The 55615-nt window shown below is 46.4% G+C and carries 64 protein-coding genes, 1 tRNA gene and 1 pseudogene (2 of these 66 cut by a window edge); 17 read left to right on the forward strand and 49 right to left on the reverse strand.

The annotated features are described in order from the left end of the window. The 3 genes from ACUHGC_RS05145 to ACUHGC_RS05155 form a co-directional block, all read left to right on the forward strand. Positions 1 to 766, forward strand: the 3' portion of a protein-coding gene (locus ACUHGC_RS05145) for a SurA N-terminal domain-containing protein (protein ID WP_446834558.1). Its footprint begins 1115 nt before the window's first position; 766 of the gene's 1881 nt are visible here — the last part of the coding sequence; its start codon lies beyond the left edge, outside the window; it ends in the stop codon at positions 764 to 766. Positions 767 to 1250: 484 nt separating this feature from the next. Beyond that, positions 1251 to 2306: a hypothetical protein gene (locus ACUHGC_RS05150; protein WP_446834559.1), complete on the forward strand. Its 1056-nt coding sequence runs from the start codon at positions 1251 to 1253 to the stop codon at positions 2304 to 2306. Positions 2307 to 2530: 224 nt separating this feature from the next. Further along, positions 2531 to 2818, forward strand: a complete 288-nt coding sequence (locus ACUHGC_RS05155) for a hypothetical protein (protein WP_446834560.1) — start codon at positions 2531 to 2533, stop codon at positions 2816 to 2818. 29 nt (positions 2819 to 2847) lie between these two features. On the opposite strand, the pseudogene ACUHGC_RS05160 reads toward ACUHGC_RS05155, so the two are convergent. The 22 genes and pseudogenes from ACUHGC_RS05160 to ACUHGC_RS05265 all read right to left on the reverse strand — a co-directional run. Next, a pseudogene (locus tag ACUHGC_RS05160) lies at positions 2848 to 3246 on the reverse strand (hypothetical protein); the annotation flags it as partial. A gap of 79 nt (positions 3247 to 3325) precedes the next feature. After that, positions 3326 to 3814 carry an enoyl-CoA hydratase gene (locus tag ACUHGC_RS05165; protein ID WP_446834561.1) on the reverse strand — a complete coding sequence of 163 codons (489 nt, stop codon included), beginning with the start codon at positions 3812 to 3814 and terminating at the stop codon, positions 3326 to 3328. Between the two features lie 12 nt (positions 3815 to 3826). Then, positions 3827 to 6358: an endosialidase catalytic beta-propeller domain-containing protein gene (locus ACUHGC_RS05170; RefSeq protein WP_446834562.1), complete on the reverse strand. Its 2532-nt coding sequence runs from the start codon at positions 6356 to 6358 to the stop codon at positions 3827 to 3829. Between the two features lies 1 nt (position 6359). After that, the gene (locus tag ACUHGC_RS05175; protein ID WP_446834563.1) at positions 6360 to 6962 is read right to left on the reverse strand and encodes a putative phage tail protein; all 603 of its coding nucleotides are present in this window, start codon (positions 6960 to 6962) and stop codon (positions 6360 to 6362) included. After that, positions 6953 to 8020, reverse strand: coding sequence for a baseplate J/gp47 family protein (locus tag ACUHGC_RS05180; RefSeq protein ID WP_446834564.1), 1068 nt, complete (start codon positions 8018 to 8020; stop codon positions 6953 to 6955). The genes ACUHGC_RS05175 and ACUHGC_RS05180 overlap by 10 nt, the downstream gene beginning before the upstream one ends. Then, a complete protein-coding gene (locus ACUHGC_RS05185) occupies positions 8021 to 8434 on the reverse strand; it encodes a phage GP46 family protein (RefSeq protein WP_446834565.1) in 414 nt (137 codons plus the stop codon). Positions 8435 to 8441: 7 nt separating this feature from the next. Beyond that, positions 8442 to 8966 carry a phage baseplate assembly protein V gene (locus ACUHGC_RS05190; RefSeq protein ID WP_446834566.1) on the reverse strand — a complete coding sequence of 175 codons (525 nt, stop codon included), beginning with the start codon at positions 8964 to 8966 and terminating at the stop codon, positions 8442 to 8444. Beyond that, on the reverse strand, positions 8966 to 9415 hold the full coding sequence (locus ACUHGC_RS05195) for a phage baseplate assembly protein (RefSeq protein WP_446834567.1): 450 nt from the start codon (positions 9413 to 9415) through the stop codon (positions 8966 to 8968). The genes ACUHGC_RS05190 and ACUHGC_RS05195 overlap by 1 nt, the downstream gene beginning before the upstream one ends. Next, positions 9412 to 10167, reverse strand: coding sequence for a phage baseplate assembly protein (locus ACUHGC_RS05200; RefSeq protein ID WP_446834568.1), 756 nt, complete (start codon positions 10165 to 10167; stop codon positions 9412 to 9414). The genes ACUHGC_RS05195 and ACUHGC_RS05200 overlap by 4 nt, the downstream gene beginning before the upstream one ends. Continuing rightward, a complete protein-coding gene (locus ACUHGC_RS05205) occupies positions 10164 to 11528 on the reverse strand; it encodes a DNA circularization protein (protein ID WP_446834569.1) in 1365 nt (454 codons plus the stop codon). The genes ACUHGC_RS05200 and ACUHGC_RS05205 overlap by 4 nt, the downstream gene beginning before the upstream one ends. Continuing rightward, on the reverse strand, positions 11528 to 13402 hold the full coding sequence (locus ACUHGC_RS05210; RefSeq protein WP_446834570.1) for a tape measure protein: 1875 nt from the start codon (positions 13400 to 13402) through the stop codon (positions 11528 to 11530). Before ACUHGC_RS05210 ends, ACUHGC_RS05205 begins: the two co-directional genes overlap by 1 nt. Before the next feature lie 114 nt (positions 13403 to 13516). Then, positions 13517 to 13876 (reverse strand): hypothetical protein, encoded by a 360-nt coding sequence (locus ACUHGC_RS05215; protein ID WP_446834571.1) that lies wholly within the window; start codon positions 13874 to 13876, stop codon positions 13517 to 13519. Between the two features lie 10 nt (positions 13877 to 13886). Then, on the reverse strand, positions 13887 to 14237 hold the full coding sequence (locus tag ACUHGC_RS05220) for a phage tail tube protein (protein ID WP_446834572.1): 351 nt from the start codon (positions 14235 to 14237) through the stop codon (positions 13887 to 13889). Between the two features lie 15 nt (positions 14238 to 14252). Continuing rightward, entirely contained in the window at positions 14253 to 14939 is a 687-nt protein-coding gene (locus tag ACUHGC_RS05225) for a phage tail sheath C-terminal domain-containing protein (RefSeq protein WP_446834573.1), read from the reverse strand. Positions 14940 to 14972: 33 nt separating this feature from the next. Further along, positions 14973 to 15716 (reverse strand): hypothetical protein, encoded by a 744-nt coding sequence (locus ACUHGC_RS05230; protein WP_446834574.1) that lies wholly within the window; start codon positions 15714 to 15716, stop codon positions 14973 to 14975. Next, positions 15716 to 15913 carry a DUF2635 domain-containing protein gene (locus ACUHGC_RS05235; protein ID WP_446834575.1) on the reverse strand — a complete coding sequence of 66 codons (198 nt, stop codon included), beginning with the start codon at positions 15911 to 15913 and terminating at the stop codon, positions 15716 to 15718. The genes ACUHGC_RS05230 and ACUHGC_RS05235 overlap by 1 nt, the downstream gene beginning before the upstream one ends. Next, a complete protein-coding gene (locus ACUHGC_RS05240; RefSeq protein WP_446834576.1) occupies positions 15900 to 16466 on the reverse strand; it encodes a DUF1834 family protein in 567 nt (188 codons plus the stop codon). The genes ACUHGC_RS05235 and ACUHGC_RS05240 overlap by 14 nt, the downstream gene beginning before the upstream one ends. After that, a complete protein-coding gene (locus tag ACUHGC_RS05245) occupies positions 16463 to 16885 on the reverse strand; it encodes a gp436 family protein (RefSeq protein WP_446834577.1) in 423 nt (140 codons plus the stop codon). Before ACUHGC_RS05245 ends, ACUHGC_RS05240 begins: the two co-directional genes overlap by 4 nt. Continuing rightward, entirely contained in the window at positions 16885 to 17286 is a 402-nt protein-coding gene (locus tag ACUHGC_RS05250; RefSeq protein ID WP_446834578.1) for an HI1506-related protein, read from the reverse strand. Before ACUHGC_RS05250 ends, ACUHGC_RS05245 begins: the two co-directional genes overlap by 1 nt. A 72-nt stretch (positions 17287 to 17358) precedes the next feature. Next, positions 17359 to 18282, reverse strand: coding sequence for a Mu-like prophage major head subunit gpT family protein (locus ACUHGC_RS05255; RefSeq protein WP_446834579.1), 924 nt, complete (start codon positions 18280 to 18282; stop codon positions 17359 to 17361). Further along, entirely contained in the window at positions 18282 to 19361 is a 1080-nt protein-coding gene (locus tag ACUHGC_RS05260; protein WP_446834580.1) for a phage protease, read from the reverse strand. Before ACUHGC_RS05260 ends, ACUHGC_RS05255 begins: the two co-directional genes overlap by 1 nt. Positions 19362 to 19554: 193 nt before the next feature. Beyond that, positions 19555 to 19992, reverse strand: coding sequence for a phage virion morphogenesis protein (locus tag ACUHGC_RS05265; RefSeq protein WP_446834581.1), 438 nt, complete (start codon positions 19990 to 19992; stop codon positions 19555 to 19557). Positions 19993 to 20052: 60 nt separating this feature from the next. On the opposite strand from ACUHGC_RS05265, the gene ACUHGC_RS05270 reads away from it, so the two are divergent. Next, a tRNA-OTHER gene (locus tag ACUHGC_RS05270) sits at positions 20053 to 20126 on the forward strand. Here ACUHGC_RS05270 and ACUHGC_RS05275 read toward each other — a convergent pair. From ACUHGC_RS05275 to ACUHGC_RS05405, 27 genes are all read right to left on the reverse strand, one after another. Then, on the reverse strand, positions 20127 to 21482 hold the full coding sequence (locus ACUHGC_RS05275) for a phage head morphogenesis protein (protein WP_446834582.1): 1356 nt from the start codon (positions 21480 to 21482) through the stop codon (positions 20127 to 20129). It lies immediately after the preceding tRNA gene. Further along, complete coding sequence (locus ACUHGC_RS05280) at positions 21469 to 23034, reverse strand: DUF935 domain-containing protein (protein ID WP_446834583.1); 1566 nt, start codon at positions 23032 to 23034, stop codon at positions 21469 to 21471. Before ACUHGC_RS05280 ends, ACUHGC_RS05275 begins: the two co-directional genes overlap by 14 nt. A 9-nt stretch (positions 23035 to 23043) precedes the next feature. After that, entirely contained in the window at positions 23044 to 24570 is a 1527-nt protein-coding gene (locus ACUHGC_RS05285; protein ID WP_446834584.1) for a terminase large subunit domain-containing protein, read from the reverse strand. Beyond that, the gene (locus ACUHGC_RS05290) at positions 24570 to 25136 is read right to left on the reverse strand and encodes a DUF3486 family protein (RefSeq protein WP_446834585.1); all 567 of its coding nucleotides are present in this window, start codon (positions 25134 to 25136) and stop codon (positions 24570 to 24572) included. The genes ACUHGC_RS05285 and ACUHGC_RS05290 overlap by 1 nt, the downstream gene beginning before the upstream one ends. A 26-nt stretch (positions 25137 to 25162) precedes the next feature. Then, positions 25163 to 25453, reverse strand: a complete 291-nt coding sequence (locus tag ACUHGC_RS05295; RefSeq protein WP_446834586.1) for a VpaChn25_0724 family phage protein — start codon at positions 25451 to 25453, stop codon at positions 25163 to 25165. After that, on the reverse strand, positions 25453 to 25779 hold the full coding sequence (locus tag ACUHGC_RS05300; protein ID WP_446834587.1) for a DUF2730 family protein: 327 nt from the start codon (positions 25777 to 25779) through the stop codon (positions 25453 to 25455). Before ACUHGC_RS05300 ends, ACUHGC_RS05295 begins: the two co-directional genes overlap by 1 nt. Next, positions 25776 to 25982, reverse strand: coding sequence for a TraR/DksA C4-type zinc finger protein (locus ACUHGC_RS05305; protein ID WP_446834588.1), 207 nt, complete (start codon positions 25980 to 25982; stop codon positions 25776 to 25778). Before ACUHGC_RS05305 ends, ACUHGC_RS05300 begins: the two co-directional genes overlap by 4 nt. Continuing rightward, complete coding sequence (locus ACUHGC_RS05310; protein WP_446834589.1) at positions 25975 to 26271, reverse strand: hypothetical protein; 297 nt, start codon at positions 26269 to 26271, stop codon at positions 25975 to 25977. The genes ACUHGC_RS05305 and ACUHGC_RS05310 overlap by 8 nt, the downstream gene beginning before the upstream one ends. A gap of 114 nt (positions 26272 to 26385) precedes the next feature. Then, complete coding sequence (locus ACUHGC_RS05315; protein WP_446834590.1) at positions 26386 to 26649, reverse strand: DUF2681 domain-containing protein; 264 nt, start codon at positions 26647 to 26649, stop codon at positions 26386 to 26388. Beyond that, positions 26642 to 26869: a DUF2644 domain-containing protein gene (locus tag ACUHGC_RS05320; RefSeq protein ID WP_446834591.1), complete on the reverse strand. Its 228-nt coding sequence runs from the start codon at positions 26867 to 26869 to the stop codon at positions 26642 to 26644. Before ACUHGC_RS05320 ends, ACUHGC_RS05315 begins: the two co-directional genes overlap by 8 nt. Position 26870: 1 nt before the next feature. After that, on the reverse strand, positions 26871 to 27380 hold the full coding sequence (locus tag ACUHGC_RS05325) for a glycoside hydrolase family 108 protein (protein WP_446834592.1): 510 nt from the start codon (positions 27378 to 27380) through the stop codon (positions 26871 to 26873). A gap of 96 nt (positions 27381 to 27476) precedes the next feature. Then, entirely contained in the window at positions 27477 to 27974 is a 498-nt protein-coding gene (locus ACUHGC_RS05330; RefSeq protein WP_446834593.1) for a hypothetical protein, read from the reverse strand. A gap of 82 nt (positions 27975 to 28056) precedes the next feature. Next, positions 28057 to 28632, reverse strand: coding sequence for a hypothetical protein (locus ACUHGC_RS05335; protein WP_446834594.1), 576 nt, complete (start codon positions 28630 to 28632; stop codon positions 28057 to 28059). Positions 28633 to 28636: 4 nt separating this feature from the next. Beyond that, on the reverse strand, positions 28637 to 29065 hold the full coding sequence (locus tag ACUHGC_RS05340; RefSeq protein WP_446834595.1) for a Mor transcription activator family protein: 429 nt from the start codon (positions 29063 to 29065) through the stop codon (positions 28637 to 28639). Continuing rightward, positions 29055 to 29609, reverse strand: a complete 555-nt coding sequence (locus tag ACUHGC_RS05345) for a hypothetical protein (protein ID WP_446834596.1) — start codon at positions 29607 to 29609, stop codon at positions 29055 to 29057. Before ACUHGC_RS05345 ends, ACUHGC_RS05340 begins: the two co-directional genes overlap by 11 nt. Beyond that, on the reverse strand, positions 29609 to 30094 hold the full coding sequence (locus ACUHGC_RS05350) for a gp16 family protein (RefSeq protein WP_446834597.1): 486 nt from the start codon (positions 30092 to 30094) through the stop codon (positions 29609 to 29611). The genes ACUHGC_RS05345 and ACUHGC_RS05350 overlap by 1 nt, the downstream gene beginning before the upstream one ends. A 63-nt stretch (positions 30095 to 30157) precedes the next feature. Further along, a complete protein-coding gene (locus tag ACUHGC_RS05355; protein WP_446834598.1) occupies positions 30158 to 30919 on the reverse strand; it encodes a hypothetical protein in 762 nt (253 codons plus the stop codon). 11 nt (positions 30920 to 30930) lie between these two features. After that, the gene (locus ACUHGC_RS05360; RefSeq protein ID WP_446834599.1) at positions 30931 to 31074 is read right to left on the reverse strand and encodes a hypothetical protein; all 144 of its coding nucleotides are present in this window, start codon (positions 31072 to 31074) and stop codon (positions 30931 to 30933) included. 86 nt (positions 31075 to 31160) lie between these two features. Next, on the reverse strand, positions 31161 to 31340 hold the full coding sequence (locus tag ACUHGC_RS05365; RefSeq protein WP_446834600.1) for a hypothetical protein: 180 nt from the start codon (positions 31338 to 31340) through the stop codon (positions 31161 to 31163). After that, positions 31337 to 31537 (reverse strand): ANR family transcriptional regulator, encoded by a 201-nt coding sequence (locus tag ACUHGC_RS05370; protein ID WP_446834601.1) that lies wholly within the window; start codon positions 31535 to 31537, stop codon positions 31337 to 31339. Before ACUHGC_RS05370 ends, ACUHGC_RS05365 begins: the two co-directional genes overlap by 4 nt. Beyond that, positions 31537 to 32058: a host-nuclease inhibitor Gam family protein gene (locus ACUHGC_RS05375; protein ID WP_446834602.1), complete on the reverse strand. Its 522-nt coding sequence runs from the start codon at positions 32056 to 32058 to the stop codon at positions 31537 to 31539. Before ACUHGC_RS05375 ends, ACUHGC_RS05370 begins: the two co-directional genes overlap by 1 nt. After that, positions 32051 to 32317 carry a hypothetical protein gene (locus ACUHGC_RS05380; RefSeq protein WP_446834603.1) on the reverse strand — a complete coding sequence of 89 codons (267 nt, stop codon included), beginning with the start codon at positions 32315 to 32317 and terminating at the stop codon, positions 32051 to 32053. Before ACUHGC_RS05380 ends, ACUHGC_RS05375 begins: the two co-directional genes overlap by 8 nt. After that, positions 32314 to 32565, reverse strand: coding sequence for a hypothetical protein (locus ACUHGC_RS05385; RefSeq protein WP_446834604.1), 252 nt, complete (start codon positions 32563 to 32565; stop codon positions 32314 to 32316). The genes ACUHGC_RS05380 and ACUHGC_RS05385 overlap by 4 nt, the downstream gene beginning before the upstream one ends. 13 nt (positions 32566 to 32578) lie before the next feature. Further along, positions 32579 to 32842, reverse strand: coding sequence for a hypothetical protein (locus ACUHGC_RS05390; protein ID WP_446834605.1), 264 nt, complete (start codon positions 32840 to 32842; stop codon positions 32579 to 32581). Beyond that, positions 32842 to 33759 (reverse strand): AAA family ATPase, encoded by a 918-nt coding sequence (locus ACUHGC_RS05395; protein WP_446834606.1) that lies wholly within the window; start codon positions 33757 to 33759, stop codon positions 32842 to 32844. Before ACUHGC_RS05395 ends, ACUHGC_RS05390 begins: the two co-directional genes overlap by 1 nt. 12 nt (positions 33760 to 33771) lie before the next feature. Then, positions 33772 to 35745 carry a transposase domain-containing protein gene (locus ACUHGC_RS05400; protein WP_446834607.1) on the reverse strand — a complete coding sequence of 658 codons (1974 nt, stop codon included), beginning with the start codon at positions 35743 to 35745 and terminating at the stop codon, positions 33772 to 33774. Positions 35746 to 35756: 11 nt separating this feature from the next. After that, on the reverse strand, positions 35757 to 35972 hold the full coding sequence (locus tag ACUHGC_RS05405) for a helix-turn-helix domain-containing protein (RefSeq protein WP_446834608.1): 216 nt from the start codon (positions 35970 to 35972) through the stop codon (positions 35757 to 35759). 212 nt (positions 35973 to 36184) lie between these two features. On the opposite strand from ACUHGC_RS05405, the gene ACUHGC_RS05410 reads away from it, so the two are divergent. The 13 genes from ACUHGC_RS05410 to rseP all read left to right on the forward strand — a co-directional run. Further along, positions 36185 to 36622, forward strand: a complete 438-nt coding sequence (locus tag ACUHGC_RS05410; RefSeq protein WP_446834609.1) for a DNA-binding protein — start codon at positions 36185 to 36187, stop codon at positions 36620 to 36622. A 9-nt stretch (positions 36623 to 36631) separates the two neighbouring features. Further along, entirely contained in the window at positions 36632 to 37231 is a 600-nt protein-coding gene (locus tag ACUHGC_RS05415) for a hypothetical protein (protein WP_446834610.1), read from the forward strand. A gap of 209 nt (positions 37232 to 37440) precedes the next feature. Next, the gene (locus tag ACUHGC_RS05420; protein WP_446834611.1) at positions 37441 to 40368 is read left to right on the forward strand and encodes a hypothetical protein; all 2928 of its coding nucleotides are present in this window, start codon (positions 37441 to 37443) and stop codon (positions 40366 to 40368) included. Continuing rightward, a complete protein-coding gene (locus tag ACUHGC_RS05425; protein WP_446834612.1) occupies positions 40352 to 48163 on the forward strand; it encodes a YadA-like family protein in 7812 nt (2603 codons plus the stop codon). The genes ACUHGC_RS05420 and ACUHGC_RS05425 overlap by 17 nt, the downstream gene beginning before the upstream one ends. 49 nt (positions 48164 to 48212) lie before the next feature. After that, a complete protein-coding gene (locus tag ACUHGC_RS05430; RefSeq protein ID WP_446834613.1) occupies positions 48213 to 48959 on the forward strand; it encodes an OmpA family protein in 747 nt (248 codons plus the stop codon). 219 nt (positions 48960 to 49178) lie between these two features. Then, positions 49179 to 49928: a 30S ribosomal protein S2 gene (rpsB, locus tag ACUHGC_RS05435; protein ID WP_446834614.1), complete on the forward strand. Its 750-nt coding sequence runs from the start codon at positions 49179 to 49181 to the stop codon at positions 49926 to 49928. 134 nt (positions 49929 to 50062) lie between these two features. Next, positions 50063 to 50911 (forward strand): translation elongation factor Ts, encoded by an 849-nt coding sequence (tsf, locus tag ACUHGC_RS05440; RefSeq protein ID WP_446834615.1) that lies wholly within the window; start codon positions 50063 to 50065, stop codon positions 50909 to 50911. A gap of 121 nt (positions 50912 to 51032) precedes the next feature. After that, positions 51033 to 51758, forward strand: coding sequence for a UMP kinase (pyrH, locus tag ACUHGC_RS05445; RefSeq protein WP_446834616.1), 726 nt, complete (start codon positions 51033 to 51035; stop codon positions 51756 to 51758). Positions 51759 to 51824: 66 nt separating this feature from the next. Beyond that, complete coding sequence (gene frr / locus ACUHGC_RS05450) at positions 51825 to 52382, forward strand: ribosome recycling factor (RefSeq protein ID WP_446834617.1); 558 nt, start codon at positions 51825 to 51827, stop codon at positions 52380 to 52382. 142 nt (positions 52383 to 52524) lie between these two features. Then, positions 52525 to 53715 (forward strand): 1-deoxy-D-xylulose-5-phosphate reductoisomerase, encoded by a 1191-nt coding sequence (ispC, locus tag ACUHGC_RS05455; RefSeq protein WP_446834618.1) that lies wholly within the window; start codon positions 52525 to 52527, stop codon positions 53713 to 53715. A gap of 93 nt (positions 53716 to 53808) precedes the next feature. Beyond that, complete coding sequence (gene uppS / locus ACUHGC_RS05460; protein WP_446834619.1) at positions 53809 to 54534, forward strand: polyprenyl diphosphate synthase; 726 nt, start codon at positions 53809 to 53811, stop codon at positions 54532 to 54534. Between the two features lie 26 nt (positions 54535 to 54560). Continuing rightward, complete coding sequence (locus tag ACUHGC_RS05465) at positions 54561 to 55430, forward strand: phosphatidate cytidylyltransferase (RefSeq protein ID WP_446834620.1); 870 nt, start codon at positions 54561 to 54563, stop codon at positions 55428 to 55430. Between the two features lie 12 nt (positions 55431 to 55442). Further along, on the forward strand, positions 55443 to 55615 hold the 5' end (the start) of the coding sequence (gene rseP / locus ACUHGC_RS05470) for a sigma E protease regulator RseP (protein ID WP_446834621.1). 1186 nt of this gene lie beyond the right edge of the window; only the first 173 of its 1359 coding nucleotides appear in the window; its start codon is at positions 55443 to 55445; its stop codon lies off the right edge, out of view.

The following is a 55615-nucleotide window of genomic DNA, read 5'->3' on the forward strand; positions in this document are numbered from 1 at the left end:
CCAGATTGTAGACACCATTCGCAATGAACTGACTTCCGCTGGCTTCTTCCGCTTAGAAAAACAAGCCGCTGAAAAAGCTTATGAAAACCAATCTTCTCTGGCAGATGTGGAAGCCGTAGTCGGCAAAGCAGTGAAAACTAGCGATTACTTCTCACGCCAAGACGTGCCGACCGCACTTAACTTCTCGAATGTGGTTTATAACATTTTTGATACCGATTTGCTGCAGGGCGGCATGAACTCCGAAGCGCTCAACGTCGGCGATCAACACTCTCTCATCGTGCGAGTGGTCGATCACAAACCGGCGGGCAGTAAAAGCTTAGACGAAGCGAAAACCGACACCGTAGCACTGTTAAAACAGCAAAAAGCCGAACAAGTGTTGTTAAGCCAAGCGAAAGACCTTGCCGAACAGTTTAACCAAGCAAGCGACAAAACGGCGGTGACGCTGCCGACAGGCGTGAGCTTAGCGGACAACGCTCAAACGTTTGTATACGCCTCAATGCAAGATGCGCAACTGCGCGAAGGCATTTTCTCGATGGCAAATACAGATAGCTACAAAGCGGTGCAAAACGGCAACGGTGAAGTGTATTTAGCGCGGTTGGTTAAAATCAGCGACGGCGTCGCCGAAGGCAACGAACAGCGCGCGCTGGCATTGAATTATTTGCAGGCAAAACAACTGCAAACCTACAACAGCTTGATCCAATCATTGCGCAGCCAAGCAAAAATCGAAGTGAACCAAGATTTCATTTTGCAGCGTAATTTACACTAATCCGAATTTCAATTTGAATCCCCATCACTCGTGATGGGGATTTTTTTTGGTTTAACGTTGATGAAGCATCAACGGATCTTTTCTGACAGTGTATTTTCCTGATGATATCGCCGAATTTTTAGATATTCCCCTTTAATAAGTCAATAATCTTAGATGTTATCTAACGGGAAATAAAGTTTACATTCCGGCAATTGGAGCAATTGCTTACATTTTACAAATGAGATTTATTTATTGTTAAAAATAATAATCTAATTTAAAATCAATGATTTTTGTTTGTTTTGTCAAGATGCTATTCCAATTCCCTTATTGTATTTCGATCACCTTGTAATCAATTTTTAATCTTTTTTACTATTTTTATGCTTTTTATTTAAAAATTGACACTAGTGCTCTCTTGAAATGAAAGCTTAAATATTGTTAAATCGCACCCTATTTAATTTTGGTTTATTGTCTTTTCTTTTTTCGTTTAAAGGTTTCAGTCTTTGCAGTGTTAGCGGCATTATTGCCGGTGACAAGTTATGCGGCGGTATCTATTTCTGATAATGTATATAACCCTCCGGGCGGAGAGCGGGCATTTAATTATTATAACCCAGGCAACTTATCCTATAATAATCCGAATTCAGTGGGGACAGGAAACCTTTATTCGCCTAGTTATGCTTCTGCAGAATTGATTACTATTGGTAGCAATGCTGATGCAAGAACACTTGGATATACTGCCTATACTGCCTATACTGCCTATACTGCCTATACTGCCTATACTGCCTATACTGCCTATACTGCCGCTGGTGGTATTGCCATTGGTGATTATTCTCGCGCTGTAGGCGGTTTGGGAATTGCGTTGGGGCAATATTCACAATCAACTGATATTGGCGCCACAGCTATTGGCACTGGAGCTTTGGCTTCCGGCTTTAATGCCCTTTCGATGATGCGCCAATCAGCAGCGACAGATGACTATGCGATGGCAATTGGTAATGTATCCTATGCGAAAGGCAAGGGGAGTTTGGCGATGGGGCAATCTTCTACTGCGCTGGGAAATCAATCCATTGCAATCGGGAGCGCCGATGTTTCGCCTAAAGACGGCGAGGGTACTACAGCAAAAGTGACTCAGTATGACGGCACCACAAATACCCAAGCCTCAGCAGATTTTGCGGTTGCGATCGGAGCGCAGTCTAAAGCCTTAAAAGAAAGTGCGGTAGCGCTCGGTACAAAAGCAAAAGCAAACGGCTTAAATTCAACCGCAATTGGTACCGAAAGTAGCGCGAATGAAAAATCCGCTGCTTTAGGTTATCAGGCAAAAGCAGACGGCAAAGAAGCGACTGCAATTGGCGTAACCAGCAGCGCAGCGGGTGAAAAATCATTGGCACTAGGTATGAATGCAAACGCCAGCAAGAACGGCGCTTTTGCTATTGGGGCAGATTCCGCTGTTTCAGCCGAGAATGCCGGTGCGATCGGGCAAAACACGAAAGTTGCACAACAAAACACCATTGCGATCGGGAACAACATCTGTTGCCGTCCGCGAAATTTGAGAAACGTAACCGCTTAAAGTGAGAAAGTTTAACCGCCTTATTTTTTCTCATTTAAAGCGGTTTTTTATGCTATTTAAATCCTCTTTTAACTATGTTTTAAATTCCATTTTAGACCTCCATACCTCTCCAGCCGATCTACTCGCCAGTCAGTTGTTTTAACCCCACTTTAGACTTCACTTCACCCTCCAACAGAGTAATGCTGTGTCCAACAAAACAACGAAGAGCCGAGATGAGGTGAATGATGTTTCCAGTTAAATTACGAACCGAGCGGGAGATGATGTTAGAGGTTGCGCTAGTTGCAGATAGAGAGGGACGCAGCTTTAAACCAGGTCATTTTCTTTATCATGTTAACGGGCAATTATACCGTAGCGAATACCTTGATGTGCTATTTATCCACACCCATTGCCACCACCGTATTATTGCACTGCAAAATGCTAAAGATACCAATGCACCTTGGTATTACTGCCTTTTTTCTGAGTTATATGCCGCAGGCGTTAAGCCATTATCGCCCAATCAACAAGATTATTAACGATTAAAGCCCCGTGCGGGGCTTTTCTTTTAGAACCGATACACTAGGTTGTCTTCATATTTCCCACTATAACTGGTCGACGTTTGCACGATAATGCGTTGAGTCTGCTAAAATGCTTGCCAGTTATTGCTTTTGCTTTCCACTAACCACTCAATAAAGCGGATAAATTCACTTTTGGTCGACGAGAAAAACAGATAGGGCGGTCGAGTGAGATGGATAAGCCGCAGAAAATCAATCAAATCGAAGTAGTTCGTCTGCTTATAGGCCGCCTGATGGGTGCAGAGATACGGTGGGTCAAGCACAAACAACGCCTTTTTATCGGCTTGAAATTGCGGCAGTAGTTGATGGAAAGACTCGTGTCGCACTTCAATGCCATTGAGATAATCATCGGCGTTGGGATAATCACTCAAGCGCACACAATTATAAAACCCAGTGATTTCGCAGTGGGTGGCTCATCTTTCCGCCCGACCAAGGCTTTGCATGGAAAGATGAGCCTTAAAAGGGCTTTTAACGCGGTTTAAAAATTGCCGCTAAGTGGTTTGGGCTAAATCGCCAGCCCTCGTTGCCGCCATTGATGGCATTGGCACACCATTCCGAGCAAAAGAACTTGTTACTGTTTTCTTTCATGCCAAATACCACGCCAATTGCACCCCACCAGTCATAGCGTTTGCCCTTGGTGAGTTGAAAATAAAGTTCAACTTGTGACTCACTGACACCGGTAAGCGGCACTAAATCCCACTTCTCATTGGTGACATCATTCACTTTTTTTCGTACACCACCATCACGAATGCTGGAGGAATAACACACGAAATACTCTTCGTAGTCGTAGTGGTGACCTGTCAACCATTGGGTGTGTTTGACTGCGATCTCGCAGTGCGAATACTTGCCCTTGGTAAGTTTTCGCGTGAGCCAATCGGAGAAGCGCATCATTAAGGCTTTTGGGCTTTTGCCTGTTTTGTGCCCTTTGTAGAGGGCAAGAAAGATCGGATTATCCATTCCTCACCTCCACTACGAAAAGTTTAATTTCGATTCACGTACCACACCATCGCTACCTTTGAACTTCACCGCCAGTGTAGTATCGTTTTCTCGTTGAATGAAAATCTGATTATTATCCAATTCAGGCGGAACTCGGCTAGCTTGAATAACCAGTTTATCCACAATCGTCACGCCAGCTAATCGTGTATTTTCTGATTTTACCTCAACCATATTTGGCGTATCGCTTTTATCATTATGTAATACAATCAATGCACCATTATTGCTGTTGGCTTTATGGGTACTGGAGAGATAAATGCGTTTAATATCATTTAAATAATCCGTACCATACATTGCATAATCACCTCGACCAGAGGCTAGCATTTGCAATACGCGCAATGCCACACATTCTGTTAATTCCTCAAAACGCGTGCTGCATTGCACTATACGAATCCCATCAACGCCGCGAAAAACAGGCAATGTAAGGCAATCTGCACCTGCCAGTGGTCGTTTTTGATACCCACTTGTTGCGGTTTTTAAGCGTAACCGCAAACAATAGATATCAGGTTGGTAGCCGTCATCAATATGGGCATTGTTAGCATTTTGAGCATTTTCAACTTGAGAATGGCTATTGCGAGCATCTTCATCCCCAAAGAGATAAAATAAAGTGCCATCTTTATAAACAACGGAGCCAACGCCACATGCACTTGAGCCTGATTCGCCTGCGTAAATGCCTTGATAAACGCAACGTGTTTTTACGCGCTCAGCATAGCCAAAATCAGATAACTTAACCGTCATAAGCATCGTGCGAGGACGGTTGCCGACATAACGATTGCCTGATTTGTCGCCCACACCTGTTTCCCACTCATTTTCAGCTCGCTCTGTACCAAAAATATAAGCAACATCATCAATGATGGTAAAAGGTAATGGAGTATAATGCACCGCTGTTTGTGTGAGCTGAAAAGACTCCAAGGCACTGCCATCCAAATTACAGCGCAAAAATAATGCAGGTGTATCGACACCTTGCGAGCGTGTTGTAATGTACACCTTACGCTTATAGTAGTTCACACAAGGCTCACCGCGCATACGTGCAATCTCATCAGAAAGAAAATGCTGATTATAAGACGCCTTGCCTGTAGCCCAGTTTAACGTAAAGTGAAGAAAGCCTATTGCACGTGTGCCATCACCATAATGGAAACCCGTTAAAAACTCCGCACTGGTGACAGGAGAGAAGCTGTGAATATGGGTCACTGCATTGCCATTTCGTTCAAAGTTACCTAATGGTTGAATTGACCAGTTATTGCGTTCAAAGGAAATCCCACAAAGCCACTCATGACCTTCGTTATTGGCTGACTGTGAACTCTCATTGTGGACAACAAAGGTATTAGCATCGATCACTTCTTTAACCTCGGTATCACCCGAAACACCCGTAATCCCTGAGCCAGTAAAGGAAATATGGTCTCCTTTAAATAAGCCGTGCCCTTCAAGCGTCACCGTGACTCGTGTGCCATCTTGACGAATACCGCCGACTAACTTGCGTGAAATAGTCATTGGGCGGGAATACAAAAATGCTTTGTTGAGTTGTTTGGTCGCAACGGTTCTCTCTTCAATAATTGCCATTACACGATTACCCAATACGCCCATACTAAAACAGTGATATCCAAGGGTTGGATTATTAGGATGATAATCGACTAAAATACTTGGGGCATCCCAAGTTGACCCTCCGTCAAATGAACGAACCCACGCAACACGCATATCATCATAGCCGTGACGAAAGCCCAACATAAATGGCGCATAGATAACATTATCGTGTACGAAGGTCTTATCTTGTGTCCATGCGGTGTAGTAGCCTGTGCGTGTGATTTGTGCAACGTCACCGCGTAGAAAATCGGGGCTAACATATTCGATACCGTTGTAACAGTAGGCCACATTATGCATATTAGCGGCAGGCACCTGTCGGTGATTGATATTCACAACCAAGCCTAAACCGTCAATATTTTCAGATAGCTGCTCAAGCGTTTCCACCATGGCAGTATTATCAGCATCTGCTTTGAAGCCTGCGTCAAAAAGAGTTAATGTCGTGTAAATCCGTCGCCAACAAAGCGTCTCGGAGGACGAAGCAAAGTGTGTTACGCCGTTATCTTGTACGAAAGAAACCGCTTCAAAATCACCACCACCAGTAGAGCCACCAGCATAATAACTTTTCACGCGAATCTTTTGTCCTAATTTAAGTGGCGCAATCGTCCGCAATTGCTCAATTGATTCACATTCCCCAATAAAACGAAAACCATCGGGTTTGCTAAGTTCAGCCATATAGGATTTAGCTTGCCCTTTTGCCATTTCTCTAATAGCTCTAGAGATCTGGTTTAATTCACTTTTTTCAGGTGCAATACCTGCATCATCAAGGATACCTAAAAGCTCAGCTTGAACCATATTAAACCAATGTGCACCGGGGTACGACGGTTGTTCACCGCCACCACCCTCAGTAAACCAAAGACGTTGATCGCTCACTTTAGCAGGTAATTCAGGGCGTGTGGAAACACCTGATTCGTTGTCTAAATGATACATATTAAAGATCCTCTTCTGTTTTATAGACAAAAACAAACTGTAAATGGGAATAAGCGTAGCGTTTCAACAAACACTCCAACTCTTGGTTTCGTTCGATTAACACAATTCGGTGAAGCACATCGTCAAGACAGGTGGCGTAACGGATTGACGGTGTGTGGGTATAAATAAAAATTCGCCACGCATTGGTTTGCTCAAAGAGCGGATAGGTGCAATCACGCAGGCAGTGGTGCGGAAAATGGTTCACTACACGGATTTTAAAACCCGCTTTTGCCGCCACATCTTCCAGAAATAATTTGCTGTTTGAGCCGACTTCATCTTCTTTTTGTTTAACTTGTGCTTGCCGTTCAGTAAGGCTTTTTCCGGCAACTTTCCGACCGCATTCAGGCAGTCCGAAATATTCTTCCCACTCTTCTAAAAGCAACGTTGCTTGACCTGGTATACGCTCATAAACCAACTCGTGAGCGGTGGCATTCACATCGACCAACTGGTCGCAACGTACCGCCAAAATTTTGGCAAGATTGCCGTCCAACACACGTTTCCACGCCAAGCCCATCGGCAATAGTTTGATTGCCGAATCCAAATACTGTGCTTGTGTTATCGCCATACAATCGCCCCTAGCACAGGGATGGTATCGCTCGGGATTTTGATGTCGGTTGCTGGGGCTAACACGTTGTTATCGGTTTCACCGGCGGTGTTAGATACTGCTGCACGAATTTGTGACAGATAAAGCGTTGCACCTGTGCCAGCATTAGTTAAATAAGACGACAAACTTTGCTTAACCGCCTTGCGCAAAGTTTCAGAATCTGGATTAATACGCAGTTCAAAATCAATGGCTCGGTATTGTGGTGCGAACACAAATAGCTCAACATTCGCAGGCATTCCTTCCAGCTGTCCGGTGACTTCGTTTTTATGTCCACTGATATAAGCGTGCACCCGAGCACAATCTTCTTGAGCCGGTAAAATATCGGCTTGCCCCTCCATCACAAAAGCGACTCCTACCGTGCCGCCACCTTTATGTCGCGGATAACACCACGCACGGGTCACTCCTGGCACTTCGGTTGCCCATCGCACATAATCGTGATCAGCTCCGCCCGCAGGCGGATACTGCACCCGATAGATCAAACGACTCAATAGGCTGGATAGGCTTTCAATATCGGTACCACCACTCATTGATTTAATCATCGCAGTGGACTTCACGCCTAAAATAGCAGAGGTTAAATTGACCGCACTTTCAGCATCCACATTGCCTTGCGAGCCTTCGACTTCGCATTTCACCGCGATTTCTTGTTTGCCAGCAGTAACGGCGGTTGTGGTAGTGGCGATAAAATTCAAGCCCGTTAGAGCGTGCTGGAATACTGTCCCTTCGGGAATTTCGCTATTGTTTGCAACATCAACAATCACCACACCTTCGGCGGTAGTGGCTTGCTTGCGAACAATGCCTTTATAAAGGCAATATTCGATTAAATAGTCTTCATCCGCCGTGGTGGGGATAATTTGCCGTGCGAGCCAGTCGATATGCATATGTTCGCCAGCACTCAATGCCGCACAGATGCGGTTAATCACCGTCACAACATTGTTGCGGCGCAAGTTCGGTAAGCGGTGCTGAAATTGTTGCTCGCCTTGTTTAATGAGTTGCGACAGTGTTGGGGATTGATAAGCCACTTAAACACTCCAGTTTGTGCTAAACGTCCGTTGTTCTTTGCTCCCGTCGAGCAAAGTAACGATAATTGTCAGTAGCAGAACTGAAGTTTGGGGATTGGTCGCAAAGACTTGATAGCCTTTGATTTCACCGTCTGTGATAAGCCACGCTAATGCGTCATTGGCGTAACGCTGGGCATCATCAAGCACGGTTTGCAGTTGTTTTTCGCGCGAAAGCGTCCAAAGTTTAGAGCCAGTTTGTTGTCGTGTATCCTCGTTAAACGAGTCACCCCACCAACCATGCTCACCGCCGACACGCAAATCAGTAAACAACGAAATAATAATTGCGGTGGTTAAGCTGTCATCTAGTATTAACGCGTCATTGAAGATAACTAAATCGCCGTTACCGTCTGTCCACGTTAATGCTAAATCTGACATATTTCACCTACACTGGTTTACCCGGTCCTTTCTCGTGATTGTAGTTTTTACCGCTAATACCACTCGACACGTGATCTGCTGCTGTTGATATTCCCATAATATCCACGTCGCCCGTGAATTGAGTTTGTGGGGTTTCAAACAACACCACATCAGCATTCACGGTAAATTTTTTGCAAGAGAGAATTGCCTCACCGTTTTCGGTCAGCAGAAGTTGATGCCCTTCGGCGTGATAAACCACGGTATCGCCTGATTTAAGTGCGGTCGGGCGAACGCCTTTATCGTCCACCACAATGGCGACAAGATGCGAACGCTTGCCGCCCACCGATAGCACGATGGCTTCGCCCGCTTTGGGGAAAGAGCTAAATCCGTAGTTTTGAAAGCGCTCTACATCGTCTGCCACCTCGTCCGACTGTAACCGCAGTTGTAGATTTTGACGAGCCAAACTATCGGTAACAATCGACACCACCGCACGGCTCACCATTAATTTTAAACCGCGTTTAATCGGGCTTAAAAGTCGGTTTAAACCTTGCATTATTGTTTCTCCTGCGGTGTAAATGTGTACTCTTTTACGTTGTCTTTAGTAGATTTTTTCGCTTTTTTCTTATTTGGCGATGTGTTTTTCAATGCTTCAGGCGGTTCATCAAAGGCATCGCGGTGCATTAACGACATCTCAGTACGCGTACCACTTTCGTCCAAAGTGTAGCGACAATCCACGATCAAGCGCTCTTCTTTATTGACACCCAGAGCAGGGGCGTCAAGCACAATCAATTCATTCGGCAACCAAAGTGTGCCGTCCGGTTTAAACCACCCCTGCACAATCGCGGTTGATCGTTTTGCCTCGGCATTGTTGCGGCTCATCTCCCACATTGCCCGTTGATAGCCGGTGCTACCTATCATATTGTCATCGGCAATAATCACCACCGGACGATAACGGGTAATTTCATTATCTTTAACTTCTACTTTTAAACCGCTGGCACTCATTGATTTTGCCCTCCGCTCACAGGGGTTTCAGAGAAAATATGCTCAGATTGTTCTGCTGATTTCTTATCACCTTTCGCACCGCCTTGCTCGGCATCGCCGATGATACGGTAAAGCGAGTAGCGTTGCGTCCAAGCGTCCATCACCTCAAGCGACAGCAGATTTTGTCCTAGTACCAAATCACCCACTTTGGTTTTACTCGGGTCGGTAAACACTAAATTACCGTCTACATCTGATGTCACCAGCACACCTTTATGCCGTGCCGCCTTGCTCAACGTATGAAAAGCGGTTTCCCCCGGTTCAACCTGCCACACGGGGATCACTTCTGTTGCTCCCGCTTCCGTTGCTGTCCAAATAACCTTTATGCCAAAAGGCTTGCAAATGGCTTCGGCAATTTGTTGTAGTGTTTGTCCTTTAAATTGATAGCTATTGTGGATCACCGCACAATCCACCAAATCAGCGGTTTTATCCCGACCACTCACCGTAATTTCTTTATTTTCACCTTCAATGCGTTGGCGGATTTCATCAAGATAGCCAGTAATTACGGTTTGTCCCGCCATTTTTAAAACTAAATTTGATCCACCCTTTAACACGCTAACATCATCTTCGGGGCGTACCGCAATCCCCAAATCAAACTGACCGCTCATTGCTTCAAGCGAGCGGAAAACCGATAAGGATTTCCAGCCGCTGAAAATCTTGCCATTTAAAAACAACTCAATTTTGACCGCGCTTTTTTCCGTATTAATATCATTCATTGCAACACCTCAATTTCTGTTCCGCCCAAGCAAAAGAGCGGGTGCTTAATCCCGTTGCGTAACGTCAACCGCTGCCACGTTGTCGCATTGCCGGTATATTTGTGCTCGATCACCAATGCCGGAAAGGTATCCTTCAGCTGAACCACCCCCGCATTGCTCTGGCTTTCACCTCGCACCCGCAAATCCGTCAGCAACACCAAGCGAAAATGGTCAAGCGCGGTATAACTGTCCCATTGTTCCGCATCTGCCGTATCTAAAATCATCGTTTCCAGCTGTTCATCAATGTCAGCGATATAACGCTGAATATCCGCTTTCGATTCAATTATTCCGGCTTGCATATCTTCGCCAATGGTTTTTTGAGCAACGGATTGCGTTACCGCATCGGAAATCGCCTTGCCATATTCCACCGCAAGGGTCGATAGTACCAATCTTTTTAATACAAACTGCGCTTTGCCCATCAACGCGTCAAAAATTTCCTGTTCGTGCATGGCGGTGAAATGCTTATTCAAAACCGCCGTGGAGTCCATTCGGTTTTTCTTGGCGGCGGTCATCGAATCCAGCGTGCTTTGGCTGATCTCTGTTTGCAACAGGGTTAAATCATTCGCCGACTCTCTAATTGCCGAAGTCATCACCGTATGCTGCACAATCTGCCGATTGCTTGATACCGTACTTTGCACGCTTAAACGGGTTAGATCCTGCAGCTCCAACGCCAACATTTTCGGCTCAAGCAGCAGTACATTAATGCGGTTTTTAATCGACAACACCTTGTCTTTCACCGCGCTAATGCCGGTAACCAGCGTTCTCGCCCCCTGAAATACCGTTTCAATAAAACCCACCGTGGATTCTGCCAAGCGAAACACCGGATTATCGACCATCGCTTCAATAAAACCCGACACATCATCAATCGTCGCGGCAAACTCATCAGCAAGGGTATCAAGGGTTTTACTGTATTCGTCCAACACCCCAAAGGCGGTATCGGTGGCAATCTCTGGCGCATTTTCTTCCAATGCCGGCACAAAAGTAATATCAAATCGGGTTACCCGCTGATGAGCGGTTGAGTGCGTGGCTTTATAATCTTCCAGCAATACATCGACTTCGCCAAAATAAGGGTGTTTCAGCGTACCTTTACCCGATTTTTCTAACGCTTCAATCAGGCGTTCCGCTTGCTCTACGTGGTCATCACCCACCACCAAACAACGCACGTAATAAGCCCGCAGCCGTTTACCAAGGTCTTCAGTTAAACCATCTTCACGCAACGGATACTCGTGTTTGACTAATCGCCGACCACCGTTAATGCCCTGATCGTCTTCAATTAAAAACGACACACCACGGAAAGACCCTTTACCTGTAATTTTTGCCATCAGTTACCTCCGTTAAGTTGTCGGCTGGTGTTACCCGTTTGCACCGCAATATCTAATGCACTGCGAGCAACACCCACCGCAGTAGAGGAGGCACTCGCCACAACACCAAAGCCCTGTGGGGCAGAAATCTTGACGTTAATTTCGCCGTCTAATGTTGTTTTATTTTCGATTTCAGCCGTTTTGCCGTGAAATTTCATCAGCATATCATCAACATACCGCTCATTTTTTGACACTCTATTCTGATATTGCTCCTCGGTATAAGTGCCAAACTCAAGCCGCTTTGCTGCCACCTCATTATCGAGCTGACGATCAAACGCACCAAACGTTACGGCTTGCCCCGCATTCACTTTCTCTATCCTGGCTTTTTGTGCCGGATCCATCGTCAAAGGCTGATAACCCGCCCAAAAATCTGTTGCTGGCTTCGATTGATTGGCAAGATGCCGATAAAATTGCTCTTCCGTTGGCGCTCGTTCTTCCTCTTTGGCTTCTGCAATAGCCATTTGTGTAGGACGTTCTTCAGCAGCAACCGCAAGCGCACCCAGCGTAAGTAGCGGCACAGTCGCATTTTTCACAACACTGAAAGTGTTTTTAGCAACCGTAGCTGCTGTGGTGGCAGCCGTTGTTTTCGCAATGTTTCCAGCGGCTTTGCCTACGCCATTTGCTGCACCGAGTGCCCCTAAATTAGTCACATAAACAGGCGTCACCCCACCTGCCACACCATCAAGTGCATTGCCAATAACGCCGACTCCTTTAGATCTTGAAAGCAATTTGGTCAGTAATCCACGGACATCAATTTTACCGAGACCCCATCTAGCCACTTTGTTGCCAAGATAAAGTGCCGCCATAAATTTTGCCACGTTGCCGTAACCGCCGGATTTTTCCGCAATCCAGCTAATTACGCTGCCAAGACTTTCTAAAACCGGCTTCACATCTTGCCCCAGCTCTTTTATCCCTTTAATTGCTGCCAGTAGAGTATCGCTGACGGATTGGGCGAATTCATCAAATTCGCCATTGTCCATTTTCTCGTTGATCCAAGCCAAAATGCTGCCGACTTCATTTTTCAGTTCGTCAAAAATTCCTTTTTGCATTAGCTTGGCTTGCATCATCGTAATGTTGTCGCCGATATTTGACATCATTCCGTCCCAGGTTTTCATCTGCTCTTCGGCAGCACCGGCGGCATCAACCCCCATTTGTCGCAACAAGGCAGCAATCGCTGAACGCCCCAGCTTGCCTTTGCTCAATAAATCTTTATAAAAATCGGCAGAATGTTTGCCACCATCGGCTTTTGCCAACATTTCAAATACCGGAATATTGCGTTCTAGCAAGGGATTAACCTCTTCCCAAGAGACTTTACCTTTAATATTGGCTTTGGAAATCGCCGCAATATAGCCGTTTAAATTGTCTTTCGTACCGCCGACTTTGGCATTGTAGTCCACCAACGCTTGCAATGAACCATTCATCGGATCGATGCCTGCCGTCTTTAACCGCATTGCCGCATCTTGCACGTCCATAAATTCCATTGGAGTTTTGGTCGCAAACTCCGTGACCCATTTAAACGCTTTATCACCGTCGTCTTTAAACGTCTGTTTCATCCGAATCGCTGCCATCTCAAATTCGGCAGCGGTTTTAATCAATGAACGTGAAGCAAGGGCTGCACCGCCGACCATACCGGCAACCGCCCAGTTTCCGACAGTATTAATTCCACGCGATAACCCCATCACGCCTTTTGTGGCTAAATAAGCACTGCGTTCGATTTTGGTCATCGCCTTGGCGGAGCGATTTGCCATCTGCTCCATACTTTTGGCATTGCGTGCGGCGTTGGCTTGTAGATTACCGCCAAGATTGACGAAAAAAGACGTGGAATTATTTGCCATAATGATTAATCCGATTTGATGTAGTTAATATAACGAGGCAGGTTAAACACACTTTGAGAAAGCAGCCACTCTGGGCTGCATTGATAATGTTTTGCCAGCAGCAGACAGGTTTTCTCAAGCCTCTGGGTCTGCCGCATCCAGTCGCCCCCGCTCAAGCACTCGCTGTGCTTTAGCACTTTCCATCGTTTCCAAATAAATATTGATCGTATCAATATCTTCAGGGTGCAGTTGCTTCAATTGTGCTAACGAAATCGGGCCATTCAACACCCCGATTTTGCCGATTTGACGACGCAACAACTCATAACCAAACAGTGCAGGGCTGTTGACCAGCGACGGATTACCGTTGCCGTCAAATACCAGTTTTTCTGCCGATAACTGTGCTTCAAGCAAATCGCCTGTGGTCAGCTCTTTCAGTGTTACCGATTTCTGTAACTCATCACCGTATTTCAAACCGTGTTTTAACACCAAATCCATCATTCACTCCTTACGCCCGACGGCACTCTTTCGCGGCAAATTTTACGCTGATTTCGCCTTTTGATGATAACGTCACCGCATCGACCACCCACGCCCCTGCGAGCAGATAGGTTTGTCCGATATCGGTGGCAAATTCGACAGTCGCCTCCGTCCAGCTTTTAATTGTCATCACATCGATGCCGTCGGTGTTGAAGATTTTGCAATCCACCGTCGCTTCAGTGGCGGTTTCTTGATAGCCATAGACCCGAGAGCCTTTCACCGTTTCGCGCGTGTAGCCGCCGATGTCCAGCGTGGCATCATCTGCCGTCGGAAATTCTGCGCCATTGACGCAGATATAAGCTGTTCCTTGATATTTACTCATTGTTTAACTCCTTGATTACAAAATAAACTGCACTGCGTGGGCATAAATCCGGAACTGATTGACCAGATTTTCATTGCTCAACACATTCAGGCGATTACGATCGTTTTGGTCACGCTCCACCAACAGCGATTTAGCAAAGTTTTCATAGTCTTCCACCAGACCGGCAAACTCCAATTCAGTGAACAAGGCAAGCAGCTCACTTTTAATCACTTTCGGGGTCACAATGGTTTGCCCCGGTGACACACGAATGCCGTCATCAGCAAGTTTATGTCGAGGGTATTTCTGCGAAATCCGCGTGCGAATCGCATAACGGATATAACTCAAGGTCGCAATGGTTTCCACATACAGATAACTTGGGTCGTTATCACCAAAACTGTTTTTGCGATACATCGTAATCAACGCCTCAATCTGTGGTTGCGAATTGGCATTGACGATGTAAGTGGACGCACCGCTAAACAGTAGCGTATTGCGATCCGGTAAATCCCAACGGTCAGACATCGCCGGCGGCAACATATCCAACACCAAGGTTTGCAACGGACGCGCAGGATCAATCGCCAGATAATACGAGGCAACTGCGCCCACTGCCGAAGCCCATTCGTACGCCGGTTCAGGCGTAATATTGGTAGCAAGGGTGGACATCAAATAGTCATTGCGTTGCTCGGTGAAAGTCGTCACCGTGCCGCGCGTGCCGCGTTTTGCCATAAAGCACGTGCCGTCAATTTGTTTCAGCGGCCCTCAACGGTTGACCAGCTCGGTGCGTAACAAATTCAGTGATTCAGTATCAGTGAACGGATTGATAATATAATTCCACCATTCCGCCCCAAAGCCGGTGATAGCCGTCGCCATATCAGGATTGACCGAACCGCCTGCCATTGCGGTGATTTCAGCGGTAATACCAATCGGGTAGCTTTCACCGCTGTAATAATTGGTGCGAATATCAATATCGTTAGCGCACTCACCTTTAAAGCGAGAGGTCACGGTGACAGTATCGGTGGTCACTGCTGCCGTTACCACATTATCCCCATCGGCATTAATTGCCGCTGCCAGTTTGGTGGCAAGTGCGGTTGCCGTATCATCAACCGCCACCGCAAACTTATAATTCACCCCGGCAACCATCACGCTTAAGGCCCCGGCTTGTGTCGCTTTACCGACCAATTTAATTTTACCTGTAGCGGCAGCACTGCCGGTTTTATCGTCAAGCGGCAGCACCCACAAATCGGAATAATCATTATGCTTGCGGAACACGCTTACCATTTTCGCCAGTTGCGAACCGCGCCCAAACAGCGCTTTTGCCTGTACATGGCTGGAAACACGCACCGCACTTCCGGTGGTTGCTGTGCCGGTTGCCAGCTTTTGTCCGATCATTAAAATCTTTTGCAACATCTGCGGTGTGCCGGAAACCGCCTTGGTGTTGTCAAATTCAATGTACGCCAACGGCACACGGATATTGTTCGGAATTTGGTTATATGAAATCGCCATTACTCAGCCCCTTTCTCTTTGGTGGTATTTTCTTTACTGACAGTCGCTTGTTTGGTTTCGACCTGCTCGACATCGCCGTCTTTCAAGCGTTTCAGCCAGTAACTGTTGCGTGGTTTGTCCTCGCCTTTGCCGGCGAGTTGTTCTAGGGTTTCAGGGTCACGGATAATCAAACCGCTCTTGGGCTTAATCTTGATCATTGTCTTTCTCCTTTGTCGGTAAAATAACGGTTAATTGGGTTTTATCATCGATTGCATTGTTATCTCGAGATTGATTAAATTGGTGATGATAAGTAATGAAATCATTCAAGGTGCTGTCATCAATGGCGTATATAATCGGCTGCTGTGCATTGAAATACATCGCATACACCGCAACCCCCATTCCTGATTGAGTATCGCTCCACAGATTTTGCACCGATTGCAGGCTAAACAGTCCACTGGGTGCAATTCGTTCGCCATCAATGCCCGCTGTGAGTTGCTCGACAATCTGATAAATCCCGACTTGCCCTTGGCGTTTGCCGTTCAGCACATTGGCAACCACGAACACACCCCAACGTGCGTTCACCTCATTCGGACGATTGCTCGGCAGTTGTCCCAGCCAAGCGACATATACTGCCGGTGGATTGCGGACTAAACGTTTTACTGAACCGTCATCCCATTGACCGGGGTGTTCGGTCACTTCTTTCAGTGTATTGCCGCATAACGTCTTAATGCGTGCCAAAAGTGCGGTTGAGGTTTCAGCGATAATACTCATATAAAGCCTTTGGATTTTTCACGCGCCCAAACTGAACCAGCGGACTGAATCATCGCCGTGTTGTCGCTTTCCACTGTGGTATCGTCTGCGGCTAATCCGAGTGAAATTTTGCCTGCCGCCACTTGCTCCAGAAAACGAATACTGTCTTCATAATCCTTGCGAGCTTGGTCGGTTGCGTGATTTTTCTCCAGAAAATAGCGCGCCAAATGGCAAGCGTGCAGATTTAACGCGACCGGTGCAGACGACAACGGCAGGGTATAGCGTCCGCCGATATACACATCAATCGTGTTTGAAGCGTCAGTTAATGCGGCCTCTACCTGCGCTTCGTCCAATTCACCGCTGTTTTCATCATCAGAGATAGTTTGAATAACGTGCCGACCATACCGTTTGATGAGATCTGCTTGCGTGGCATACCGCATTACTCACCGCCTTGTCCGCTTTCAGCCGCTTGTGCTAACAACTCCAACAACTCCGGCTTTTTCGCCTTGCTGTTATACTTAATACCAAGTGCGGTGAGTTTTGTTTTGATTTCGTCCACGGTAAAATCTAAATCGGCTGGTAAAACATCACTCTCCAGCCCCGATGTTTCCGGTGTAATTTGATGACTTTCGGATAACAACCGTTGTTCAGCTTCTGTAATTGTTTCGGTCGGCATAAGATCTTGCGAACCGAATACCAAACGTGGATCAGCTTTAAATGCGGCGATTTGGGTGTCCGTAACGTCCATAAGCAGATTTTGACCTTTTTCAAGCACGAAGCCTGCACGGCGATAGCCGCTGTGAGCGCGATTATGCACAACGACCTGATAGCGTGTTTCCATAACATTTTCACTCCTTAAACAAGGTTTAAATTCGATTTAAAGAGCGGTCAACTCACCGCTCTTTGCCGTTGATTACAGATAATCCGCCACAATCAGCGTTAAACGCCCTTTGAACTCGTTATCCACGGTTGAGCCGTTTTCGACACGGTATTCACGCTCGAGCAACTGCACCGCTTCTTTTTCCAACGATGGCGGCACGACGATATGCGTCGGACGGATGCCGAGACGTTTACCGCCGTCGCCTTGTACCGCGCGCATGGCTGCAATCGCTTTCCACAAGTTTTCCGCGGTCAGCTTGCCTTTGACGGCGTGCGCCATCTGCCAGAAGCCGTAGCCCACATTCGATCGAGCGTCAACGCCATAAGTGAACACGTCTTTCATAAACACTTTTTCGTCATTCACGTCAGTAATTGATGCCGGTGTCGGCGATTTACGTTCTTGATAGATAATCGGCTTCAGTGAACGCCCACAATCCAACAGATACCACGCATCCGCTTCCGTGGTTGAACTGTCGTCAGTGGTGATGTTGCTGACATTTTTCGGGGTTTTGCCGTCAACCGTTGCGCCGACAGGGTGGTCAGTATCAAAGAAATACTGCTTGTCGTAACACTCGGTGGTGAAACCGGCTTTCAACGCGCCAAACACCAGCTCATCAGGCAATTCAGCGGCAGAACGCCCTAATTCTTCAATTAATGGACTGTAAACACCGACGTTGTCGTCTTCGATGTCGGTGCGTGCAATTTCTACCGCACTTGCCCATTTTTTATTGGTAATGGAATAGCCGTGAGTTTGAATCGCCGTAATCGCACGATCACCAATCCATTCTTTCAAGCCGGGCATTTGCCCCAGCCACGCATAAGTATTCGCTGCCGTTGCCGAATTAATCACCGTGGCAATTTTGCTGTATTGGCTTGGGGCTTTTGCCAAACCGTCTTTAAAGTTTTTGCCAAAGCCGACAAAAATCGCCTTGACAATTTCAGGGGTAACATTAGCCATTATTCCGCGTCCTTTTGTTTGATAAATTCATCTTCAGATAAGCCCAGCAGTTTGGCTGCGGTTTTCTCGTCTGCACTCAATACCGCCAGCTTTTCGCCGTCGGCAGGTTTGGTGGTATCCGTTTGTTTTGCCGACAACACCGCAATCTGTGGACGCGCATCGAGCATCGCTGACAACGCTGCGACACCTTGTTGCTTACCAAAGCCTTTCAAGTAATCGACTTCTGCTTCAATTACACGCCCTTCGTTGCGTGCTTTTGTGATAGTCGTGTCAATTTCCGTATCAGAGGTTTGTGCCGATAACACCGCCAGCTGTTGCACCGTGGCGTCATACGTTGCTTTTGGTACATACCGGCTTAAATCTACCGTGTTTGCCTGTGCCGACAGGGTTGCCACTTTTTCATCAGCGGTTTGTTTGTCGCTTAACAGGGTGTCCAGTGCCGAAAGTGCCGCCACGCCTTGCTCATCGCTTAAGGTTGCGTCTTTCTCCACCGTCACACCGAGTTTCGCCAGTAATTGACGCAGTTGTTCCGTCATTGGGCTCTCCTTGGTTTTAGGGATAGTTTTTGGGGTTGGTTGGGATTGTGAGTCATAAAATTCGGCAGCAAGGGTCGCAATAGACTGCATACCCGTGATACCGGGGTCGTTGGTGAGTGCCGCCATCCGCAGCTCGAGCGGAATGCCGTTGCCGTCATAAGGAAAGACGGCACTCAAATACAGATATTCACTATCGGCAACGTGCTGTTGCGCTTTCGGCGTTAAACGCGGCTTAATCCAAAGCCCCGAATCCTCACGCCATTCGATTTCATCAGCAGAAAAACGTCCGGCGGCTAACGCCTCGCCCAAGCCCTGTTTGGCTTTCAGCAGGGTTTGATGGTCATAATCAATCAGCACGTCTTGCCCGCTTGACCGCACTTGTTCAATCAGTCGAGCGGCAATCTCGCCGTCCAGATACCAAAACGGCGCATCAAACGGACGACCGTCACGGGCGCGAAATTCACCGGCGGGCAGTAATTGATACCAACCGTTGTCGTGTTTGATTTCAGCGGAAAGCACCGCATAAGGGATTTGTGTTTTCATACGGCGATAATGCCGTAGTCAATGGGGGAGTTGGGTTTGTGGAGTTTCAGGCAAAAATACCCTGCATTTTGGCAAGGTGAGTGGATTTTGGGTAATTGGGTTTTATCTTATGGGTGGGATAGCGTTTAAATGCGTTTAAACCGCGTTTAAATTCGTTTAAATTTTTTTGGACGGACGGAACTGCCGAAAAAGATTATCCGCTCTCTACGGCGTTTTTAAGGGCTTTATTTAAAATCTGCTTAATCTGCTCGATACCGTCTTCGCCCAAACCTAAAAATGGACGTGCCGGCATATGTTTTGTGCCGGTCATATGATATTGCCCATAAGACTCTGCTGCCCCGATCATTGCAAAGCTGTCGCCGTAGTCGATATTCAAACTCCTCGCCAAATCACTACTGGCTTGCAACATCTTACCGGTATAGCCTTTCTTGTGCAGACGCTTCTTGTAATCGGGATTTAACGCCGCCCATTTATCGCCCTCGGGCGAGCGTTCAGCGTCAAATGCCTGTTCCGCTTCTTCCAGTAAAACATCGGCAATTTTTCGGGTTAAACCGTCACTTTTGCCCATTTCGGCAAGTTTGCGGAATTTTCGTTGGATTTCTGAGGTATCGAATTTAAATTCTAAGTGCATATTTTTCCTGATTGAATTTGACTTTTGGTTAAAATGAGCGTAAATTTTAAGCAACTAAAGTGCTGTGTGGCGAAATGGTAACGCGGCATAATCAGTGATTATGTATATCGTGGGTTCAACCCCCACCACAGCATTTAGTTTCCTTCCTTAACTACAACATACTGCCCTCCTCGAATTGCATTTTCCACATCTTCAAAATCCTTAACCTGATAAATATTAATGATTGCGTCGAGCTTTTCCTTAGGTTTTAAACGTTTTTGATTAAAGCTTGGCTGAACAACAACTTTAACTTTCCGATCTTTTGAGAAATAAATAAGATTTCGATGTTCATCTAACTTATCGAAAACCACTAGATTTTCTTCAGCAATAATTCGCGATGCACTCGCATAATCTTTAGCCGTCAATCCGATACCACCAGCATGGTGTTTATCACTATTTGCGTGAGCCAGACTTCGTTCTGTCATAACCAGGATCTGCTCTGAAAGCACTTCCCCACCGGAAAGAGCGGTGACTTTTTCAGCAATTTCTGTTGTTATAAATCCTGCGGCAATATACTTATCACTCGCCCCCATTTTACCTAATTTTGCCAGCACCCAATTCTCAAACACCTTATGCCGTTCAGGGCTGTTATTGATCGCCTGAATAGCCTCTTGTCGTAACTCACGGTTTTGCACGGCTTGCAATTTGCGGATCACCGCAATATCTGCACCAAACGCCGCTTGACCGACATTGTAGTTCCAGCCGGCACCGGTTTTCATTGTGCCGTTTTCGGTTTTGATTTTGCTGATTTGCACGTGGATTTCTTCACCGGTGGCTTTATCCACACCGGCAAGCACCCATTCCGTTTCAATTTGTCCCTCACTGCTAGAAACCGTCAAACCGTTTTTCTTTAATCGAAATTCACTTAACCCACGCACTCGGCAGCGACACCCCCAATCATTCGGCGGATACAACGTGTTCCAAATCGGATCGTCATAGCGATACACCTTGCCGTGCAACGCTAAATGACTGGGACGGGTACGACTGTCTGCCACCGCGACATACTGCAAATAGGGTTGTTCGTCGCTGTTCGCCATTTGCTCGGCGTAGCGTCCTGCGTGATACGCGGTCATTTTGTTGGTGTGTAAAATCGTTTTTAAACGCCGTGGACTGCCAAGTTGCACCATTTCCGCATTGCCGCTACTATCCACTACAACCTGTTTGCCCCACCAGCCCATTTGCTCCAGTTTCGGGCGCAGGTTGTTGATAAAATCCCGCTCCGGCACGCCATTTTGCATGGCATCCTGTACCGCAACATTGATTTCATTCAACACGTCCAATCGGGTGGCTTTTGCCACCGTAAAGGCGCGGGCGTGTGCTTCTTCAAGTTGTTCCTGCCAGTTCCATGTGATGTTATAGCCTTTGGCTTTCATATAATCTACCACCAGTTTTGGCTCAAGCCGTAGAATATAGCCCATATCAAGATCGGCAGCAGGTTTAGCGTTTGGCATTTAATCGCCCCAACATATCAGATACAAAAATTGCACGGATGAGCATTTCTTCCAGCCCCTTATCGTCCAGATCTGCATACAATACGGCGATTTTTTCCTGTGCCGCTTCATAGTCCTCTTGCTCAAGTGCGGTAATAATCGGCTTCAACATCGGATCAATAATCTGTTGATACTCTTCCGCCGTCGGCTCTAACTTATCCAACAGTTCATCAGGATCAGGCTGCACGCTTAAAATCGCCAACCGCGATTTTTTCTCATTTTTCGCGGATAAAAGTGCGGTTTGTGCCGCGCCTTGTCGTACCAAAATCTCATCGTCTTTCTCCGCCACCGGAATTTGCAATTGGTCATGCGCCCAGTTTGCAGGAATTCTGAAACCGATATCCACTAGCTTGCCGATGCCGTCGGCAAATGAATTGGTGTCGGCACTCTCAGCGATATTAAATTCAATTCGTGGCAGCCGGCGCACGTCGTTAAATGATTTGCCGTTCAGGGCATACAGCGGATAAATCAAATCGCGGTTGAGCGTGGCTTGCAGCCGTTTCAAGTCCGCATTGCGGATCTCTTTACGCACATCGTTATGCACCGAGCCTAACGCATTGGTCGAGGTCTTGCCATCTGCTTGACTGGTCAATGTGCCGCCCAGAATGGCTTTGCTCATGGTTTTCTCTGCCCACGACACCATAGTCATAAACGGCTCAGAATTGCCGTTGGCAGCGTTTTGAAACTCAATTTCCATTCCACGAGGGATCACGCCACCGGCGTTATGCCCAATCCCCATCACCGCCTTGAGCAAGGTGTCTTTTTCCGCTTTGGTTGCCCCATCGGGATATTTTCCCAAGCGTAGCGGCAAGCGGTAAATCTCTAAAAACTCGGCAAAATCGCGGGTTGAGAAATTTTTGTATAAATAGGGCCAAACCAACGTGCGCACCAAACCGATTCGCGATAAATAACCGGTTTTTGATTTAGCAATATGCTTAATCCAACCGAACGGCTGCAAGTCAATTCCGTCCACCGAACCATCACGCAAACGCAGCGTATTACGGTGATTGTGTGGCGTGGTGAACCAACCACTTTCACGAAAATGTACGGTTTTAATCAACTTCAAACCGCCCACCAAATTCGGCTCCCATTCGATTTCTTGGCAGCTGTAGCCCTTTAAAATTGCGTCAGTGGCATCAAAAATACAATCATCGAACCACACCGCATCACGCAAGATTTCATCGAGCATTTCAGCATCCTGCTGTTCAGCGGCTGTGGCGTTGCGTGGCGGCACAATTTGCCAATCGACTTCCTGAATAGCGTTGCGACGTTTGGCGATTTCCGAAAACAGATGCCCGTCTTTTTCTTCCATATCTTCCGCCAGCTCCGATTGGCTGGCGATATTGCCTTGCTCGGCATCGAGCAGCAGTGTTGCCACTTTCATCGGCGACAACGCCACGCTCGGGTGTTCCTGATAGCGTGATGTTGTCCACGCTAGCTTGCTCTCATTTTCACTTTGCAATTCATCATCAAAATCAAACGGATTGCCGTGTATATCTATAATTCTGCTCATTATTGATCCTTAGTGGTATTTCCATTCGCTTTGACCGAAATCGTCATCATCGTCAATTTCCGTGCTGTGTTTCGGCGGCAGCGGAATGTAATCAATTTCACCGCCGGTCATATAACTGGCTCGCACCGCCATACAATACGCCACCGCACTGTCGCCGTGGCGTTTCGCACCGCTCTTGTCGTTGTCGCGCCCCTTGTCGATTTTCGGTACGCCGTTAATGACTTTGATATGCCCTTGGTCGGTGATAATATCCTCGTCTTTCGGAATTTTGATATAACCGTCTTCAAACAACGCCTTGTATTTCGGCATCCATTCGCGATACCAGTTGTCATTTAACATCACGCTGTCAATCATTCCCTCACCGTAGCGCAGCCGTGCCGCTTCCGCCAAAAATCCGCCGTTTCCGGTAGCGTCAAACGCCGCGCCGATAAAACGGGGGAGTGATTTCAAGCAGTGCAACATCAACGTGCGTTGCTGGTTATAGGTGCAGTTGCGGATTTCAACCGTGATCACAATTTCGCGACTGGTGTCTTGGTTAATTTGCATTATTGAAAACACCGATAAATCCTGTTTGCGCGCAAAGTCCTCACCGAAACTGTGGCGCAAATCAGGGTTGAGCTTGTCGAGCAGCGGTTGCAAGGTCTCAGCAATCCACGCCTGAACCGCTCTTTCACGTTCGTCTTCCGTCCAGTTAATAAAATCTTTATCCGCTTCAAAGCGCACAATTTGCATTGCTTCATCAGCCGCACGCTCAATCAGCGGACGGGGAATATACGCCCCTGATGATTGTTTCGGCACGCAGTAATATTCTTCCAACGCATCTTCTTCGGTGGCGGTGTCGCGCAATAAATCCGCTTTCCAGTTTGCCTCTTTTTCGGGCGACCAGTCTTGTTTTGATACTTGGCAAATCCGCTGATAAAGCCCTTCGTTACAGGCATCATCAAGGGTAATCGTATGGATAGAGTAGCGTTTGCGCCCTGCGCGACTGTCTTGAATAAGCTGATTAAACAGATTGCCCACGCCATTGTGGGTAGAAATCAACCGCACTTTTGCGCCCCACATCGTCAATGCCAGCGCCGCTTTCAGCACTTCGGCTAACTTATCGTGAAACGCCGCTTCATCGATACAGACAATCCCTTGCATACCACGCAAATTTTTTGGATTTGATGACAGGGCTTTAATTTTAAAGCCCGAGGCAAAATAGATGACATACGTTAAAATGTCCTTATCTTCGTTATCAAACAGTTCTTCTTGCACCTCACCGGCAGCACGATTAAATTTACTCGCCCACATTGCGCAAGCGTCGATAAATTCACGTGCCATTTCTTTGTTCGAACCAATATAAAATACGTCTGAGCCACCGTCATTTTTGACTTGACTGGCAATCAAAACATCATCCGCCGCCTCCGCCCAAGTCAGCCCCGTACGGCGTGATTTCTCAGCGATTTTTAATTGACTGCCGTCAACCACCCAGCGTTTTTGATAGCCCAACAACAATTCATTTTGGTCAAAAGGGATAAATGCAGGTAGGCTCATTATGCTAACCCCAAGATTTGCAGTTTAAGATTATCGACAGTTTCTTTCGATAAGCCCGCTTGTGCCACCGCTTTTTCAGCGGTTTCAGCAGCAAGCTGTGCCATTTCTTTACGAATTTTATTTTCACGGGCATAACTTAAACTGGCAGCTTGTTCTAGGCGTTGGATAGTGACCGCCAACATTGCCAGCTCTTTCGGCTCAGCAACCCCTTGTTCGGCAAACTTGGACGACATTTCAAAGGAGAGGTATTTCACCAATTCAAGGGCGGTTTTGCCGATATCGGTTTCAGGCATTTCGCCAAATTGTTTTGTCCAGACTTCCGCTACTTCACGCGCTTGGCGAATTTTCGAGCCGATCTTCTCCATTCGGCTGGCGTATCGGTTTAGCCCGGTGCGGCTTAACTGCATTTCGGCATCAAGCCCACAATCCATAATCAGATCATTGATTTCTTGTAAAATTTCAGCTTGCGAAAATTGCTTATCACGCAACATCATCGCAAGCTGGGTTTTAATAGTCGGCGGCAATAAGTCGATTTTTGAGGCACGTCCGCGTGTTGATTTTTCCATGGTTAAAACTCCATTTTAATGCCGTTTTAACGACGTGGATTTGGGCGTTTTACACCGCTTACAATTGTTTGACCGCGTGCCACGTCTAACCCACGTTGTGTAATCGCTGCAACCAGAAAATCGCCGTTAATTCGCTCGACCGTTACCAGCTCTTGCTCTTCCAACCACAAAATATGGTTACGCACCAAATCACGGCTGATATTGTGTCCGTACATCTGTAAACAATCGTCTAAAATACTTTCGTTGGCGTTGTAACCCATTTCATCTAATGAGCGTAAAATCACTAATCGCTGGTCTTGGGTGAAAATATTTTTCATTATTTATTTACCTCTTTTTCAATCAATAAGCCGACTTGATGACTTAATCCGCTCACTTCTTTGTTTAACGCTTTGGTGTCACCCTTGATTTCGGTCATTAAAATCTTTAATTCCGCCACATCATTTGCCGTCGGCAACGTTTTGACCGTATGCTCAAGGGTATTTAACCGCTCGCGATGGTCGTACATATTGCTTTTCAGCGGCTTCAACTCATCGTGCCGCACGTATTTACTGTCCATTGAGAGCTTTACCGCCGTACCAACCAGCCCTGCCGCGGTTAAAATAATCGCCCAGTGTTGGCGGATAACATCTAATACTTCTATCATCTTTCTGCTAACTCCTGACAATCCACACAGCGCACGCAATACGGTAAAATTCGCACCCGCTTTTCAGGGATTTGCTCGCCACAATCCTCACAAAACCGCACATCACCCTGCACAACTTCCGCTCTCGGCTTTCTTTCATAACGCTGTCGTAATTCGGCAATCTGTTCCATTTGCGCCTGTGCGCGGTCTGCTAAATCACTCATTTTTGTCCTTATCAGTGCAATTTTTACAATCGCACGGTGTTGTCCGTTTAATTAATTTAATCCAGTACATCGGTTCATAGCTCTCGTCATTAAAATTCATAAGACTTTCAATGAAGAAGTAAGTCGGTTCGGCAATATCTAAAACCCAATCAGGAATAAAATTAGCTGTTTCAACAACTGGCCCCGGCTCAGTACGCATATCAACATAAACAGGAACACCGAATAACTTGCCGTAATGTGTAAACTCTTTAGCCAATTTTTGCTTGGTGTAATATTTAAAAAATGACATTATTTTCCCTTATCACAAACCGCGTCATAGGTTTCATTGTGGGTCAACACTTGCCGCTTGGTTTCTGCGGTGTCTGCACGGCTGGGGTAAATCTTACCGAATGCCGAACAACCGCTAATCGGCACGAAATTCGCCCCGTTCGTGCAACCGCTTATCCACGTCGCTATCGCTAAGGCGAGTAGTGTTTTCCGCATTCTTTTGTCGAATTGCCGCATTGTTTAGCTCCTGTTTTATCGCCGTTTTTTCCGACCGCTCCTTGGTGATGGTCAGCTCTTGGCTTTTTAATAACCGCTTTAAAATGGTATTCTTCAGCAATAAATAACCGATAATCACCGCCACTGAACCGCCGCCATAGAGCAAGGCTTGCAAACTAATCATCTTGCTTACCTCGCTCACGATAGGCGCTCACTGCGCCCTTGGTTGCGACTAAACCGCCACAAAACAGGGCAAAAGTAGTGAACAGTTCAGGCACATAAGAGCGGTCTAAATAAACGCAATAAAGCAAAATCGCCGTCATCGCCACAAAGCCTAAAAATTGAATTGTGCCGGTGGTAGAAAGGCGTTGGTCGGTGTTAGTAATCAAATCAGATAATTTCATCTCACACCTCGTTATCATCAGAGGCATAGAGCAGATTATCGGCAACCCGATTCACCCAACCACGCCCGAAAGTATTGAATGTTGAAAGTTTGGTGTAGAACCGAATACGTTCGGCATTAAAGCGTAGCAGCATATCCGACACCGGTAAGTTATTGATTTGCTGTAACGTGATTGCACCGATAATCCCGTCATCGGCGACACCGACTGCGCGCTGTAGCATTTGTGCCGCATTGCCGAAACCGTGATTAACCGCAGCGTCGAACAGCTGAAACGCCAATGCGGACGGATATTGATCACAGTGATAACGTTGCCAAAATGCCTTGTGGTAGATTTCGCGCGCTTTCAGCCGTGTCATCTCACGCATTGTGCCAGAATAGCCATTTGTCTGTGCGGTACGTTTGGTGATACCCCAATTCGTTTCGCCGCCTGGATCTTTGGGGTGATAGATATAACCGCCCTCGTGCTTGATTAGACGGTCAAAAAATCGTTGAAAATCATCGACAGATGCCATAAAAAAACTCCTACTATTTATCATAGTAAGAGTTTAAAAGACCGGTGATTTTAGTGAGTTTGTGGACTTTCAGACAAAAATAGCCAAAACGTTGAGCTATAAATCTTTCTTATCGTTTTCTCTTGTCTTTTTACTTTCTTTTTTATCAAAATCTTTAATACTATACATTAGATATAACTTGTAATCATAGTCGTTACTAGCATTACCTTTTTTCATTTGCAGCGTAACTGTATCATCATCAAACTTTACCTCTGAAAATGTATCGTTTTCATCATAATACGTTGAAATAGTATACTTTTCTTTTAGGGCATTAATCAGTCGCTCAGAAAGTGATATTGGTACATTAATCGCAACTCTTGCCAGCTTTCCATCATCAAAAGTAGTCAACATTGTTGTGTTTTCACCCATAAATAATATTTTAGGGCAATGCCAGCTATTTTTGACGTGAGTATAAGCAGTCCATTTACAAGGATATGACTTTTTTACCTGTTTTAAGCTCATACCGAACTTTAGATCTTTATACCCATCAACCGCCATTGCTTGCGTTGATAACGTAGTAATAGCAGCGAATAATATTGTTTTTAGCAATCTCATAATCTCTCCTTATTATTCAAATAAATCTTTTTAATAATTCAGCCTGATCAGTATCTGTTGATGCCTGATAGTCATTATAATTTTAGTTATGAGCTATTTTAGTTCTATTCTTATTAATTCTAACTATACGCCCTTCAAATCCTGATTGAGTATTATCTTGAACTCCATAATTGATAGCAATTTCGCAAATCTTGATTGCCTCATCAAACCGCTTTTCTGAGGTCAAATACATTGCATAATATTGGAATGTTGATATTCTCGGCAAAATTCCTTTAAAGTCTAACAATAATGCAGGTTTTATTTCGTCAAACTCTGCAATATGTAGCTTTGCTGCATTTTCCAGAATAGCTCCTTTTTTTTCTTTATAAGCCAAACTAACAATATTTTGCAATAAATAATGACGATCAATAATGTGTGTTTTTTGGTCTAAAACACTCACCATAAAATCTAAATTTCCCGATGTCCATGCATCGAAAACAATATCCTTAGGAATAAACTTACCAGAACGTTTAATAGCACCAACACCTACAGGGATATCGTCTAAACTCTCATCATAAGTAAACGCTCTTCTTTTCTGTCTACTATTTTTATAAGTCTTAGACGCTACTACAGGATTTGATTGCTCTTTTCTTAATAAATTTTTAATCCACTCAAACATTCAATTATTCCTCAAACAAATCTCGCTGATAGCGTCTGCGTATCAACGTCCGTTGCTGTCTGATAATCGCATAAATATGACTTTCACTCAAATTAAATTCTTTACATAACTCTGGCACATTTCTACCACTGAACTTGGCATAAATCGAATAGTCACGCAGAGCGTCTTTCAGCACCGCGCCGTTGGGGATATAGGTTGAGCGGCCGCCGAGATAGTGGGCAATCACGCCGGCAAGCTTAGCCGCTGTTTGCTTGGCTTTGTCGCTATCCGTACCTTGTCGGGTCAATTCACACGCCAGCACATCAATCAATTCAGCAAGGCTTTGCGGCCAGCGGTGGGCGAGTTCTTCGGCAGGGATATGATCCAGATTATCAATCAACTGACCAAGCAACTCATGATCGTCAGCAAATAAATCGTGTTGGTTATCGCTCATAATGTCCTCTTTTCTGTTGCTGATACTCAAGCCAAACCTCATACCCCGACAACCGGGTAATGTCCTGCCCAAGCCCTTTCATGTTTTCGATATACAAAATTGCATTGTGCCGCGCTTCCGTTTCGCTGTTGCGTTTTCTGGCGGCTGCGTCCGCTTCGGCATTCACCGCTGCCGCTGACCCTGCACCAAATTTCGGCTCGGCGGTTTTATAGACCTGTTTTAAATATTCATGATTGGCAAGCGGCGTACAGTTGCTGTGGTCACGGCATTTTTTCTGCACCGCGGCGACGGTTTCGGAGAGTGCGTGAGCAAGCAAGTGCGACGGTTGATACATCGCTAACACCTCGTTCATTAACTTTACCGCTCTTGAGTTGCTCAATGCCGATTTTGCAGGGCGGAATAACGCAATATAGCTCACCAACGGGCGAGCCACTTCGTATTTGGTTTCGGTGATAATCCGCAACAGATCCCTTCCGGCTTCATCTTCAAGCAATTGGTCGAGGTGAATATCGGAATGACAAACAGGGCAGCGTGCCAGTTTCATTATTTCGCACCTCGCTGCTGCCATTTTTTCAGCCGTTCCAGCACAATTGCACCTTGCTCATACTCCAAACTCGCCACATTCAACGCCATTGGTTTGCCTTGTTTTGCCAAAATCGGATTAATCACACCGCGCACCCACGCATTTAACGCTTGTTCACTGCCGTCGCGGACTTGACCACTCTTTGCCATTGTGATCCATACCGCACGGATTTTATGGGCAATATCATGTTTCACTAGTGCATTTTGTGTACTCGGCGACTTACTCCGCCCACCACGCAACACGCCGTTAGACCGCACTTTAAAGCCTTTCTGCTCCATCTCGCGCAGCACTTTATTTAGCTCAATCACTGTCATCTGCTTGCAACTGGTTTTACCGGTAATCCGCTCCAACATCGCGCGATACGTCATTTCGTCCATCGACTGTTGGCTTTTGGCAATGTGGATCAACTGGGTTAATTTCGGTTTGGTATAGCCTTTCGTTGTCATATGCTGCTCCTCAAAACACATTATTCCGCCCTCTGTATACTGCCAAAGGGCGGTAAATGGGCTTTAAACAAAGTTTTCCAGCTTGGTATCTTGGGTGAACTCCAACACCGTTGAGCGGATAATCCGATTCAACAAGCCGTATTGTTCCTCCAGATAATCAACCAGAATTAAATCTTTTCTTGCCTCATCAGAGCGCAATTCACGGGCGACTTCAGCATATCTGGCAAAGCGCATGCTGCGAATTTTCAAGTTTTCATCTAACTTAAAACGCAACCCAAAGTCATGATCACCCTGACAGCGCATGGCGAGGGATTGCACGACAAATCCTTCGCTCAAGGTATGCATCGCATTATTTTTACCGGTTTCGGTGTCTAAATGGCGACAAGTGCGGTAAGTGGTGTCATCTTCGCTTTCGCGGCGTAGCGTGGCTTCATGGTCAAATCCAACCTGCGAAAATAACCGTGACCCGGTGCTGAGATAAGATGCAAATTTGGTGTTAATTCCCAGTTTTTCTTGCGATACGATCACCGATTTCACGCCAATCAAACCAAACACCCCAACCAACTGAGTTAGTGCGGTTTTACTGCGTTTTGAGTTACTGTTGATGATTAAAATTTGGGTTTTCGGGTTGTAGAAAATGTTGTAAAGCTCGCTTGATGGCGGCAGTACTTCGTATAGTGCCGTTTTGGCTTCATAAATAACCCCTTTACCGTCTTTACCTTGTTGTTTCAGCTCCAGCACCTTGCACGCTACTAACTCCTTAGTGAGGTTTTTATATTCGGCACGAATCGAGAAGAATAGCCCACCGCCTTCAAATTGAATCACTTTCTTGTCGGTCAGCAGATTCTTGACGATTTCAAACTTCTCCCCCCAAGCTCTTCCAGTACCGCACTTTCAAGGGTTTCGACGATATTCGCCGTTGGAAATGCAATGCTATAAACCCCGATTTGGGTCATTTTGATATAATCACTGTAATTCATTTTGTTGCTCCTTTTTGGGTTGATAAAACAGATTATGTAGCCCTTTAAATGCCGTTTTAATGCAATTAAAAGGCTATAAATTTGCTTTAGTACGCGTTTTCAAGCCTGTTCGGTGTCACATTCCGTTGTAAGCGGTTCAGTTCTTTTTTGATTAACGTCAGCATTTCTTTAGTGGATTGCACATCACCGCCAATCCATGTTTCACGCGCCACGTCTACCAAATCACCCAGCTCAATAAAGCGATCAATAACCTCAGCTTTTTTCATTGTTTTGCTCCTCTTAACCGCGCTGCCCAACGGTTTAAAAACTCAACACGCTTGGCACACCAGTCCGCATTCACGCTTTTTCTTGCCAGTTTCGATGCTTTCTGCCACAGCGATGTGGCATAGTCATAATCACCGGAACGCTCGACTTCGCTTGCCAACTCACTCACTGCTTTGAAGTTCAATTCTTCTTTCGACATCAGCCCACCTCTTGCTCAAACGGTGTGATCACAAAATCTTCAACACCTTTTTTAATTGTCACCCCGGCAACCGTTGCCGCAAGATCCGGATCATTTAGCATGGCATCTTTATTAATTTCTTCTTTAGTGCGAATAAATTGCAAGAAACCTAATGTTTTCAACGCACTAATAACAGTATCAACCCCACGAACCCCGACGCTTGGCGGACGTTGTTGCCACTGTACCTCCCCCGTGTTAAAACTCCCTGTTTTGGTCTTGCCGCTGTTTGTCAGCTCATCACGGTTGCTTTCACACCACGCTTGAACAGCCTCTTGCATCGGTTTGATTTGCTTTTGAATCGCTTGTAATTGCGGCGCAAACTTTTCAGTGATTGTGGCAAGCTCATCATTTTGTGCCGTCGCAGTGCGTTGTAATTCACGCTGTAAATCACCGATTTCTTTAATTGCAACCTCGACTTGCTCCCGCGCTTGGTAACGCACCGCAAACGTATCGCTTTTAATTCTTGTTACTTTCTTAGCCATTGTTTTGTTCTCCTTCGTCAAATAAACCGGCAAAAATAGCTAACTTCACCAGCGCTTCGGCACTTAAAATAAATGTTTTGTCATTGGCTGGATTGATAAATAGCATTGATCCGTTTGGGCTTTGACAAATCTCAAATTCAATACCGTTATAACTACCTGTTCCCAGTTGTTTACGGAGCAGAAAACCACCCTCCTTTAATCCGTCTTTAATTAACTGGATAATCTCTTCCACACTGGATAATGGTTTAAATTCATTCATTGTTTTTCTCCCGTTAGTTTCGTAATGCCTGTCACTTTGTATTTCAAAAAGCCGTATTCAATAAATCTCGGTTTATGAATCATACAAAGTTCACCAATTTTTTGATGTTCAATCGGAATTAGCCCGCCTTGCCATATATCGGTTTGAAAAGGTACAGCCTCTTGAATGATTCCATCTTTGTCTGTGATAAAGGCGGTAAAATCTTGTCCTTTATCTTCCAATTTAATGCGATAACCTGTAACTTTCATAAACAACCACCCATTAATAAAACCGTTGCTCCGGATACTTTTTCTGTAAGTACGCTTTTAATTCCGCCTGCGCCTCGTCTGATAATGCCGGCGGCATATCGCCGTATTCCTGCTTCCACTCTTCATTTGCTGCCATTTGCCAACACAGCTTGTCATTGTCATGGCAAGGCGGCTTTTCAGCAGTTTCTACCACGCTAAAATCGCTGATGCCGACACCTAACCCGATGACAAGTGCGGTCAACAGCGTGGCTTGTTTCAGTTGTGTTGTGCGTTTCATCATTTTTCTCCTTCCATTTCATGTTTTGCGGCTAAAATCAGATCAAGATTGATCACTGTGTTGTTACCCTTGGCACTGATTCCGGCAAGGCGCAGATATTGGGTTAATGCTCGCAACCCGCCTGCCGCACCGCCGATTTCATTCAATACCGCCATCAAATCTTTATCATCAATATCTAAGCCCCACGCTTTGGCAATCGCAGTCACGTCCGCTTTTTTGCATTTTTGGATACTGGTCTTCTTGCTGACCCGACTCCACAACCGGGCAAACTCGTGCGCCTGATTGATGCCGCCACGCAAACGGTTATACACTTTATCGTTACCGATCAGCACAAAGCCGATGCCGGTTTCTTCTTGCAAAATACGGATTTCTTCCAGTGCGGCATAAGGTAGATGATCTGCTTCATCGATAATCATCAAGCCACCGGTGCGCTCTAGTTTTTTCGATACTAAACGAGCAAGGCGACCAGCACGGCGTGGTGCGTCATTAATATTTAGCTCTAACGCCATTTCATATAAAATCTCGGCAAGGCTTGAGCGGCTTGGGCTTGCCGTTACCAGCCACACGTTGGTGTTATTGGCTTTGTATTCTTGAGCCGAGCGGGTTTTGCCCACACCGCTTGCCCCATAAACAAGGGCAAACGAACCAAGCAGTCGAGCAAATTCAAGGGTGGTGAAAATCTGCTTTGCCGTGGCGGTTTCAATAAAGAGCGGTGCTTCTACAAACACTTTTACTTTCTCGCTGCGGCTTTTTAGCCAGTTACTGACCGCACTTTCCACGCTCTTGTTGTCGCCCTTGTAAACACCGTTTAAAAACTGGCTCAAAATCGAGGAGGAAACCCCAACCTCTTTTGCAACTTGCGCTTGCACCAAGCCTTCATCGCTGATAATTTTTTTGATTTGTGCTGCTAGTGTCATTGCTTGCTCCTATTAACGTTTAATCATCTGTAAATAATTCGATATGCCTTGGTCGATCACGCTTAATTCTTCATCATCGTCTAATTCCACTTCCACCTTGCAGGCAGTGTTGCCTGCTGCCTGTATCATTTCGATGATTTTTGGCTCAGGTGGCGTTTCTTCTTCAAATGCTGGTTGGTAACGTGCTGCTTCTTGTGCGTCCATTGTTAGTTGGGCTTTGGCTGCAGCTTTTTGTGCTTTCACAAACTGTTTACGTGCCTTGTCGTGTTCACGTCCTGCAGCTTTATCGCCGAAGGCAATCGCGCTAGTACAGACTGCTTCCGCCAAGAAAATGCCTTCAAGGGAATAGACCCAAACTTTGCTGTGCAAATCAGCAGGGTCGAATTTCACCACCACCTTTTTATGAGCCGAGCCAATCAGCTCCATCGCTTGATATTCATTGTTTCTGCCATACACCTTGCCGCCGACATCAAGCCCAAAGGTGCCGTCTTTTCTCAGCGTAACGGCTTCGCTCATCAGCATTAACAAACGCATTTGCTCGGCACTAGCTCGGCGGATATGCGCCAAGGCATAATCTCGTTCAAATACTTGTTCAAAGCTGTAAACCCCTTGGCAAATCTCGGTTTTACGCTTTTCGCGTTGGTTAAAGGTGCGAATACCGTCTTCAAGGGCAAGGATAAATGTGCCGTAATCCACGCCCGCTTTGCCGCCGTTGTAGTTATCCGGCTTGCTGTAAACATCTTCACCGGCATAAAACCCCGCAAGGCTTGGATGCTTATCCACCAATTCACCTAATCCGCCGTGCGAAAAGGCACGTTCAATCGGCTTCGCCTGCCCGTGACCTTCGCCAAATTGCACCGATGTCCAGTGCAAATTGATACCGAGTAGCGGAATAATCCCCATCGGCTCGTCTTCTTTCACTTTAAAGCGGTAGCGGTTTTTTACGCCGCCGGTCATCCACTTATTCGCAGCCGCGCGGGTGTTATCGATTGTTAAATCACGTGGGATACCGTATTTCCAAATCAGATCCATCAAAGAGAGCCGAATGATGTCGCTGTTTTCGCTTAAATCCACGCGATAGGCGAGGATTTTGCGGGTGCGGACATCTTGCCAAAGCCACGTTTTAGGGCGGACAACTTCGCCGTTATGCCATTGCACAAACACGTTGTGTTGATAGCCGTCGCCGTTGATCCATTCCATTGCTTCAAGGCTTTCAACTGTTCTTCGCATTGCTGGAAAATACTTGCTGACCGCCGCATCGCCTTCACGCAAACAGATACGCTGCAATCTTGGGATCTCACGCTCAATTTTACGTTTTACGCTGGAGACACTTGGCACAGACCAACCTTGCTCACTCGCTGCACGTTTAAGCCGTTCGTAGCAGCTTCCGAATTGCGGACGTTCAGGGCGGAAATAATCCGATTTAAATGCTTCCCACGCTTCCGGTGTGAATTCAGCTTCAGCCGCTTTACGGTTCGCACCGTGATTGCTCAACAGGCGTGGCAACCAGTCAGATTTTTCAAATCCTTTTACGTTGTAATACCAACGTTTAACCGATCCGACTGCCTCATCATTGCTTTTTGCAGCCAAGGTGATTGCGTCCATTAATTTATGCCCATTAGCAATCAAATCAGCCGCCATCGACACAATCGCAAGTTTCCGTTGTGCCTCTTTCCGTTGCTTGTCAGTTGCTTTGTCAAACGGCGACCAAATCACTTCAGGCAGGTAATTCAATTCTTTCGTTTTGCGCGGAGAATATTTAGAAACGGGTGTTTCAGAGGCCATTTTTAGGTTATAACTAATTAATAGCTCTACTTGCACAGATTTTGGTAATGATTTGAAACGATATTCAAAACTAACGCCCTTGATTCCTTGAACTTGTCTCTTTTCCCAATTTTCTTTTACTGCCTTTCTTGTAATATTTGTGGCTTGTTTTGGTAAATCAGCTATACCGGCCAACTCTTTCGATGAAAACCATTCTTTCATAATTCACTCACTTAATAGCGTGACGGCCAAATATCAGCAGGTTCAAGCCCCAAGGCATTTGCGATAATTCGCTCACCTCTTGGATAACGTTTGTCTAGCGCATTCCGTAATGTGGTTTTTGCTAATCCGCTATCTATGCCGAGCTGAGATAAACTCAGTCCTTTTTTCATCAGCTCCCCACGAATTTCAAGATTGCTCATATCTTGAGATCTTTTCTTTTTCGCCATTATGTGAGATCCTTAAAAATTAGTGTTATCAACTACTTTGATGATGTAATTCATCTAACTATGGTTTGAATAATATATTGAAATCTTCGTGAAATCAATAAGAGATTTCACAAAAAATTAAACGCCAACCATTTTTACTCATAAGATATTGATTTCTAATATTAAATATTTGAAATCTTTTTTTAATTCAATTTGATTTTAAAAGGGGTTTTATGAAATCACAAAATAAGCAATGGTTCACAGCCTCAGAGCTTGTTGGGGTAGGCGGACTACCTAAGCAGGCAACCAACATTACGAGAAAGGCAGTAAAAGAAAATTGGGAAAAGAGACAAGTCAAAGGTGCCAAGGGAGTGGCTTTTGAATATTACTATTTGAGTCTACCGTCAGCAGCATTACAAGAATTGAGAAATAATCCTGATTATTGTTTGCCTGAAAATGAACCAAACCTTGAAAACAAAGAAAAACATCGATCTACCATAAATACTGAAACCTTGGCTTTAGCGATTGAGACTCTTGAAGAGGCACTAAAGGAAACAAATCGAGTAATAAAACCAAGTAAAAAAGCAGATCTTGTATTGACTATTTATGATCTTTTGCTTGAGGAAAGCAATAAGGAACCTGTTTTAAAACTTATTAAATCAATAGCATAGGAGAATAATATGCCTAAAGGTGAATTAATTCATTTATTTAAAGAAGCAACAAAACCAAAATCTGATGCAAAATTAGTGAAAAAAACAATTAAGGCTGGTAGCAATAGCGTTATCGTTATCGATAGCAAATCAGTTAATATCAATGTCAATAAAACTGAAAGGCAATCAACCAAATTTACACCAAGCAAAGAACATATTGATGCATCAATAGCATTTCGGATTAGGGAATTAATCGCAAAATTAGCTGAAAAGGAACAAGCTGCAGGAGCTACGCCACAGCAAGCATTTGCAAAATGGTATTCTGCTATACGAAAACGTTATAAAGTTACAACTTATCAGGCTATTCCTGCTAATTTAGGTGAGGAAGCTATAACTTGGCTACAGCAACAATCGGCAATTAAGCGTACTAAAATTCGTAGAAATGACAATGCTCAATGGAGAAGAGAGCATTACACTGGCATTTATGCAAGATCTGCAAACCTTGGAATTAGTAAAGGAGAATTGTACAATATTGTCCTACAAAAATATGGAAAACGAATCTCCTCCTTAACACAACTCGGTGAACGTGATTTGAGAAGTCTTTATCAATACATAATGGGAATTCGTTAATTTAAATGCAATTTAAAAGCAATTTATAATTTCTCATTTTAAGTGGTCGAAACACCTAAAGCCGCCCATTTTATAATTTTTTCTCATTTTGAGATCTTACAAACAAAATAAAGGGGCTCATCTTACAAAGCCCCGTTTCAAGCGGTTTCCGCCCGCCAACTCCCGTTTTTTTCCGCCAAATCCCTAACTTTCTTTTTTTCTCATTTTAAATGGTTGGATACAACATCACGTCAACCCAAGCGAACAGTCTGGTATTGGGTACTGGCTCGACCGATCGTGCAGCAACTACTGAACAGAATATTACCATCAATGATAATACCTACACCTACGCGGGGCAAAGCGCCGTGGCAAACGGTGTGGTGAGTGTGGCAAGCGTAGGCAAAGAGCGTCAAATTATTAATGTGGGGGCAGGGAAAGTTTCCGACGACAGCACCGACGCCATTAACGGTAGCCAGCTTTACGCTGTGACGCAAGAATTAACGCATTTCTATAGCGTGAACTCCAAGGATACAGCTGCTGGCAACTATAATAATAAAGGCGCAACCGGCGTTAATGCTTTAGCAGTGGGTGTTGGCGCAAGTGCAACGCAAAAAGATGCGGTTGCGGTAGGTGGTAATGCAAAAGGGCTTGGTGAATTATCAGTAGCAGTGGGTTTTGCTCAAGCACAAAGCAGTCACGCGGTTGCCATTGGTAGCGCAGCTTCAACAGGTAGCGCAGCAGACAGTGCGATTGCAATGGGACACTTAGCCAATGCTGACAAAAATTATACCGTAGCTATTGGTAGCAGTGCTAAAGCACTGCAAGATAGCTCGGTGGCAATAGGTTCTTCTGCGGGGGCGAGAGGCAATCAAGCATTAGCATTAGGTGCGAGCGCAGCAGCAGAGGCAACCACAGCTACTAGCGTAGGGGCTAATACCTTTGTCAAAGGTACAAGTGCGACTGCCATTAGCGCAAATGCAAAAGCCAATACCATCGGAGATATTGCGCTGGGTGCAAATGCAAGTGCAACCGGACGCAGCACTTCAAACGCAACAATTACAGCAAATAATGCTACCAGAGAAGTGTTAGGCTCTGCCATTGCGGTGGGCAGTATTGCCAAAGCGGAGGGACGAAATGCCCTTGCCATCGGTAACAATGCTCAAGCGTTGGGTACGACTGCTGACGGTTCGATTAATGATATGATTGCCATCGGTGCTAATTCATCGGTATCTGCAAACCGTGGTGCCGCACTGGGTTACAAGGCGATCGTGGCTACCGGTGCTGACAATTCTGTTGCGATAGGTTACAACACTAAGAGTTACTCAAATAATGCGGTTGCTATTGGTTCTGGCGCAATAGTGGGATCGACTACGGGGAGTAATACCTCAGGTATCTCAATTGGTGTTGGTGCTGGTTCAAACTATATCTCAGGCACAGAAAGTGTGGCGATTGGTAATCAATCCGGACAATATGTTGATGGCAACACCAACTATGCGCTCGGCTCTCGCGCTGGTAACACTGTTAAGGGCGCAGACAACTATGCTCAAGGTATCGAAGCCGGACAAGTGGTTTCAGGCATAGGTAACACCGCAATTGGTTATGCTTCAGGACGCTATGTCAACGGCGACCATAACCAATCTTATGGTTATGGCGATAAAAACAATGGTCAGAACATTAACGGTAATGACAATATTTCATTAGGCACGCTGTCAGGGCGCAATATCGGTGAGATGACGTCAGGTGTAACAGCTGGCAAAGCCACCTTTACTAGCACCACAAAATCCAACCGCAACATCGCCATTGGTTATGAAAGCAATAAATTTGACACCAATGCCCCATTATTGACCAGCGACAACTTGGCAATGGGTACCAGAACGATTGCCAGCGGCGGCAGCGCAATGGCATTGGGGACCGGTGCGCAGGCAACTGGGGCCAACTCACTGGCATTGGGTGTGTCAACGGTGGCGAATACTGCAAATAATGAAGCTGGTGCGGTTTCCAACAACACCAAAGCATCAGGTGAAAACGCCATCGCAATTGGTCACGGCGCACAAGCCAGTGCGAAAGATACGATCTCAATCGGTACTGGCAATGTGGTGAGCGGACAAGGCTCAAGTGCGGTTGGCGATCCTTCGATTGTGGCGGGCAGCAACAGCTTCTCTGCAGGTAACAATAACGTCATCGGCAACAGCACCGACAATGCCTTTATTTTCGGCGGTCGTAACAATTTAGGCGGAACGGCAGCCACTCGTGATACCAATGGCGTGATTAGCACGGCGGGCGGCATTTTTAATGCGGTGAACGCCTCTAAATCTGCGATTGTCGGTTACAACAACAGCGTGCAAGATCAAAATGTGTTTGTTGTCGGTAATAACGTAGAAGTTGCACAAGACATGGCTGGCGCGGTGGTATTGGGCAATGATTCCACAGCCGATGCTTATGTTCAAACCACTAAGGCAACGATTGGTGGTGTGGAATTTGGCACTTTCGCCGGCTCTGGCACATTAACACAGGGCGCTATCGTGTCTGTCGGTAAATCCGGAGCCGAACGCCAAATCAAAAACGTCGCAGCCGGTCAAATCAGCAACACCTCAACCGACGCGATTAACGGCAGTCAGCTGTACGCAGTGGCGAATAAACCAATGACATTCGCCGGAGATAGCGGCACGAATGTTGAGCGCAAACTGGGCGAAACCTTAACGATCAAAGGTGGCAAAACAGACGGCTTAACCGAAAATAATATCGGCGTAGTGGCGGATAAAGATAAAAATACTTTAACAGTAAAACTGGCTGAAACCATTAATCTTGGCGAGAAAGGCAGTGTACAAACCGGCAATACCAAAATTGATAATGGCGGTTTAACGATCACCAATGGTCCGAGTGTGACGAATACGGGGATTAATGCGAGTGGTACGACTATCACTAATGTTGCCAAAGGTGATAAGGACACTGACGCGGTGAATAAAGAGCAATTAGATGCTGTTGAAGAAATTGCTAAAAGCAAACTGGCTGACTTTACTGTGCTGGCGAATAGCGAGAAAGTTAAAACCGTAAATAAAGACGATAACAGTATTGCGTTTATTGACGGCACAAATATTAAAGTGACCAATGATAACGGCAAAGTCAAAATTGCGACCGCTGATGGATGTTACCTTTAATACGGTGACGGTAAACAATAGCGGTGATGTAAAACAGGGCGATAATAATGCGGTGACCGGTGATACGGTTTTCAAAGCGCTCGATGGATTAAGCAAAACAGTGGTCGCGGCAGGCAATAACGTAACCGTGAGCGATCCTCAGACTTCCGATGACGGAAAAACCACTATTTACACAGTTAATGCGGAGAAAACCACCGTATCAGCTAAAACAGATGGTGGTTTGACGGTCAACGCAGGAGATAAAGGTGCGAACGACGTGACGAATTATGAAGTGGCGTTGTCGAAAGCAAGTCAAGATTCATTAAAGAATGCTGATACCGCACTTCAATCTTGGACGGCGCAAGTGAATGGCACGGATGCGAAAGAAGTTAAGAGCGGTAACAACAAGGTTAACTTTGTTGACGGCGATAATATTACGATTACGAATGACGCTACGGGAAATATCAAAGTTTCAACAACCAAAGCGGCAACGTTTGATACCGTGACGATTAATAATGGCGGAAGCGTAACGGAGGGCAGCAAAAGTGCGGTCAACGGTGGCGATGTTTATACTGCGATTCAAAATACCGAATCTCAGTTTACCGGCGATAATAACACGGTCACAGTGAAACGTAAGCCAAGCCAAGTGTTAAGTATCACCGGCGGCGCAACCGGCGACGCAACCAGCGGCAACATCAAAACTGTTACGGATGCTAATGGCTCGATTGCAATTCAGTTAGCAAAACAACTAACAGGCTTAAGCAGTATTAGCGCAGAAAGTATCAAGCTGGGCGATAAAGTTGAAATCAGCAAAGACGGGATCAATGCCGGTGACACGATTATCTCTAATCTTGCCAACGGTGAGAAAGGCACTGATGCTGTGAACAAAGATCAGCTGGATAAAGCCACCGCGGCAGCGAAAACCGAAGTGAATGCGGGTACAAACGTCACTGATGTTGTCAAAACAGAAGGCAGCGACGGTCAAGCAATTTATACCGTGAATGCCAACGGCAGCAGCGTGTCTGCGGAATCGGCGTTGAAAGTTACCGCGGGTGAAAAAGACGATAAAAATGTCACGGATTACAACATCGACTTGGCGGATAAAACCAAAGAAGATATTGCAAAAGGCGTTGAGGCGGCGAAAGATATTGCAGAAAAAGGTTTAACTTTTACCGGCGATAACGGCACAACCGGCACGAAAAAACTGGGTGAAAGCGTAGCTGTAACAGGTGATCAAAATATCACTACCACAGCAAGCAATGGTGGCGTAGCAATCGCATTGAACAGCGATTTAAAAGGCTTAGACAGCATCACCACTAACGGCGGCGTTGTAATTAACGGCGACGGCATTAATGCGGGCGGCAAAGTGATCAGCAATGTTTCAGACGGTAACGTGGCTGAGGGCAGCAAAGAAGCGGTGAATGGTGGGCAATTGTTTGCAACCAATAATAAAGTAGCCGATAACGCCACTGCCACTGCCACTGCCACTGCCACTGCCACTGCCACTGCCACTGCCACTGCCACTGCCACTGCCACTGCCACTGCCATTGCCGGTAACAGAACGTCGATTGAAAACAACGCGGGTGATATTAAGACCAATGCGGGCAATATCACGACTAACACGAATAATATTACCAATTTGCAACAGCAAACTTGGAAACTGCAAGCCAACGGTGATGAGGCAAGTGCGGTTGCGGCAAGTGACACCGTGCAGTTTAAAGACGGCGACAATATTAAAATCAGCCGTAGCGGTAAGGATATTACGATTGCCACTAGCGACAAACCGACATTCGACAGTGTGACGATTACCAACGGCGGTACGATTGAAGCCGGTGATAATAATGCTGTTACCGGTGGTGATGTGTATACTGCAATTCAAGGTAGCGAAGCGCAATTCACAGGCGATAACGGCGTGGCGGTGAAACGCAAACCAGCAGAGGTGTTGACGCTGAAAGGCGGCGCAACAACCGGCACGGAGAACAATATTCAGACTGTTGCAAATGAAAACGGTAGCATTGCCATTAAATTGGCGAAAAATGTAGATTTGGGCACAGACGGCAGTGTGAAAACCGGAAATACGACCGTTAATAATGACGGAATTAAGATTGAAGGCGATAATCCTGTCAGTTTGACCAAGAATGGTTTAAACAACGGCGGCAATGCGATCACGAATGTTGGTGCCGGTACGGAAAAAACTGATGCAGTGAATAAAGGGCAATTGGACGACTTGGCAACGCAAATCGCACAAGGTGCGAAAAGTGCGGTTGTGGCTGATGGTAAAAACACGAAAGTGACTGCAAGTGTTGACGGCAATGTCACCACGTATACGGTTGACGCGGAAAAAACCACCGTTTCGGCGGCTACTGGCAGTGGCTTAAGTGCGGTCGGCACGAAAAATGCAGAAACTGACGTTACCGATTATGCAATCGGTTTGTCGCAAGGCACTAAAGATTCGTTAGCGAAAGCCGATACCGCACTTCAATCGTGGATAGCACAAGTGAACGGCACAGAAGTAAAAGTGGTTGATAAAGACAACAACAGCTTGAACTTTGTTAACGGCAACAATATTGAAATCACTGCTGAAAATGGTGCAATTAAAGTGGCAACAGCCAAAGAAGTTACTTTTGACAAGGTGACGATTAATAACGGCGGTGATGTGGCTGAAAATAGTACAAGTGCGGTCAACGGCGGTGATGTTTACACGGCGATCCAAAATTCTCAAGCTAAGTTTAAAGCTGATAACGACACCGTGATTAGTCGTAAGCCAAGCGACGTGTTAAGCATTACAGGCGGCGCAACCGGTGAAACCACTAGCGGCAATATCAAAACCGTTGGTAATGCAGACGGCTCGATTGCGATTCAATTGGCGAAAAATTTGACTGATCTTGCCAATATTGCTACCGACAGCATTAAAGCGGGCGACACCGTTGAAATTACCAAAGACGGTATCAACGCAGGCAATACCATAATCAGCAATGTAAAAGACGGTGCAAACCCGACCGATGCGGTAAATAAACAGCAGTTGGATAATGCTACGGCAGCATCGAAAACCGAAGTGAAAGCGGGGACGAACGTAGCGGATGTCACAACCGCAACAGGCGAAAAAGGGCAAACTGTTTATACCGTGAATGCTGAAGGGGCGAAAGTATCCGCCGGTTCAGAGATGGTGAGCGTAATTGCCGCTGATAAAGACGCAAATCATGTGACTGATTACAGCATTGATCTGGCACAAAGTACCAAAGACGAGATTAAACAAGGTACGGACGCGGCGCAAGCGATTGCCGATAAAGGTTTGACCTTCACTTCGGATAACGCAGGTGAAAGTGCGGTTAAAAAGCTGGGCGACAAAGTGGCGATTACCGGTGATAAAAATATCACTACCCTTGCCAATGACAACGGCGTTCAAGTGACTTTAAACAGCAACTTAACCGGCTTAGACAGCATCACCACTAATGGCGGCGTTAAAATCAACGATCGAGGCATTAATGCGGGTGATAAAGTGATCAGCAGCGTAGCGGCGGGCGTTGACGGCAAAGACGCGGTGAACAAAGAACAGTTGGACGCATTGAGAACCGAAATCGCAGCCGGTGAGAAAAGTGAGGTGGTGGAAGCGGGTAAAAATACTTCGGTGGATAAAAACGTTGAAGGAAATGTCACAACTTATACCGTAAATGCCGAAAAAACCACCGTTTCAGCCGGAACTAACGGCGTGAAAGTGGTTGCCGGTGAAAAAGATGCTGACGGCACAACTAACTATGAAATCAATCTGGATAAAGATCTGGTTGCAGGAAACGATACCGAAGCGGGTACGATTACCGTTAAAGGTGAGGACGGCAAAGACGGGGTGAGTTTAAACGGCAAAGACGGCACTATCGGCTTAAACGGTGCGAATGCAACGGTTGGCGTCGCGAAAGGCGGCAAGCCGGGCGTAGACGGCACAGACGCAAAACCACGTTTAACTGTAAACGATGAACAAGTTGCGACCTTGAACGACGGCTTGAAATTTGTCGGCGATAACAGCGATGTAACCGTAACGCGTAAGCTAAACGAAACCTTAGCGATTAACGGCGGCGCAACCGGCGAAACGGCTGCCGGTAATATCAAAACGATTGGCAATACGGACGGTTCGATTACGATTCAGTTGGCAAAAGATCTGACCGATTTAACCAGTGCAACCTTTGGTGATACGCTGATCAACAACGATGGTGTAACGATTACCAACGGAGATAATCCGGTCAGCTTAAGCAAAAACGGGTTAGACAACGGCAGCAACACTATTACCAATGTTGCTGCAGGTGAAAAAGGTACTGACGCGGTAAACAAACAGCAGTTGGATAATGCTACGGCAGCAGCAAAAACCGAGGTGGCGAAAGGCACCAATATTGCCGGAGTAAGCGAAGCTAAAGGCGATAACGGTCAAACCGTGTACACTGTGAATGCCGACGGAACAAGCGTCTCAAACGCTTCCGGCAATATCGTGGTGACAAAAGGTGAGAAAGGTGACGACAACGTTACCGATTATAAAATTGATCTGGCACAAAGCGTTAAAGAAGACATCAAAAAAGGTGCGGACGCTGCGGCTGACATTGCGGAAAAAGGCTTAACCTTTAATGCGGACAACAATTCAAGCACCGGCGTTAAAAAACTGGGTGACGAATTGGCATTTAACGGTGATGAGAATATGACCACGGCGGCAACCGCAAACGGTATTCAGGTTAGCTTGAATAAAACACTGACCGGCTTGCAGAGTGTCACGATTGGAGATGTGGTTATCAATGAGCAGGGCATTAATGCCGGCGATAAACAAATTCAAAATGTTGCTTCGGCAGGAGATATCGCCAACGCTGCAAATGCAAAAAATGCCGTGAACGCAGGCGATTTAAACGATGCGATTAACAACGTCAATAATGCGATTCAAAATTCTGCGCAGCAGTTTAAAGGTGATAACGAGACGGTGGTGAGCCGTAAACCGAATGAAGTGTTAACCCTGAAAGGCGGTGCAACCGGCGAAACGGCGGAAAACAATATTAAAACGGTTGGCAGCGATGACGGCTCAATCGTGATTGAATTGGCGAAAGACGTGAATTTAAGCGAAAGCGGCAGTGTGCGTGTGGGTGATACGGCGGTGAATAACGACGGTATCAGCATTAAATCACCGACAGGCGAGAAACCTGATAATACGGTTTCTCTGGGCAAAGACGGCTTAAATAACGGCGGAAATAAAATCAGCAACCTAGCGGACGGTGTGGACGGCAAAGACGCGGTGAATAAAGATCAGTTGGATGCGGCGGTTCAAAACGTGGTCAACAACGCGAAAACCAGCAGTGTGAAGGCCGGTAATAACACCACGGTAAGCAGTGAAGTGAATCCGGACGATGCAAACGATACGGTTTATACGGTGAATGCCGAGAAAACCACGGTTTCAGCCGGAAACAGCATTACGGTTGAAAAAGGTGAAACCGATGAGAACGGCGTGACCGATTATCAAATCGGCTTAAGCAAGGATTTAACGATCGGCGAGAAAGGTGCTGACGGTAAAGACGGTGAAGACGGCTCGTTAGCTGTGAACGGTAACGACGGAAGTGCGGTTGTGTTGAACGGCAAAGACGGTTCAATCGGACTGACCGGCGCGCCGGGTGTCGACGGCAAATCACCGACCACTGATATTAAGGTGGTCGGTGCGGCAGGTGTGAACGGCAAAGACGGCGAAACGTCAACCCGCATCACTTACACCAACGGTGACACGTTGGAAACCGTCGCCAGTTTAAATGACGGTTTGAAATTCCAAGGCGATACAGGAGAAGTGATTGCCAAAAAACTGAACGACATGTTAGCTATCAAAGGTAATGCGGAGAAAGACGCGGAAGTGACTGATAAAAATATCCGTGTGGATAACGAAGACAGCAACTTAATCGTGAAAATGGCAAAAGAGTTGAACGACTTAACCAGCGCGACCTTCGGCAACACCGTGATTAACAATGGTGGTGTAACGATTAAAGATGCGACAAATCCAGAAAAAACAGTAAGTTTGACAAACGACGGCTTAAATAACGGCGGCAACCAGATTAAGAACGTTGCCAGCGGCTTAGGCGATACCGCACTTGTAGATGCGAAGGGCGACACCTTAACCAACGCGGCGAATATCGGTGATGTTCAAAACGCAGCGGCAGCCGCAAGAACCGAAGTGAAAGCAGGCACTAATGTTGCGAGTGTGGTTGCGGAAGCGGGTGATCAAGGTCAAACCGTTTACACGGTGAATGCCAACGGTAGTTCGGTGACAGCCGGCTCCGAGTTGATTTCAGTCAATGCGGAAAAGGATGCTGCAAGCAATATCACAGATTATAAAATTGATCTGTCAGATAAGGCGAAACAGAGCATTACCGCAGCCAAAACCGAGGTGAAAGCGGCAGACGGCGAAAGCAATTTAACTGTCACCCCGAAAACCGGTGCAAACGGGCAAGCGATTTATGAGGTGGCGTTAAGTAAGGATTTGGCAGTCGACAGCTTGCAAGCCGGTGCGACCAAAATTGACGGCAACGGCTTGACAGTCGGAGATGTTGCAGTCACGGCAGACGGCATTCGCGCCGGTGATAACAAAATTACCGATGTAGCGGCGGGCACGGTTAGCGCTGACAGCAGAGATGCGGTTAACGGCGGTCAATTGTTTAATCAAGGCGAAGGCGTTAAAAATATCATTGGTGGCAATACGGTCTATAACCCTGAAACCGGCAGTTATACCAATAATAATATCGGCGGCACGGGCAAAGACAATATTGACGATGCGATTAAAGTGGCGAACGATAAAGCGACGCAAGCCGGCAAAGGCTGGAATTTGTCGGTGAATAACGGCGTGAATAAGGGCAATATCGCACCGGACGCTTCGGTTGATCTGAACAACAGTGATAACAACATCGTGATTAGTAAAAACGGCAACAATATCACCTTTGATCTGAACAAAGATTTGGCGGTGAGCAATCTGACAGCCGATAACAGCATTAAAGTTGGTGACGTTGCGGTGACTAAAGACGGCAGTGATGCGGCAACCACCGGACAGCTGTATAACAACAGTAAATCCGTTGCCGATGCGCTGGGCGGCGGTGCAACAGTGGATCCTAATGGGAATATCACGGCACCAAGCTATATCATTACTCAAACTGATGGCTCAACCGTAACGGCGAACAGTGTTGGCGGCGCGTTGAATTATTTCAATCGTGAAGTGGTGAAACCAATCACTTTCACCGCCGATAGCGGCACGCATGATGCGAAATTGGGCACAACCGTGAACGTGAAAGGCGACGGCAAAAACATCAGCACAGCGATGAATGGCAACAGCTTGACGATCAGCATGACCGACACGCCGGAATTTAATATGGTAACGACAGGCAATACCGTGATGAGTTCAAACGGTATTAGCGTGAGTGGCGGCAACAACGGTGTGGTTTCATTAACTGCAAACGGCTTGGATAATGGCGGCAACCGTATCACCAATGTTGCACCGGGTGTTGAAGGCACGGATGCGGTGAACGTGAATCAGTTGAATGCGGTTAGCGGCAATCTGAATAAGAGGATTGACAGTGTTGATAAACATGCACGCGGCGGTATTGCCGGTGCCTTAGCAACCGCTGGCTTGTATCAGGCATATTTGCCGGGTCATTCGATGGTTGCGGTCGGCGCAGGGACTTATCGCGGTGAAAATGCGTTGGCGATTGGGGTATCCCGAATTTCTGACAACGGTAAAATCGGGGTGAAACTGAGCGGAATGTCAACCAGCCAAGGTGATGTGGGCGGTTCGGTCAGCGTGGGTTATCAGTGGTAATCAGAACAGGGGCGTGTTGTTTGCGCCCCGTAAAATGAAAGGAATAAAGATGAAAAAATATTTTAAATCTATGTTGCCGTTAGTTGCGGCGATGACATTAGTTGGTTGTGGCAATTTAAGCGAAGTGAAAAAAGACGGCACAACCGATAACCCGATTTTCCCGAAAATTGAAGATGCCGGCGTGAACTACAGCGGCTCGCAATACGGCATTTGGCCGAACTGGGACAATGTGCGTCAAATCGAAGCCGGTATGAATAAAGATCAACTGTATTATTTAATCGGTCGCCCTCACCACGCGGAAGGACTGTTCGCGGTGCGTGAATGGGATTATGTGTTTAACTACCGCCAAAACGGCGAGCATAAAATCTGTCAATTCAAGGTGCTGTTCGACACGGATATGAATGCACAATCATTCTTCTGGAAACCGGCGGGTTGTAATAATCAATTTGAATTATCCGGTGATTTCTTGTTTGATTTTGATGCGGCGGCGTTAAGTTCACAGGGCAAATCTACCCTAGACGGCGTGATTCGCGGCTTAAAGGCGCAAAATGTGACGGCGGTTGAAATCAGCGGTTACACTGATCGACTAGGTTCGAACAGCTACAACCAAGTGTTATCACAAAAACGGGCTGATGCGGTGAAACGTTATTTCGTGCAGCAAGGATTCGCCTCAAGTGCGGTAACTGCGATCGGACGCGGCGCGTCGGATCAAGTGATTGCTTGTGAATCCGAGCAGGGACAAGAGTTGCGCGATTGCTTGAAGCCAAATCGTCGAGTGGTGATTTCAGCCAAATAACCGTTGCCCGCCGAAATCAACGCGGCGGGCAGGGCAGTAAATTTACTGGCTATTTAATGCCGATTATGGTATAAAATGCGCCGTTATTCCGAACAGTCGGAATGGCGTTATGATTAACTAAGACTTCACACACATATCACCCACTGTCAGTCGGGGTGCCAAACGGTCGATGAGACAGGATATGTGGAGGCTAAACCCCAATTTATTAAGGAATTTATTATGGCACAAGTTTCAATGCGCGATATGCTGCAAGCAGGCGTACATTTTGGTCACCAAACTCGTTACTGGAACCCAAAAATGAAATCTTACATTTTTGGACCACGCAACGGCGTTCATATCATCAACCTGGAAAAAACCGTTCCAATGTTCAACGAAGCATTGGTTGAGTTGACCCGCATTGCAGGCAACAACGGTAAAGTGTTGTTTGTGGGTACCAAACGTGCGGCAACTGAAGCGGTTAAAGACGCTGCATTAAGCTGTAACCAATACTTTGTGAACCACCGTTGGTTAGGTGGAATGTTGACTAACTGGAAAACCGTTCGTCAATCAATCAAACGTTTAAAAGATTTGGAAGCACAAGCTCAAGACGGCACTTTTGAAAAATTAACCAAAAAAGAAGCGTTAATGCGTGCGCGTGAAATGGACAAACTGGAATTAAGTTTGGGCGGAATCAAAGATATGGCTGGCTTGCCGGATGCTATTTTTGTTATCGCAGCGGATCACGAACATATCGCAATCAAAGAAGCTAACAACTTGGGTATTCCGGTATTTGCTGTTGTTGATACCAATACTAACCCGGACGGTGTTGATTACATCATCCCTGGTAACGACGATGCGGCGCGTGCGATTCAATTGTATTTGACAGCAGCGGCGGCAGCGGTAAACGAAGGTCGTTCACAGTCTAACCCTACCGTAACAGAAGAAAGCTTTGTTGAAGCGGAAGCAGCCGTAGAAGCAGCAGCTGAGTAATGTTATCGGTAATAAGGCTGTTTGCCCTTATTAACCACACGAATTAATTGGTTAGCAGGGGGCTTTGGTTCCCTGCTTTTTTATTCAAAGTGCGCTTATCTAACTGTGGGCGGCACTGACAAGAGGATTTAAAAATGGCTGACATTACAGCGGCATTAGTAAAAGAACTGCGTGACCGTACCGGCGCAGGCATGATGGAATGTAAAAAAGCATTAGTTGAAGCGAACGGCGACATCGAGCTGGCAATCGACAATATGCGTAAATCCGGCCAAGCAAAAGCGGCTAAAAAAGCGGGTCGCGTTGCGGCTGAAGGCGTAATCTTAGCGCGTGTTGACGGTGGTTTCGGTGTGTTAGTTGAAATGAACTGTGAAACTGACTTCGTAGCGAAAGATGCCGGTTTCTTGGCATTAGCAAACAAAGTTGCTGATGCGGCATTGGCTGGCAAAGTGACCGACGTTGAAGTATTGAAAGCACAATTTGAAGAAGAGCGTGCTGCACTGGTTGCAAAAATCGGTGAAAACATGAACATTCGCCGTGTTGCTAGCATCAGTGGTGATGTGGTTGGTGATTACTTGCACGGTGCGAAAATCGGCGTATTAGTGGTAGCGAAAGATGCTGATGCGGAATTGGTAAAACACATCGCAATGCACGTTGCAGCAAGCCGTCCTGAGTTTGTGAAACCGGAAGACGTTTCTGCGGAAGTGGTGGCTAAAGAGCGTGAAATTCAAGTGGCTATCGCGATGGAATCCGGTAAACCGCGTGAAATCGCAGAGAAAATGGTTGAAGGCCGTATGAAGAAATTCACCGGCGAAGTTTCTCTGACTGGTCAGCCGTTCGTCATGGATCCGTCTAAATCTGTTGGCGATTTGCTGAAAGAGAAAGGCGCAGATGTTACCGGCTTTATCCGCTTTGAAGTGGGTGAAGGCATCGAGAAAGTCGAAAGCGACTTTGCTGCTGAAGTGGCAGCAATGCAAAAGGTTTAATAGAACCGATAAAGGCGAGGAAACTCGCCTTTTTAGTAAATGACGATCGTGGAAGCAAAATGCTGATCAAATCGGAAAAGGTTTGCGATTTGATCAGCACTTTAATGAGAGAGGACATAACATGAGTACACAACCAAGCTATAAACGTATTTTATTGAAATTAAGCGGCGAAGCGCTGCAAGGCGAAGAGGGCTTCGGTATTGATCCGTCGGTGTTGGATCGCATGGCGATTGAAATAAAAGAACTGGTTGAACTGGGCGTACAAGTGGCGCTGGTGATCGGCGGCGGTAACTTATTCCGCGGTGCGAAGCTGGCAAAAGCGGGCATGAACCGCGTGGTCGGCGATCACATGGGGATGTTGGCGACAGTGATGAATGGTTTGGCAATGCGTGATTCTTTACACCGCGCCAATGTGAATGCCAAATTGATGTCGGCGTTTCCGTTAAACGGCGTGTGTGATACCTACAGCTGGGCGCAGGCGATCCGTTTGTTAAATCAAGGGCAAGTGGTGATTTTCTCAGCTGGTACCGGTAATCCGTTTTTTACCACCGATTCGGCGGCTTGCCTGCGCGGGATTGAAATTGAAGCCGACGTGGTGTTGAAAGCGACTAAAGTTGACGGCGTGTACGATTGCGACCCGGCGAAAAATTCGGATGCCAATTTATATCATAACTTGAGCTATCAAGATGTGTTGGAAAAAGAGCTGCAAGTGATGGACTTGGCGGCGTTTACCTTGGCGCGCGATCACAATATGCCGATTCGGGTGTTCAATATGAACAAAGCGGGCGCGTTAAAACGCGTGATTCTCGGCGAGCCGGAAGGCACGCTAATTTGCCACGAATCTTGATTTGTCAGGCGGAATAGGTTAAAAATAACAGTTTGCAGAGCCTAATGAAAATAAAAGGAAAAAAGCGTGATTAACGAAATTAAACAAGATACCGAACAACGCATGGAAAAAAGCATTGACGCGTTCAAGAGCCAAATTTCCAAAATCAGAACCGGTCGTGCTCACCCGAGCCTGTTAGACGGCATTCAAGTGGAATATTACGGTTCAGCCACGCCATTGCGCCAATTGGTGAATGTGGTGGCGGAAGATGCGCGCACCTTGGCAGTGAGCGTATTTGACCGCTCTTTGATTCAAGCGGTGGAAAAAGCGATTTTGACTTCGGATCTAGGATTGAACCCTGCTTCAGCCGGAACCACGATTCGCGTGCCGTTGCCACCGCTGACCGAAGAACGCCGCCGTGATTTGACTAAAATCGTGCGCGCCGAAGCGGAGCAAGGAAAAGTGGCGGTGCGTAACATTCGTCGTGATGCCAACGATCAAATCAAGGCGTTGCTGAAAGATAAAGAAATCAGTGAAGATGACGAGCGCAAAGCACAAGACGTGATTCAAAAACTGACCGACGTTTATGTCAAAAAAGTAGACGAAGCGTTAGCCGAGAAAGAAAAAGAGTTAATGGATTTCTAATCTCCGTTAGCTGAATTTCTGTTCATAAAGTGCGGTTGTCATCAGGTTGATAACCGCACTTTTGATTTTTGCCCTGATTTTCCGGCTTGTGCATACATAAGGGGAAATGAGGAAATAACCTAATGATCTCTTATGGTGAACCATGCAACGAAATATCGTAATTCTCGGCTCGACCGGTTCGATCGGCAAAAGTACGCTGTCGGTGATTGAACATAATCCGCAAAAATATCGCGCTTTCGCATTAGTCGGCGGGCGGAATGCCGAGTTAATGGCGCAGCAGTGCGTGGCGTTTCAACCGCAGTTTGCGGTGTTATCGGATCCGCAAGCGGCACAACAGTTAAAAACATTGTTAGCTGCAAGTGCGGTCAAAACGGAAGTGTTGAGCGGCGAACAGGCGATCTGCGATATTGCCGCGCATCCTGATGCCGATACGGTGATGGCGGCGATTGTAGGCGCGGCGGGATTATCCTCTACCTTGGCGGCGATTAAAGCCGGTAAACGGGTGCTGTTGGCGAATAAGGAATCGTTAGTCACTTGCGGGCAACTGTTTATTGACGAAGTAGCGAAATCCGGTGCGATCTTGCTGCCGGTAGACAGCGAGCACAACGCGATTTTTCAGGCATTGCCGCAAATCGAACAGCAGCGGATCGGGCATTGCGATCTCACTGCCAGCGGTATCGATCGGATTATTCTGATCGGATCCGGCGGGCCGTTTCGCCATACCGCACTTGCCGATTTTGCCGCAATTACGCCGGCGCAAGCCGTGGCACATCCGAACTGGTCAATGGGGCATAAAATCTCAGTTGATTCTGCCACCATGATGAACAAAGGGTTGGAATATATCGAAGCGCGTTGGTTATTTAACGCATCTGCCGAACAAATGGAAATTATCATTCACCCGCAATCAATTATTCATTCAATGGTGCGTTATAGCGATGGTAGCGTGCTGGCACAAATGGGCAATCCCGATATGCGCACCCCGATCGCACACACTTTGGCGTATCCGGACCGCACTTTTGCCGGTGTTAAGCCATTAGACTTCTTTAAAATCAAAGAATTAACCTTTATTGAACCGGATTACCAACGTTATCCGAATCTCAAGCTGGCGATCGATTGCTTTGCCGCCGGGCAATATGCCACCACGGCAATGAACGCCGCCAATGAAATCGCAGTTGAAGCATTTTTACAAGGGCAAATTCGTTTTACTGAGATTGAACGAATAAATCGGCAAACAGTGGAACAATTTCCGATTTCCGCAATCAAACAGATAGAAGATGTGTTTGAAATTGACCGCCAAGCGCGTCAAGTTGCCCAGCGATTGCTGACGAATTGATTTTAATTTTTTAGTTATTTCAGGCTTATGATATAGTGAGCCGACTTATTGTACACGGATTGCCTATAACAACGAATGACGGATAAAAAGCCAATGACCAAACAATCGCAGCTCGCTCCCATGCCGAAACACGTTGCCATTATTATGGACGGTAATGGACGCTGGGCGAAAGAAAAAGGCAAAATGCGATTGGTCGGGCACAAAAACGGCGTGCAAGCGGTGCGTAAATCGGTTATGTTCGCGGCACAGCAACAGATCGAATCATTGACCTTATATGCGTTCAGCAGTGAAAACTGGACACGACCGGAAAGTGAAATTAACGGCTTGATGGAACTGTTTATGCTGGCGCTGAAGCGAGAAGTGGGCAAACTGCATAAGAATAATATCAAACTGCAAATTTTGGGCGATGTCAGCAAGTTCAGCCCGTCGTTACAGAAAAAAATTGCCGAAGCGGAGGCATTAACTGCTGCAAATACCGGCTTAATCCTAAATATTGCCGCCAATTACGGCGGGCAGTGGGACATTGTGCAAGCGGCGCAAAAGCTGGCGCAACAGGTCAAGTGCGGTGAGCTTCAGCGGGAACAGATCGACATTGCGCTGTTTGAGCGCCAGTTGGCTACGGCACAACAAGCGCCGGTGGATTTGCTTATCCGCACCAGCGGGGAACAGCGGATCAGCAATTTCCTGTTGTGGCAATCCGCCTATGCGGAGCTGTATTTTACGCCGGTGTTGTGGCCGGATTTTGACGAGCAAGAATTTGCCAAGGCGATTGCCGCTTTTCAAGGGCGGGATCGACGTTTTGGCAGCAGTCATGAATAAAGACAACAATAACAGAGGATGTTTCAGTGCTTAAACAGCGTATTTTATCTGCGGCAGTATTACTTCTTTTTGTCATTTTAGCCTTAGTGTGGTTTTCACCTTACGCTTTCGCTCTCACTGTGGCGGCGATCGTGGTGCTTGGCGTGTGGGAATGGTGCCAATTTGCCCGCCATAAAAACGATGTTTGGCGCTGGTTGATCACCGCACTTGCCGCTTGTGCGCTCTTTCTGGTTATTTTCTCCGCCCGGTATCAAATTAATGCCGGTGTGATCCTAACGGCGAACAGCAGCTGGTTGCTGCTTGCGGCGCTGTTGTGGTGGGCGGTTGCCTTTGTGTTGGTGCTCGGCTATCCGGATTCGGCAAAATATTGGCAACGTCCGAAGTTGCTGCAATTGATTTTCGGCTTTTTCACTTTGATTCCGTTTTTGTTGGCACTGTTGGCATTGCGGTTGTACAACTACATTCAAGAGCCGTATGAAGGGCTATGGTTATTGTTATATGTACTGGTTTTGGTGTGGAGCACCGACACCAGCGCGTATTTCTGTGGTAAAGCGTTCGGCAAACATAAATTGGCGGCGCAAGTGTCGCCGGGGAAAACCTGGCAAGGGGCGATTGGCGGCAGTGTTGTCGCGTTGATTATCGGCGTGCTGTTTGTGCAGCTGTCACCGACGGATTTTGTATTGCGCGGCTTTAGCTTGCCACTGTTGCTGGCGATTTCGTTCGGCACGATTGCAATCTCGATTTTGGGCGATTTAACCGAAAGTATGTTCAAACGCCAAGCGGGAATTAAAGACAGCAGCCAGTTAATTCCGGGACATGGCGGCGTGTTGGATCGTATTGACAGCCTGACGGCGGCACTGCCGTTTTTCTGTGCGCTGTTCTATTTTTGTTTGTAAGGAAAAAACGTGATGTCGTCGCTTTGGTATGTTTTTTCATTTTTAATTGTTATCAGCGTGCTGGTGTTCGTGCACGAGTTCGGACACTTCTGGGCGGCACGCAAGTGCGGTATTAAAGTGCTGCGCTTTTCTATCGGTTTCGGCAAAGTGCTGTGGAGTCGTACCGATAAACACGGCACCGAATT

The organism is Testudinibacter sp. P27/CKL/0425 (genome assembly GCF_052931395.1).

What these genes read in the sequence shown, in the direction of transcription:
- ACUHGC_RS05155 (WP_446834560.1), top strand. Translation starts at nt 2,531, where the DNA reads ATGTTTCCAGTTAAATTACGAACCGAGCGGGAGATGATGTTAGAGGTT.
- ACUHGC_RS05165 (WP_446834561.1), bottom strand. Translation starts at nt 3,814, where the DNA reads ATGGATAATCCGATCTTTCTTGCCCTCTACAAAGGGCACAAAACAGGC.
- ACUHGC_RS05170 (WP_446834562.1), bottom strand. Translation starts at nt 6,358, where the DNA reads ATGTATCATTTAGACAACGAATCAGGTGTTTCCACACGCCCTGAATTA.
- ACUHGC_RS05175 (WP_446834563.1), bottom strand. Translation starts at nt 6,962, where the DNA reads ATGGCGATAACACAAGCACAGTATTTGGATTCGGCAATCAAACTATTG.
- ACUHGC_RS05185 (WP_446834565.1), bottom strand. Translation starts at nt 8,434, where the DNA reads ATGTCAGATTTAGCATTAACGTGGACAGACGGTAACGGCGATTTAGTT.
- ACUHGC_RS05190 (WP_446834566.1), bottom strand. Translation starts at nt 8,966, where the DNA reads ATGCAAGGTTTAAACCGACTTTTAAGCCCGATTAAACGCGGTTTAAAA.
- ACUHGC_RS05195 (WP_446834567.1), bottom strand. Translation starts at nt 9,415, where the DNA reads ATGAGTGCCAGCGGTTTAAAAGTAGAAGTTAAAGATAATGAAATTACC.
- ACUHGC_RS05200 (WP_446834568.1), bottom strand. Translation starts at nt 10,167, where the DNA reads ATGAATGATATTAATACGGAAAAAAGCGCGGTCAAAATTGAGTTGTTT.
- ACUHGC_RS05205 (WP_446834569.1), bottom strand. Translation starts at nt 11,528, where the DNA reads ATGGCAAAAATTACAGGTAAAGGGTCTTTCCGTGGTGTGTCGTTTTTA.
- ACUHGC_RS05210 (WP_446834570.1), bottom strand. Translation starts at nt 13,402, where the DNA reads ATGGCAAATAATTCCACGTCTTTTTTCGTCAATCTTGGCGGTAATCTA.
- ACUHGC_RS05215 (WP_446834571.1), bottom strand. Translation starts at nt 13,876, where the DNA reads ATGGATTTGGTGTTAAAACACGGTTTGAAATACGGTGATGAGTTACAG.
- ACUHGC_RS05220 (WP_446834572.1), bottom strand. Translation starts at nt 14,237, where the DNA reads ATGAGTAAATATCAAGGAACAGCTTATATCTGCGTCAATGGCGCAGAA.
- ACUHGC_RS05225 (WP_446834573.1), bottom strand. Translation starts at nt 14,939, where the DNA reads ATGGCAAAACGCGGCACGCGCGGCACGGTGACGACTTTCACCGAGCAA.
- ACUHGC_RS05230 (WP_446834574.1), bottom strand. Translation starts at nt 15,716, where the DNA reads ATGGCGATTTCATATAACCAAATTCCGAACAATATCCGTGTGCCGTTG.
- ACUHGC_RS05235 (WP_446834575.1), bottom strand. Translation starts at nt 15,913, where the DNA reads ATGATCAAGATTAAGCCCAAGAGCGGTTTGATTATCCGTGACCCTGAA.
- ACUHGC_RS05240 (WP_446834576.1), bottom strand. Translation starts at nt 16,466, where the DNA reads ATGAGTATTATCGCTGAAACCTCAACCGCACTTTTGGCACGCATTAAG.
- ACUHGC_RS05245 (WP_446834577.1), bottom strand. Translation starts at nt 16,885, where the DNA reads ATGCGGTATGCCACGCAAGCAGATCTCATCAAACGGTATGGTCGGCAC.
- ACUHGC_RS05250 (WP_446834578.1), bottom strand. Translation starts at nt 17,286, where the DNA reads ATGGAAACACGCTATCAGGTCGTTGTGCATAATCGCGCTCACAGCGGC.
- ACUHGC_RS05255 (WP_446834579.1), bottom strand. Translation starts at nt 18,282, where the DNA reads ATGGCTAATGTTACCCCTGAAATTGTCAAGGCGATTTTTGTCGGCTTT.
- ACUHGC_RS05260 (WP_446834580.1), bottom strand. Translation starts at nt 19,361, where the DNA reads ATGAAAACACAAATCCCTTATGCGGTGCTTTCCGCTGAAATCAAACAC.
- ACUHGC_RS05265 (WP_446834581.1), bottom strand. Translation starts at nt 19,992, where the DNA reads ATGCACTTAGAATTTAAATTCGATACCTCAGAAATCCAACGAAAATTC.
- ACUHGC_RS05275 (WP_446834582.1), bottom strand. Translation starts at nt 21,482, where the DNA reads ATGCCAAACGCTAAACCTGCTGCCGATCTTGATATGGGCTATATTCTA.
- ACUHGC_RS05280 (WP_446834583.1), bottom strand. Translation starts at nt 23,034, where the DNA reads ATGAGCAGAATTATAGATATACACGGCAATCCGTTTGATTTTGATGAT.
- ACUHGC_RS05285 (WP_446834584.1), bottom strand. Translation starts at nt 24,570, where the DNA reads ATGAGCCTACCTGCATTTATCCCTTTTGACCAAAATGAATTGTTGTTG.
- ACUHGC_RS05290 (WP_446834585.1), bottom strand. Translation starts at nt 25,136, where the DNA reads ATGGAAAAATCAACACGCGGACGTGCCTCAAAAATCGACTTATTGCCG.
- ACUHGC_RS05295 (WP_446834586.1), bottom strand. Translation starts at nt 25,453, where the DNA reads ATGAAAAATATTTTCACCCAAGACCAGCGATTAGTGATTTTACGCTCA.
- ACUHGC_RS05300 (WP_446834587.1), bottom strand. Translation starts at nt 25,779, where the DNA reads ATGATAGAAGTATTAGATGTTATCCGCCAACACTGGGCGATTATTTTA.
- ACUHGC_RS05305 (WP_446834588.1), bottom strand. Translation starts at nt 25,982, where the DNA reads ATGAGTGATTTAGCAGACCGCGCACAGGCGCAAATGGAACAGATTGCC.
- ACUHGC_RS05310 (WP_446834589.1), bottom strand. Translation starts at nt 26,271, where the DNA reads ATGTCATTTTTTAAATATTACACCAAGCAAAAATTGGCTAAAGAGTTT.
- ACUHGC_RS05315 (WP_446834590.1), bottom strand. Translation starts at nt 26,649, where the DNA reads ATGATTAGTTTGCAAGCCTTGCTCTATGGCGGCGGTTCAGTGGCGGTG.
- ACUHGC_RS05320 (WP_446834591.1), bottom strand. Translation starts at nt 26,869, where the DNA reads ATGAAATTATCTGATTTGATTACTAACACCGACCAACGCCTTTCTACC.
- ACUHGC_RS05325 (WP_446834592.1), bottom strand. Translation starts at nt 27,380, where the DNA reads ATGGCATCTGTCGATGATTTTCAACGATTTTTTGACCGTCTAATCAAG.
- ACUHGC_RS05330 (WP_446834593.1), bottom strand. Translation starts at nt 27,974, where the DNA reads ATGAGATTGCTAAAAACAATATTATTCGCTGCTATTACTACGTTATCA.
- ACUHGC_RS05335 (WP_446834594.1), bottom strand. Translation starts at nt 28,632, where the DNA reads ATGTTTGAGTGGATTAAAAATTTATTAAGAAAAGAGCAATCAAATCCT.
- ACUHGC_RS05340 (WP_446834595.1), bottom strand. Translation starts at nt 29,065, where the DNA reads ATGAGCGATAACCAACACGATTTATTTGCTGACGATCATGAGTTGCTT.
- ACUHGC_RS05345 (WP_446834596.1), bottom strand. Translation starts at nt 29,609, where the DNA reads ATGAAACTGGCACGCTGCCCTGTTTGTCATTCCGATATTCACCTCGAC.
- ACUHGC_RS05350 (WP_446834597.1), bottom strand. Translation starts at nt 30,094, where the DNA reads ATGACAACGAAAGGCTATACCAAACCGAAATTAACCCAGTTGATCCAC.
- ACUHGC_RS05360 (WP_446834599.1), bottom strand. Translation starts at nt 31,074, where the DNA reads ATGAATTACAGTGATTATATCAAAATGACCCAAATCGGGGTTTATAGC.
- ACUHGC_RS05365 (WP_446834600.1), bottom strand. Translation starts at nt 31,340, where the DNA reads ATGAAAAAAGCTGAGGTTATTGATCGCTTTATTGAGCTGGGTGATTTG.
- ACUHGC_RS05370 (WP_446834601.1), bottom strand. Translation starts at nt 31,537, where the DNA reads ATGTCGAAAGAAGAATTGAACTTCAAAGCAGTGAGTGAGTTGGCAAGC.
- ACUHGC_RS05375 (WP_446834602.1), bottom strand. Translation starts at nt 32,058, where the DNA reads ATGGCTAAGAAAGTAACAAGAATTAAAAGCGATACGTTTGCGGTGCGT.
- ACUHGC_RS05380 (WP_446834603.1), bottom strand. Translation starts at nt 32,317, where the DNA reads ATGAATGAATTTAAACCATTATCCAGTGTGGAAGAGATTATCCAGTTA.
- ACUHGC_RS05385 (WP_446834604.1), bottom strand. Translation starts at nt 32,565, where the DNA reads ATGAAAGTTACAGGTTATCGCATTAAATTGGAAGATAAAGGACAAGAT.
- ACUHGC_RS05390 (WP_446834605.1), bottom strand. Translation starts at nt 32,842, where the DNA reads ATGAAACGCACAACACAACTGAAACAAGCCACGCTGTTGACCGCACTT.
- ACUHGC_RS05395 (WP_446834606.1), bottom strand. Translation starts at nt 33,759, where the DNA reads ATGACACTAGCAGCACAAATCAAAAAAATTATCAGCGATGAAGGCTTG.
- ACUHGC_RS05400 (WP_446834607.1), bottom strand. Translation starts at nt 35,745, where the DNA reads ATGAAAGAATGGTTTTCATCGAAAGAGTTGGCCGGTATAGCTGATTTA.
- ACUHGC_RS05405 (WP_446834608.1), bottom strand. Translation starts at nt 35,972, where the DNA reads ATGGCGAAAAAGAAAAGATCTCAAGATATGAGCAATCTTGAAATTCGT.
- ACUHGC_RS05410 (WP_446834609.1), top strand. Translation starts at nt 36,185, where the DNA reads ATGAAATCACAAAATAAGCAATGGTTCACAGCCTCAGAGCTTGTTGGG.
- ACUHGC_RS05415 (WP_446834610.1), top strand. Translation starts at nt 36,632, where the DNA reads ATGCCTAAAGGTGAATTAATTCATTTATTTAAAGAAGCAACAAAACCA.
- ACUHGC_RS05420 (WP_446834611.1), top strand. Translation starts at nt 37,441, where the DNA reads ATGGTTGGATACAACATCACGTCAACCCAAGCGAACAGTCTGGTATTG.
- ACUHGC_RS05425 (WP_446834612.1), top strand. Translation starts at nt 40,352, where the DNA reads ATGGATGTTACCTTTAATACGGTGACGGTAAACAATAGCGGTGATGTA.
- ACUHGC_RS05430 (WP_446834613.1), top strand. Translation starts at nt 48,213, where the DNA reads ATGAAAAAATATTTTAAATCTATGTTGCCGTTAGTTGCGGCGATGACA.
- rpsB (WP_446834614.1), top strand. Translation starts at nt 49,179, where the DNA reads ATGGCACAAGTTTCAATGCGCGATATGCTGCAAGCAGGCGTACATTTT.
- tsf (WP_446834615.1), top strand. Translation starts at nt 50,063, where the DNA reads ATGGCTGACATTACAGCGGCATTAGTAAAAGAACTGCGTGACCGTACC.
- pyrH (WP_446834616.1), top strand. Translation starts at nt 51,033, where the DNA reads ATGAGTACACAACCAAGCTATAAACGTATTTTATTGAAATTAAGCGGC.
- ispC (WP_446834618.1), top strand. Translation starts at nt 52,525, where the DNA reads ATGCAACGAAATATCGTAATTCTCGGCTCGACCGGTTCGATCGGCAAA.
- uppS (WP_446834619.1), top strand. Translation starts at nt 53,809, where the DNA reads ATGACCAAACAATCGCAGCTCGCTCCCATGCCGAAACACGTTGCCATT.